Below are 55,801 nucleotides of genomic sequence, written 5' to 3'. Positions count from 1 at the left end.
GAGCGCTACGAACTCGTCGACGGCTCAGGCGGCGCCGGCGCAAGGCGCGGCGGCATGGGGCTTCGCCGGGTCTACCGGGCGACCGAAGACTGCCTGGTGCGCGTCGACATCTCCCGCATCCTGTCGCGGAGCTGGGGCCTGTTCGGCGGCGAGCCGGGCGGCGGCGCGAGCTTCCAGGTTTCGCCCGGCGCTGCGCCCTTCGAGCGCGGCCAGGGCACGCTGCGCGCCGGCGAATGGCTCGAAATCGTCACGCCCGGCGGCGGCGGCTATGGCCCGGCGCGGGAGCGCGACGCCGCCGATCTCGCCTCGGACCGACGCAACGACCTCATCGCCGCGGAGTGACCAGGCGGCGACATCGACACCCCACGGCCCACCGACAGGCGGCCACGAGCACGGAGACAGCGAAATGACGATGCGTTTGACCCGCCGGAGCTTCCTTGCGACGAGTGCCGCCGGCGCCGCCCTCACCTTCGTCGGGCCGAAGGCCTTGCGCGCCGCGACCAACGGCACGCTGCGCTTCGGCCTGTCCGCCTATCCGCCGAGCTTCGATGCCTGGGCGTCGTCCGGCTCGGCCGCCGGCACGATCAAGCTGATGATGCATCGCGGCCTTCTCGGCTTCGGACCGGACGGCAAGATGCGCGGCGAACTCGCCGAGAGCTTCTCGGTCGACGACGACGGCGTCTGGACCTTCAAGCTGCGCGACGCCAAGTGGCACGACGGATCGCCGGTCACCGCCGAGGACATCGCCTGGAACGTCGCGGAAGCCGCCAAGCCGGATTCCACCGCCTATTTCCGCGGCGAGTTCCAGTCGATCGTCAAGGTCGAGACGCCGGACGACAAGACCGTCCGGATGATCACCAAGGAGCCTTCGGCGGTCCTGCCGGGCTGGTTCGCCCATTTCAACATGCCGATGATCAAGAAGGGCGAAGCGCCGGACACGACGATGGGCGCCGGCCCGTTCAAGCTGGAAAAGACCGACCGCGGCGTTTCCCTGAGCCTCGTCGCCTTCGACGGCTACTACAAGGAGGGCCTGCCGAAGCTCGCCGGCATCCAGGCGATCGTCTATGCCGACGAGAACCTCCGGGTGGCGGCCCTCGACGCCGGCGACGTCGATCTCATCGAATACGTCCCCTGGCAGGCGATGGAGCAGATCGAGGCGAACGACCAGCTGGCGCTCGACGCCGTCGACGGGCCGTTCATGTATCTGACCTTCAACGCCGAGCATCCGCCCTTCGACGATCCGAAGGTCCGCCGGGCCATCGCCCATGCGATCAAGCGCGAGGACATCGTCGCCGCCGCCTTCTACGGTCGCGGCGGGCCGCTCGAGCATCTGCCGCTGGCGGAGGGCTCGGAGTACTACAACGCCGATCTCGCTCATGGCTGGAACTACGACCCGGAAAAGGCCAAGGCGCTTCTCGCCGAGGCGGGCCATCCCGACGGCTTCGAATGCACTATGCTGGCGACCTCGCAATACGGCATGCACCAGAGCACCGCCGAGGTCTGCCAGGCCTATCTGTCGATGGTCGGCATCAATGTCCGCCTCGACCTGCCGGAATGGGCGACCCGCGTCCAGAAGGGCAATCAGGGCCAGTACGACATGGCGGTGATGGGAACCACCGCCTCCAACAACGATCCCGACGGCATGACGCAGCTGGTCGACGGCTCGCTGCCGGCGAGCTTCGTGCGCAGCTACGGCCTGAAGACACCAAAGCTGACCGAGCTTCTCGCCAAAGGTCGCCAGACCTTCGATGAAGCCAAGCGCAAGGCGATCTACGAGGAGATGGAGAAGCAGGCGATCGAAGAGACCCCGATCGTCGGCCTCGCCTGGCGGTCCCAGGGCTTTGCGATGAAGAAGACCGTTTCCGGCTTCACCAACATGCCGGGCCAGCTCTGCTTCTATTCGCCCGAGACGCTCGAAGAGACGGCGCTCGGCTGAGGGCCCGCCGATGCTCCGCTACATCACCTATCGGAGCCTCGTCGCGGTGTTCCTCGTCTGGATCGTCGTCACGCTGGTGTTCCTGCTTCTGCATCTCGTGCCGGGCGATCCGGCCGAGGTCTTGCTCAGCCAGGGATCGACGGCGGCCGATCCGCAGGCGGTCGCCAATCTCAGGGATCGGCTCGGCCTCAACGACCCGCTCTGGCTGCAATATGCCCACCATATCGGCGGCATCCTGACGGGCGACCTCGGCACTTCCTTCCGGGACGGCGCGCCGGTCGCCGGCCAGATCGTCCAGCGCCTGCCGCGCACGCTCGAGGTGATCGTCACGGCGGCGCTGATCGCGGTGCTCCTCGGCGTTCCCGCAGGAACGCTGGCGGCGATCCGGGCCGGCGGCTGGATCGACAACGTCATCTCGTTTCTCTCCTCGCTGGCGCTGTCGACCCCGGTCTTCGTGGTCGGCTCGGTGGTGATCCTGATCTTCGCCCAGGAACTGCGGCTGGTTCCTGCCGGCGGCTACGTGCCCTTCGCCGTCGACCCGGCCCGCCACATCCTCCTGCTGCTGATGCCCGCCGGGACGGTAGCCCTCGCGCTCTGGGCGGTCGTCGCGCGGATGTCCCGCGGCTCGGTGCTCGACGTCCTCGAGCGGGACTATGTCCGCACCGCCCGGGCGAAGGGGCTGAAGCGGCGGAGGATCCTGAAGCGCCACGTGGTGCGCAACGCGATGATCCCGGTGCTCACCGTCCTCGGCCTCGAAATGGGCACGCTGATCGGCGGCACGGTGCTGGTCGAATTCGTCTTCAACTGGCCGGGCCTGTCCGGCTATCTCGTCAGCGCCGTCGATGCGCGCGACTATCCCGAGGTGGTCGGCATCGTCATGGTGATCTCGATCCTCTTCGTCCTCCTCAACCTCGTGGTCGACATCGTCTATGCGGTGCTCGACCCGCGCATCAGCCTGACCCGGTGAGCCGATGCGCAAGCTGATCCTGCCCGTCTCGATCCTTGCCGTCATCCTGGCGCTGGTCGTGCTCGCGCCGGTGCTGCCACTCGCCGACGAGCGGGCGATGGACATTCCCCACCGCTTCGCCGGCCCGTCGATGGCGCACTGGCTCGGCCAGGACGAGTTCGGCCGCGACGTCCTTACCCGGCTGATCTACGGCGCCCGCGCCTCGCTTTCGATCGCCATCGGATCGGCCCTTGCGGCCGCCCTGATCGGCACGGCGCTCGGGCTTCTCGGCGGCTATTTCCGCGGCATCGTCGAACTCTTCACCGTCCGGGCCGCCGAGATCATCCTCTGCCTGCCGCCGCTGCTTCTGGCGCTTCTCGTCGTGACGATCTTCGGTGCCGGCTTCTGGCCGCTGATCCTGGCGCTGACCCTCCTCTACACGCCGAACTACGCCCGGGTGGTCTATGCCGCGACTCTGCAGGTGCGCGCTCTCGATTTCGTCACCGCCCAGCGGGCACTCGGCACCCATCCGCTGAAGATCGTCCTGCGGACGATGCTGCCCAATGTCCTGCCGCCGCTGGTCGTGCAGATCTCGCTGGTGATCGCTTCGGCGATCGTCATCGAAAGCGGCCTTAGCTTTCTCGGCCTCGGCGTCGTTCCGCCGACGCCGTCCTGGGGACTGATGATCCGCGCTGCCCGCGGCGCGATGGAGCAGGCGCCGCTCCTGCTTCTGTGGCCGTCGGTGGCGCTCGCCGGCACGATCCTCACCTTCAACCTCCTCTGCGACCGGCTGCAGAGCGTGCTCGACCCGCGCGCCGTGCCGGCCGGCGGGGCGATCTGGCTGCGGCGGCGAAGAACCACTCCGATTGCGCCGCGCATCGCCCCTGACCAAGTTGAGCGGGACCACGCTCCCGCCGATCTCCTGTCGGTCGCAGGCCTCACCATCTCGCTCGACAGGCCGGGCGGCATCGGCTCGGGCATGGAGCTGGTGCGCGGCGTCAATCTCGGCCTTCGCACCGGCGAGACGCTGGCGCTGGTCGGCGAGAGCGGCTCCGGCAAGACGCTGACCAGCCTCGCCGTCACCGGCCTTTTGCCGGACGTTCTCAAGATCACCGCGGGCACGGCGGCCTATCGGCGCCGCGACGGCGAACTGCGCGACCTCATCGCCGAAGACGAAGATGGCCACCGGCAGCTGCGCGGCGACGAGATCTCCATGGTGTTCCAGGACGCCAGCGCCGCGCTCAACCCGGTGCACCGCATCGGCGAGCAGCTGACCGAGGTGATCCTCGCCCACCGCGCCATCGGACGGGCAGCGGCGAAACGGGAAGCGGTCGCGCTGCTCGGCCGGGTCGGTATTCCCGATGCCGAGCGCCGGGCAAGAGCCTATCCCCACGAGCTTTCCGGCGGCCAGCGCCAGCGCGCGATGATCGCGATCGCCGTCGCCAACCGCCCGAAGCTGCTCCTCGCTGACGAGCCGACGACGGCGCTCGACCCGACGATCCAGGCCCAGATCCTGGCGCTGATCGCCGACCTGAAGCGCGAAAGCCCCGAAATGGGCGTCGTCTTCGTCACCCACAATCTCGCCGTCGTCGCCGAAATCGCCGACCGGGTCTGCGTCATGTATGCCGGCCAAGTGGTCGAGGAGGGCCCGGTCGCCAAGGTCTTCGCCCGCCCCCGCCATCCCTATACCGTCGCGCTGATCGGCTCGGTCCCCGAGGGCGATGCCGAGCGCCTCGTCGCCATCCCCGGCGCGATACCGGCTCCCGGCCACATGCCGCCCGGCTGCTCCTTCGCGCCGCGCTGCGACCATGCCGTCGCGGCCTGCCGAAAAGCGCCGCCGCCCGAGTTCTGGCCGGAGCCGGACCGACGCACCCGCTGCCTGCGCTTCGAGGAGGTCACATGACCGGCACGCCGCTCGTCGAGGCCGATCGCCTGTCGCGCAATTTCCCGATGCGCACCGGTCTGTTCGGCCGGCACAGGGACGTCTGGGCGGTGCGCGACGTCTCGCTTGCCGTCCAGAAAGGCGAGACCGTCGGCGTCGTCGGCGAATCCGGCTGCGGCAAGTCCACCCTCGGGCGCATGGTGCTCGGTCTCGAAAGCCCCAGTGCCGGTGCGATCCGCTTCGAGGGCCGCGACCTTTCATCGGTTGCCGGCGCCGAGCGGCGAAGGCTGGCGCGGCGGATGCAGATGGTCTTCCAGGATCCGTTCGGCTCGCTCGATCCGCGCCGCAGCGTCGGCGCCCAGATCGCCGACGGCCTGCGCGTCCACCGCATCGTTGCCGCCGGCGAGGTCGATGCAGAGGTTGCCCGGCTGATCGACGTGGTCGGGCTGCAGAAGAACGCCGCCGGCCGCAGGCCGCACGAATTTTCCGGCGGCCAGCGTCAGCGCATCGCCGTCGCCCGCGCGCTGGCGACGCGGCCGGACTTCATCGTCGCCGACGAGCCTGTCTCGGCCCTCGACGTGTCGATCCAGGCTCAGGTGGTGAACCTTCTCGCGGATCTGAGGCGCGATCTGGGCCTCACCATGCTGTTCATCGCCCACGACCTCCACGTGGTGCGCCATCTCTCGACCCGCGCCGTGGTGATGTATCTCGGCCGCATCGTCGAGGAGGGCCCGTCGGAGAAGGTGTTCGGCGCGCCGGCCCATCCCTATACCCGCGCGCTTCTGGCGGCGACGCCGTCGATCTCCGCCCGGAAGGTGGACGAAGAGGCCGTCCTCGCAGGCGAATTGCCGAGCCCCGCCAACCCGCCGTCCGGCTGCGCCTTTCGCACTCGCTGCCCGCTCGCCTCGGACGAATGCGCCGCGGCCGTTCCCGACCTCGCCCCTTACGAGTCAGGCTGGAAGGTGCGCTGCATCAAGTCCGGGCCGAGCCAACGAAGGGGAGACCTATGATGACCCAGCCTGTCGCGATGATCACCGGCGGCAACCGCGGCATTGGCCTGGCGATCGCCCGCGAACTCGCCGGCCGGGGCTACCGGCTGTCCCTCGGCCTGCGCGATCCCTCGACGCTGCCGGAGGATCTGCAGGCCGTCGGTCCGATCATCACCGCCTATGACGCGTCCGATGCCACTGCCGCGCGGCGCTTCGTCGAGGCGACGCTGGAGGCTGCCGGCCGCTTCGACGTCCTCGTCAACAATGCAGGCATCGCGCGCGATTTGAAGCTGATGCCCGAGCCGCCCCAGGACGATGCCGAGATGGAGGAAGCCCTCGACGCGCTTCTCGAGGTCAACGTCAAGGCGCCCTTCCGACTGACCCGCGCCGCCCTGCCCGCCCTTTGCCGCGCCGGCAGCGGCCGTGTGATCACCCTCGCCTCGCTGTCGGGCAAGCGCGTCCTCGGCCTCGGCGCCGGCTATCAGATGACCAAGCACGCCGCCGTCGCGCTCTCCCATGCGGCGCGCCGTGCCGGCTGGGACCAGGGGGTGCGGGCCTGCGCCGTCTGCCCGGGCTTCGTCGCCACCGACATGACCAGCCATCACGACGACCTGCCCCGCCACGAGATCACCCAGCCGGAAGATCTCGCCCGCCTCGTCGCGGAGGTGGTGATGCTGCCGAACAGCGCCAGCGTCGCCGAGCTTCACGTCAACTGGCGCTACGAACCGGGGCTTTGAGTGCCGCCCCGCTTCATCTGCGAACCGAGGAATCGAGCATGACCGACAAGATCCGGATCGCCCATCTGACCTCGCAGGAAGCCCGCGAGGAGCTCGACGCCGACGCGGTCGTGCTGCTGCCCATGGGCTCGCTGGAGGATCAGGGCATCCATGCGCCGATGGGCGACTACATGGCCGCCGAGCTGATGGCCGACGAGATGGCGAAAGCCGCCCGCGCCGAGGGGCTGAAGGTCTTCACCGCGCCGGTCATCCCCTTCGGCGGCAAGGACTATTTCGAATCCTCCCATGGCGGCATCTCGATTTCTCATGCGACGCTCGTCGCCATTCTGGACGACATGTTCGCCTGCCTGGACCGCCACGGCATCCGCAAGCTGATGATCGTCAACGGCCATGGCGGCAACGTCCCGGCGATCACCGAGGTGACGCTGCGCTGGCGCCAGAAGGCCGGGCTCTTCGTCCCCTCGATGTATCTCTGGAAGGTCTCCTACGGGCTTTTGCCGGAGATCCTCGGCAAGGAGACGGCGGCGAAGAGCTCCGGCCATGGCGGCGACCCGCTGACCTCGGTCGGCCTGCACTTCTATCCCGATCTCCTGCGGCCGGACCTGATGCGCCCCGCGCCCACCGGCGCCAGGGTGAAGGGCATGGAGGTCTCGGGGTTTTCGTCGGTGCGCTATGCCGGCGCCGACATCCAGGTGCCGATCGAGGCGCTCGAGGCGACCGAGACCGGCGTCTATGGCTGCGACCCGCAGCTCGCCAGCGCCGAGACCGGCAAGGCCCTCACCGAGCGGCTCGTCGCCATCGGCGTCGGGCTGATCCGCGACCATGTCGCCCCCGGCCTCTCCGACTGACGAGCCTTCGAGACACTCCCCTCATTGACCGCAAGCAGAGAAAGAGGACAGCCATGAAGACCCTGACGAGACTGACCCTTGCCCTGGCGATCGGGCTTTCGCTCGCCTCCGGCGCCGCCGCCGAGACCTGGCGGATGGCCACCAAGATGCCGGTCGACAGCCCGGAGGGCAAAGTCTTCCGGCGCTTTGCCGACCTCACCGAGAAATACACGCGCGGTGCGCTGACCATCCAGGTCTATCCGAACGAGCAGCTCGGCAAGGAAGACGCCGTGCTCGAACAGCTGCAGGCCGGCATCGTCCAGATCTATGCCGAGGGCTTCGGCTACATGAAGAAGTGGGAGCCCTCGCTCGGCTGGCTGTCGGCGCCGTTCGTCTTCGACGACTACGACCACTGGCGCCGCTTCATGCAGTCGGACACGGTGAAGGGCTGGTTCGACGAGGCGCGCAAGCAGGCGGGGGTGATGCCGCTCGGCGACCCGACGGCCATCCTGCGCGGCCCCTACCGGGTGATGGTGTCCAACGTGCCGATCAAGTCGGCCGCCGACATCGAGGGCCTGAAGCTGCGCATGCACGAGAACAAAGTGGCGATCGAGGCTTGGGACCATCTCGGCGCCGAGGTGATCACCCTGCCATGGACCGAGGTCTATCAGGGCATCTCCAAGAACATCGTGCAGGCCGTGAACTCGCCGGTGGCGCTGGTGGAATCCATGCGCTTCAACGAGGTCGCCCCCTACATCACCCGCAACGACGAATACTGGCAGTCGGTCGGCTTCATGGTCAACGAGGGGGCCTATGAGGGGCTCGACGACAAGGAACGCGAGGGCCTCCTGAAGGCCTATGCGGAGGCCGGGGACTATTCCCGCCAGCTGATGTTCGACACCGCCGACGAATCCATCGCCCGAATGGAGAAGGACGGCGCGACCTTCACCACCATGGACACCTCGCCGCTGGTGAAGAAGATGCAGAGCTTCTACGAGGCCAAGGCCAAGAGCGGCGAGCTGCCGCAGGCCTTTCTCGACGCCGTCGAGGAAACCCGGGCCAAGCCCGAATGACGCCGCAGGACTACCGACCGGAGGGCCTGCTGCAGCGGACCCTCCACCGGGCAGACCTCGCCGTCTGGTCGCTCGGCGGCGTCTTCGGCTTCCTCGCCAATCTCTGCCTCCTCGTCATGCTGCTTTTGACGGCGACGACCATCGTGCTGCGCCCGTTCAACCTGTCCTTCTACTGGATCTGGCCGTGGACGATGGTGTTCTTCATCTGGCTGAGCTTCTTCGGCTTCTTCGCCATGTATGTGCGGCTGAAGGACGTGCGCGTCGACTTCCTGGCCGCGCGCTTCGGGCCGCTGGGCATGGCGGCGACGCGGGTCGTCGCCGACCTCGCGACCCTCGTCGTCGTCGGCATCATCCTGTGGCAGCTCCCGGCCGTCCTTGCCACCTCGCGCGGTGTCTATGACGGCGCGATCCTGCCGGACGGCATCGAACTGCCGCGCCAGGCCCTCTCGATCCCGCTCTTCGTCTCGGCCTTGCTCATCCTTCTCGCCGCGCTTCTCGACGTCGCCAAGCTTTGCGCCGGAATGCCGGAGAACGTCGCCGAAACCCACCCGGAAAGCTGACGGACATGGCCTACATCCTCTTCGGCGCGTTCATCGGCCTGATCCTGCTGAGGGTCCCTGTGTCGATCGCCATCGGCATGGCGACGGTGCTGACCTTCCTCACCTCGGATTTCTCCAACGCCCTGCAGATCATCCCCCAGCAGATGCTGGAGGGGGTGAACAAGGCCTCGCTCACCGCCGTGCCCTTCTTCATCATGGCCGGCAACCTGATGAACGCGACCGGCGTCACCGAGCGGATCTTCGCCTTCGCCAACGCCCTCGTCGGCCACATGAAGGCGGGGCTCGCCCAGGTGAACGTCCTGTCCTCGATGATCTTCGCCGGGATCTCCGGCGCCGCCGTCGCCGACTGCGCCGGGCTCGGCGCGATCGAGATCAAGGCGATGCGCGAGAGCGGCTACAAGGCCGATTTCGCCGCCGCCATCACCGTCGCTTCCTCGGTGATCGGGCCGCTGATCCCGCCCTCGGTCGGCCTCGTCATCTATGCCTTCCTCGCCCAGGTCTCGATCGAGCGGATGTTCCTCGCCGGCCTCGTGCCGGGGATCCTCGTCGGCATCGCGCTGATGATCTACGTCCGGATCCGTGCCAGCTACGAGGATTTCCCGACCCAGCCGCGGGCCACGGTCTCCGAGATCGTCGCCACCACCCGCCACGGCTTCCTGGCGCTGGTCGCCCCGGCGATCATCCTCGGCTCGATCATGTGGGGCTTCGTCACCGCCACCGAGGCCGGCGTGCTGGCCTGCCTCTACTGCATCGCCCTTGGCCTGTGGTACCGCGAGTTGACCTTCGCCGGCTTCTGGAAGGCGCTCACCGACACCGCCATGATGACGGCGGTGATCATGATCATCATCGCCTTCTCGATCGCCATGGGCTGGCTGCTCGCCATCGACCGAGTGCCCCAGCAACTGGCCGATGCGACCTTCGCGCTGACCGACGACAAGTCCGTCTTCCTCGCCTTGCTCCTGGTCTTCATCATCCTCGTCGGCTGCGTCGTCGAGGGGGTGCCGGCCAAGCTGATCCTGGTGCCGACGCTGCTGCCGCTGATCGACGGCTACGGCATCGACCGGGTGCATTTCGGCATCATCATCCAGCTCGGCCTTTTGATCGGCATCGCCACGCCGCCGATGGGCATCGGGCTCTACATCGTCGCCGAAGTCGGTCGGGTGCGCTTCGAAAGGGTGACGATGGCGGTGCTGCCGATGCTCTTGCCGCTCTTCGCCGTCCTCGTCCTCATCACCTACCTGCCGCAGATCGTGACCTTCCTGCCCGATCTGATCCTCGGCTCCCAGAACTGAAGCAACCGGAAGCGTCCCATGACCAACCTCACCTACAAGCTGAACCCGATGCCGGAACAGATCGCGCCGGAAAAGCTCGCGCGGCTCGCCAGGCTCGAGACCGCGACGATCGGCCATTTCTACCACTTCGGCTTCGCCAGCCCGGCGATCCAGCCGGTGCTCGCCGGCAAGGTTGTCGCCGCGACGGTCGCCACCCTCGCCATTCCGGGGCTCGACTCGACCCTGCTGCATCACTGCCTGTCGAGCGTCGGGCCCGGCTATTTCCTCGCCGTCGACCGGCTGGGAGACACGAAATACGCCTGCTGGGGCGGCGGCGTCACCCGCATGGCGGCGATGATGGGCCTCGCCGGCGGCTGCGTCGACGGCCCGCACACCGACACCGCCGAGGTGGTCGAGCAGGACTTTGCGATGTGGTCGCGCGGCGCCTCGCCGGTGACGACCCGGCTCTACAATTCCGGCGGCGGCTTCAACGTGCCGGTGTCGATCGGCGGCGCGGCGGTGTTGCCCGGCTACGCGGTGCTCGCCGACGACAGCGGCGTCCTGTTCATCGCCCCGGAGGATCTCGACGCGGTGATCGCCGAGGGCGAGGCGAAGACCGAACGCGGCCGGGTGAACGAGGCGCGCATCACCGGGGGTGTCCATCTCGGCGAGATGTCCGGCGCCAGCCGGATGGTCGAGGCGAAGCTTCAGGGCTGAGCGGGCCGGCCGCCCCAAGCATTCGAGACATCCAGAGGAATTCGATGAACGTCGCCGTCTATCTGCCCGACCTCGCCAAGACCCGCTGGTGGTGCGAGACCCTGTCCGCCCTCCTGCCCGGCTGGACGGTCCGCCCGCTGCTCGAGATCGAGGAGCGCGACACGGTCGCCTATGCCGTCGTCTGGCGGCCGCGCACCGGCGACCTCGCGCAGTTTCCCAATCTGAAGGCGATCGTCTCGGTCGGTGCCGGCATCGACCATGTGCTCGCCGACGCCGAACTGCCGAAGGACGTGCCGATCATCCGCACCGTCGGTCCCGATCTCACCCAGCGCATGCGCGAGTATGTGGCGTTGCACGTGCTGCGCCATCACCGGGACATGCCGCGGCAGCTGCAGGCGCAGGCCGAGCGGGACTGGCATGCGATCGTCGTGCCGGTGGCCCCCAATCGTAAAGTCGGCGTCATGGGCCTTGGCAATCTCGGCGCCGAGGCGGCGCGCACGCTGGCCGGGCTCGGCTTTGCGACCCGCGGCTGGTCGCGCAACGCCAAGACCCTCGACAGCGTCGAGACCTTCAGCGGCGAGACAGGCTTTGGCCCCTTCCTCGACGGGCTGGAGATCCTGGTGAACCTCCTGCCCCTGACGGTCGAGACGGCGGGGATCCTCAATGCCGATTTGTTTGCGCGGCTCGCCCCCGGCGCCTCGATTATCAATTGCGCACGCGGACCGCATCTCGTCGACGAAGATCTCCTCGCGGCGCTAAAAACCGGCCAGGTCAAGCAGGCGACCCTCGACGTCTTCCATGTCGAGCCGCTGCCCGCCGACCATGTCTTCTGGACGCATCCGGCGATCACCATCACACCGCATATCGCCTCGCAGATCGACGCGCCCACCGGCGGGCGGCTGATCGCGGCCAATCTCATGCTGTTCGAGGCCGGCGAGCCTGTGCCCGATCTCGCCGACGCCGCCCGCGGCTACTAGAGCCGAGCCGTTCGCGCTCAGCTCCGTCAGCCGGCCGGCCTTCTGGCGAGCCTTCGGATCAAGCTGCCTCGAGCGCGATGGCGATGCCCTGGCCGACGCCGATGCACATGGTGCTGAGCGCCTTCTGGCCAGGCTTCAGCTCCAGCGCCGCCGTGCCGGTGATGCGGGCGCCGGACATGCCGAGCGGATGACCGAGGGCGATGGCGCCGCCATTCGGGTTCACGCGCGGGTCGTCGTCGGCGATGCCGAGATCGCGCAGGGTGGCGAGGCCCTGGCTGGCGAAGGCCTCGTTCAGCTCGATCACCGAAAAATCCTCCTGCTTCAGGCCGAGCCGCGCCATCAGCTTTTTCGTGGCAGGCGCCGGACCGATGCCCATGATCCGCGGAGGCACGCCGGCCGTCGCGCCCCCGAGAATGCGCGCCAGAGGCGTCAGGCCATGGCGCCCGGCCGCCTCCGCCGACGCCACGATCAGGGCCGCGGCCCCGTCGTTCACGCCAGAGGCGTTACCGGCGGTGATCGTGCCGCCGGGCTTCACGAAGCCCTTCAGCTTCGCCAGCGCTTCCAGCGACGTGTCGCGGGGATGTTCGTCGGTGCCGACCACCACCGGGTCGCCCTTGCGCTGGGGGATCTCGACCGGCACGATCTCGCGGGCAAGGCGTCCGTTTGCCTGCGCGGCGGCGGCCTTCTGCTGGGACATCAGCGCAAAGGCGTCCTGATCCTCGCGGCTGATCGCAAACTCTTCGGCGACGTTCTCGGCGGTCTCCGGCATCGAATCGACGCCATACTGCCTTTCCATCAAGGGATTGACGAAGCGCCAGCCGATCGTCGTGTCGTGGATCGCATTGGCCCGCGAATAGGCGCTTTCGGCTTTCGGCAGCACGAAAGGCGCACGCGACATCGACTCGACACCCCCCGCAATGGCGAGATCGATCTCACCGGCCCGGATCGCCCGGGCGGCAGTGATCACCGCGTCCATGCCAGAACCGCAGAGCCGGTTCATCGTCGTGCCGGGGACGGTCTCGGGCAGACCCGCGAGCAGCAGCGCCATGCGCGCAACGTTGCGGTTGTCCTCGCCGGCCTGGTTGGCGCAGCCATAGATCACCTCGTCCACCGCCGCCCAGTCGAGATCGTGGCGTTTGATCAGCGCTTTCAGCGGGATGGCGGCGAGATCGTCGACCCGCACCGGGGCGAGCCCACCGCCGTATCGGCCGATCGGAGTGCGGACATAGTCGCAGATATAGACTTCGGTCATTTCAGTTCCTCCGGGCAGATCAGCGGCACGACCGGGTTTCCGGCCCGCAGCGGGGCGCCGGTCAGGGCCTGCAGTTCGTCGAACGACAGGCCGGGAACGGCTTCGCGCAGGACGAAGCCGCCATCCACCACCTCCACCACCGCAAGCGAGGTGTAGATGTGGGTGACGCAGCCAACGCCGGTCAGCGGCATCGTGCATTCGGCGACCAGCTTCGGCTCGCCCTTCTTGGTGACATGGTCGGTCAGCACCGCGACGCGCCTGGCGCCGTGGACGAGATCCATGGCGCCGCCGACGGCCGGAACGCCGCCCTTGCCGGTCGACCAGTTGGCGAGATCGCCGTTCTGGGCGACCTGATAGGCACCGAGGATCGCGACGTCGAGATGGCCGCCGCGGACCATGGCGAAGCTGTCGGCATGGTGGAAGAAGGCGGTTCCGGGCTTGATCGTGATCGCCTTCTTGCCGGCGTTGATGCAGTCCCAGTCCTCTTCGCCCAAAGGCGGCGCTTCGCCGAAGTCGAGGACGCCGTTCTCGGTATGGAAGATCGCCTGCCGGCCCTCAGGCTGGAACTTGGCGACCATCTCCGGAAAGCCGATGCCGAGATTGACATAGGCTCCGTCCTCGATGTCCTGGGCGGCGCGCCAGGCGATCTGGGCGTTGGAGAGTTTCAAGCTTTCGATGTCTTGGCTCATGGGTAGACGGCCCCTGCCCGGTTCAGTTCCTCTTCCTGCGCGGGCTCGGCGATCTCGACGACACGATCGACGAAGATGCCTGGCGTCACCACCTGCTCAGGGTCGATGGCGCCGAGCGGAACCAGACGCGTCGTCTGGACGATGGTCACGGCCGCCGCCGTCGCCATGACCGGGTTGAAGTTGCGCGCCGCCATGCGGAAGGTCAGATTGCCGTGCGGATCGGCCTCCTCCGCCTTGATCAGCGCGAAGTCGGCCTTGAGCCAGCGTTCCTGGACATAGGATCTGCCGTCGAACACCTCGACCGGCTTGCCCTCGGCGAGTTCGGTGCCGAAGCTCGTCGGCGTGTAGAAGGCCGGGATCCCGGCGCCGCCGGCGCGGATCCGCTCGGCGAGCGTTCCCTGCGGCACCAGTTCGAGCTCGATCTCCCCGGCAAGATACGCCTCCTTGAAGACCACCGGATCGGCCGAGCGCGGAAACGAGCAGATCATCCTGGCGACCCGCTTCTGCTCGATCAGGGCGGCGATGCCGACATGGCCGTTGCCGGCATTGTTGTTGATGACGATCAGGTCGCGCGCGCCCTGGTCGATGAGCGCGTGGATCAGCTCGATCGGCGCGCCGGAACCGCCGAAGCCGCCGATCATCACCGTCGCTCCGTCGGGAATGTCCGCGACCGCTTCGGCCGCAGACCGCGATATCTTGTCCATGAGAACGATCCTCCTGTCCGGCAAGTAGCCTCGGCGGAGCGACCGATCCATGATTTTTGTGCACATGTTGATCTTTGTTCGACAGACGCGCAAAAGCGTTCATATGTTGAACAAGACCGACATCGTCGCGTCCTTCGCGAAGGGGTTGAGGGTGATCGAGGCCTTCGGCGCCGATCATCCGCGCCTGTCCATCACCGAGGCCGCCGAGCGCACCGGGCTCGACCGGGCGACGACGCGGCGCTGCCTCCTGACGCTGCATCATGAGGGCTATGCCGACTATGACGGCAAGTTCTTCACTCTGACGCCGCGGGTGATGCGCCTCGGCATGGGCGCTCTCGCCGCCCTGCCCCTGGCGCAGCTGGTGCAACCCTGGCTCGACCAGCTGTCGGAAACGATCGGCCAGAGCTGTTCGGTGTCGGTTCTCGACGGCAACGAGATCGTCTATCTGGCGCGGGCGGCGCAGCGGCGGGTGATGTCGATCGGGCTGCTGCCGGGTTCGCGCCTGCCGGCGCATTGCACCTCCATGGGGCGGGTGCTGCTGGCGGCCCTACCGCGCTCTGAGGCCGCAGCGATCGTCGAGGCGGCGGATCTGTCGCCCCGCACGCCCTACGCGCTGACCTCGCCGGAAGACATCCTCGCCGAGATCGACCGGGTGCGGGCACAGGGCTACGCGCTGATCGACCAGGAGATCGAGATCGGTCTCCGCTCGATCGCCGTGCCGCTGTTCGATGCCCGAATGCGCGTGGTTGCGGCCTTGAACTCCGGAATGGCGGCGACGCAGGAGAGCGCCGGCTTGCTGGTCGAGCAATATCTGCCCGAGCTCTTGAAGGTACAGAAAGCCCTGAAGCGGATCCTCTGACGGGCGCCGCCCGTAGAATTCGGTTCTCCGGCGTCGTCGGGACACTTTCTCTGGCGGGTATGACCGGCGAGATGATACCAGTCCCGCGGCCGGGCGCGGCAACAGGGTGAAGCGATGTCGCAGAAGTTTGGCGATCTGAACTGGTTTCCCGACACCCGGTCGCTACGCTACTTCGTGGCGGTCGCCGAGGAAAAGAGCATCACCAGGGCCGCCGCGCGCCTGCGCATCGCCCAGCCGGCGGTCAGCCGTCAGATCGCCTGGCTCGAAGAGGAACTCGGCGCGCCGCTCTTCGTCCGGCTGGCGCGCGGCGTCGAACTGACCGAGTCGGGCGAGATTCTGCTGGAGCATTGCTACACCGTCTTCTCGACCCTGGCGCAGGGCTATCGCGACATCACCGCCCATTCCGCCTCGCCGAAAGGTACGGTAATCGTCGGCATGCCTCCGACACCGGGGGAATTCATCCTGCCGCCGCTCCTGACGCATATTCGCGATCGGTATCCCGACATCGAGCTGCGCTTCGTCGAAGGCTTCAGCCGTGAGCTGGAAAAGGCGCTGATCCGGGGCGACATCGCGCTCGCCGTCATGCACGATCCGCCCGAACGCAGCGACATTCTGCGCCGCGAGCTGCTGGTCGAGAACCTGCACGTCGTCGGTCCGCCCGGCAGCCTCAGCCAGGCGCAATACCCGCTGGCGGAAGTGGCGGAGCTGCCTCTGATCATGCCGTCTCGCCCGAACTATCTGCGCATCATTTTCGACCGCGCCTGCAACGAGCGCAGTCTCGTGCCGCAGGTCGTCCAGCGCGTCGACGGCATGTGGCATATCAAAGCGCTGGTGCGTTCCGGCCATGGCTACACCATGCTGACCTATGGCGGCGTCCTGACGGAAGCGACGTCCGGCACACTGGAGGCGCGCCCGCTGATCGAGCCACAGATCGGCTGGCGACTGTGCATCGCGACGCGTGCCGAACAGAAGCCGAAAGTCGCCATCACCATCGTCGAAGAGGCGATCTTCGAGATCGTCACGAATTTCGTGCGGCGCGGGCTCTGGCAGTGACGAGCCATGCCGACACGGCATGAATTCATAGAAAGATGATATTTGAAACATGTCGCGCCCGGGGCGACTGTGGTGCCAACTGTCCGGGAGGAACTGGGCAGACGGAGGAGAACGACCAATGAAATGGATGACGCTGTCGGCCGTGGCGCTTGCCATGGGCCTTTCGATGACCGTGGCGCAGGCGGACACGTTCCGATACATCACCTACAAGCCCGAGGGTGCGAACGACGCCCATGCCCGCAGCCTGAAATGGCTGGTCGAGGAGTTTGCCAAGCGGACCGGCGGCAAGCACAAGATCGAGGTGTTCTGGGGCGGCTCGGTGGCAGCGGTGGGCGAGACGCCCGAAGCGTTGTCCAGCGGCGTCGGCGACATGGGCGATATCGTCACCCCCTATTTTCCCGACCAGTTCCCGCTCAACAATGCCGTCGGCTTCTTCATTCCCCAGCCGCTGGACAGCCGGCAGGTCGGCGAAGCGATGGTCGAGTGGCACAAGACATATCCGCAGTTCGACGAGGAACTTGCCAGCCAGAACCTCCATGCCTTCGCCTACCGGCCGCTGGAAAACTACGGGATGCTCTGCAAGCAGCCGATCTCGTCCATGGCCGATCTGAAGGGCAAGCGCATCCGCTCCTACGGTTTCGCCTATCCGGCGCTGATCGAGGCGATGGGCGCGACCCCGGTGTCGATCACGACGTCGGACACCTACGAGGCCCTCGAACGCTCGATCGTCGACTGCGCGCCGATCGGCCCCGCGCTGGCCCGCGGCTTCAAATATGACGAGGTCGCCAAGTACTATACCAAGGTCCCCTTCGGTGCCTCCTTCGGCCACATCCTCGCGATGAATCTCGACAGCTACAACGGCCTCGACGACGAGACCCGCGCCGTCATCGACAAGCTGGGCATGGACTACATGGAAGAGTACGCCCAGATGCTGGAAGCCGACGAGACCAATGTCCAGGAGGCCTGGAAGGGCAAACTCGGGGTGACGGTTTCCGACTTCCCGAAGGAACAGATCCGCCCGCTCATCGAGGACAAGCGCGTCCAGGCCGTCCGCAAGGAGTGGGAAGACAAGGCCAAGGCCGCTGGCCTGCCGGTGGACGAGATCGTCTCCAAGCTGACCTTCTAAGTCGCGGTGCGCCTCGGCGCGCTGCCTGCGGGCCCGTAGCCGACGCGGCACGGGCCCCATTCCTCGCAAACTAGGACCGGTCTCATGAACTCCCTCCTGCGGGTTCGCACTGCCTATGGGCGGTTGCTGACGCTGTGCGGCTGGATCGCCGGAGCGGTGACCTTCGCCGTCATGTGCCTGACGCTCGCCAATGTCATCAGCCGCTACGCACTGTCCCATCCGATCGCCGGCTCGCTCGAACTGACCGAGGGCGCGCTGCCGCTGATTATCTTCCTCTCGCTCGCCCTCACGCAGTTTCACGGCGGCCATATCCGCGTGACGCTGCTTACCGACCACTTTCCCCCTGCTGCCGCCCGCCTCGCGCTGGTGATCGCGCTTCTCGCCGGTGCGCTGCTCTTTGCCTGGGCGACCTGGGCTGGCTGGGTCACGGCCGAGAAGTCCTTTGCCATCGGCGAGATGGAACGCGGTTCGATCCGCTTCCCGATATGGCCGATCAAATTCGCCGTCTGCTTCGGCATGGCCCTTCTGACGATCCAGTTCCTGATCGACGCGGCCTGCGCCGCCATCGGCATGGAACTGCAAGGCCCCGAGCCGGAGACCCTGGAATGAGCAACATCGTCATCGGCCTCATCGGGACGGCCTGTCTCTTCGGCGGAATCCTCCTCGGCATCAACGTCATGGTGGTTCTCGGCCTCGTCGGCGCCTTCGGCCTCGCCTCGCTGGTGGGCTTCAAGGCGGCGACCGCGCTCCTGTCGACCGTCTTCTTCGAAACGACCAATTCCTTCCACTTCTCGGTGATCCCGCTGTTCCTGCTGATGGGCTTCTTCGCCATGCGCGCCGGGCTGGGCGAGGACCTCTTCGAGGCAACCACCCGCTGGCTCGGCAATCTGCGCGGCGGGCTGGCGATCTCGACGACGATGGGCGCGGCCGCCTTCGGCGCCGCCTCGGGATCATCGGTCGGAACCGCGACGGTCTTCACCAAGCTCGCCCTCCCCCAGATGCTCGATCGCGGCTACGACAAGAGTCTTGCCTCCGCCTCGATCGCGATTGCCGGCACGCTGGCGGTGATGATCCCGCCTTCGGCGCTGGTGGTCGTCTACGGCATCCTCACCGACAGCTCGATCGGCGCGCTGCTGATCGCGGGCTTCATTCCCGGCATCGTCTTCGCCGTGATCCTGTGCCTGGCGATCTGGCTGACGGTGCTTCGCCGCCCGGAACTCGCTCCGGTCGACACGGCGCACTACACCGTCCGGGAAAAGCTCGCCGCACTGCGCCTTGCGGGGCCGCTCGTCCTGATCATCTTCTGCATCGTCGCGGGTCTTTACGCTGGCATCTTCACCCCGACCGAGGCGGGCGGCGTCGGCGCGGGGCTGACCTTCCTGCTGGCGATCCTGCGTCATCGCGGCCTTGCGGGCGTGAAGCTCGGCGACACCCTGCTCGAGACCATCCGCACCACGGCGATGATCTTCGGCATCCTGATCGCCGCGCTGCTGTTTTCGAAGTTCCTCGCCCTCTCCGGCCTTGCCAATGCCGTCGGCGGCTATCTCACCGGGCTCGACGTCGCCCCCTGGGTGATCGTCGTTCTGGTCTCGCTCATCTATCTCGCCCTCGGAATGATGATGGATGCGCCGGCGCTCCTGGCGATCACACTGCCGATCACCCATCCGGTGATGATGGACCTCGGCTACGACCCGATCTGGTTCGGCGTCTTCGTCGTGCTGCTTGTCGAAATCGGCGCCGTCACGCCGCCCGTCGGCATCAACTGCTTCGTGGTGCAGGCGGCCTCTGGCGGCCGGATCAAGCTCGAGGACGTGTTCAAGGGTCTCATTCCCTTCGTCCTCGCCGGCTTCGCCATGCTGTTGATCCTCTACCTCTTCCCGCAGCTCGCGCTGTTCCTGCCTACGAGGATGTGAGCCAATGCACACCCTGGAAACGCTCTGGCACGACCCACGGGTCGCGGTCAAGCTGCGCACCACGCTGACCTCGCCCTTCGGTCGCAAGGTCCGCATCGCCGCCGAGGTTCTCGGCCTGTCCTCCCGGCTCGCGATCCGCCCGGCCGATACGCTCGACCCGGCCGACGACCTGCGCCACCAGAACCCCCTGGGCAAGATGCCCTGCCTGGTGATCGGCGACGAGGCCTTCTACGACAGCGGCGTGATCCTCGAAATGCTGGACGCGCTAGCCGGCGGCGACCGCCTGCTTCCCTCGGCCGCCGCTCCGCTCGAGCGCGCACGCGCCCTCACCCAGGCCAGGCTCGCCGACGGCCTGACCGAGGCGGCGTTGCTGATGGTCTACGAGTACCGCTTCCGCACGCCCGAACAAGTGTCCGGCCGGTGGCTCGAGCATCAGCGCGGCAAGATCACGCGCAGTCTCGCCGTCTTCGAGGCCGCGCCACCCGCAGCTGACAAGCCTAATCTGATCTCGATCGGGCTCGCCTGCGGGCTCGGCTATCTCGACTGGCGGCAACCGGTCGAGTGGCGCGGCGACCACCCTGCCCTCGTCCGCTGGCTCGCCGCCTTCTCCAACGCCGTTCCGGCCTTCTCCGCGACCGAAAGCAAGCCTCGATGACCTGGCCACCGCAGCGCCTCGACGCGCCCGATCCCGCCACGTATTCTCCGCGTCAGCAGGAAATCCACGATCAGATCGCCTCCGGCCCGCGTGGCGGCGTGCGCGGTCCGCTCGCCGTGTGGCTGCACCGGCCCGAGTTGGCGGCCAGGGCACAGGATCTCGGCCGCTACTGCCGCTACGACACCAGCCTCGACCAGCGGCTGTCGGAACTGGCAATCCTCGTCACCGGCCGGGTGTTTGGCTCGGAATACGAATGGCAGATCCATCGCGGCCACGCGCTGACGGCGGGGCTGGAGCCGGAGATCATCGAGGCGGTCCGCCGCAATCGCCGGCCGGACTTTCCCGATGCCGAAACCGAGGTGGTCCATGACGTCGCCCGCGCAGCCCATGAAAAGCGCGAGCTCGACGATGCGCTCTATGCCCGCGCCATCGCGGTTCTCGGCGAAGGCCGGCTCGTCGATCTCGTCGGGCTGCTCGGCTACTACACGCTGATCTCGCTAACCATCAACATCTTCCGTATTCCGCCGATCGGCGAAGGCGACGCGGAGCTGTCCGATGGCTGATCAACCGCTGACCTGGCATCCTTCGCCGCACAAGACCTCGGTCGCCCTGCCACGCGAGGCCACCGATTGCCATTGCCACGTCTTCGGGCCGCAGGCGGTGTTTCCCTATGCTCCGGAAAGCGGTTTCAAGCCGGCGGATGCGCCGAAGGAAGCGCTCTTCGCGTTGCATGACAGGATGGGCATCGAGCGCTGCGTGATCGTGCAGTCCGGCTGCCACGGTTTCGACAACCGCGTCGTCGCCGATGCGATCGCCGCTCGTCCCGGGCGCTATCTCGGCATCGCCCTGGCACCGCCGGAGATCTCGCTCGCCGGCCTCAAGGCTCTTGATGCGCAGGGCTTTCGGGGATTGCGGTTCAACTATATGAGCCATCTCGCCCCCGGCGCCGACGGCCCGGCGTTGCGCAAGCTCGCGGGCCGGCTGGCGGAGATCGGCTGGCACCTGCAGGTCCATATGGAAGACCGGCTGATCGCGCCGATGTCGGCGGATCTCGCGGCGCTTCCCGTCCCGGTGGTGATCGACCATATCGGCCGCATCGATGCATCGAAGGGCCGTCAGCAGCCGGAGTTCGACGCGCTCCTCAGGCTGCTCGACCATGATCATGTCTGGTGCAAGGTGTCGGGCTCGGAACGCGCCTCGCGTCAGGAGCCACCCTATGCCGACGCCGTGCCCTTTGCGCGCGAAGTCGTCGAACGCTTTCCCGACCGCGTCGTCTGGGGCACCGACTGGCCGCATCCGAACTTCCGCGCCGCGCCCCCGGACGACGGCGACCTGTTCGACCTCCTGCCGTCGATCGCTCCCACTCCGGCACTGCTTCAGGCGCTGATGGTCGACAACCCGACGCGGCTCTACGGTTTCAAGGAGGCTCGATGATGCCTGGACGGCTTCAGGACAAGGTCGCGATCATCACCGGCGCCGGCTGCGTCGGCCCCGGCTGGGGCAATGGCCGCGCCGCCTGCGTACGCTTCGCCGAGGAAGGCGCCAGGATCTTCGCCGTCGACCTTAAGGCCGAAACGATGGAAGAGACCCTCGCCCTGACGCGCGCGGCGGGTGGCGAGATCGAACCTCATCTCTGCGACGTAACCGACGCGGCGGCGGTCTCGGCGATGGTCGCTGCCTGCGTCGAGCGCTTCGGCCGGGTCGACGTGCTCGTCAACAATGTCGGCGGCTCGGCCAGGGGCGGCGCGATCGACCTTTCCGAGGCCGACTGGGACCACCAGCTGAACTTCAACCTCAAGAGCGTCTTCCTCACCTGCAAAGCGGTTCTGCCGCAGATGGTCGACCAGGGTGGCGGGTCGATCGTCAACACCTCCTCGACCTCCGGCATCCGCTGGACCGGGGCGGCGCAGGTCGGCTACGCCTCGGCGAAGGCCGCCATCCTGCAGTTCTCCAAGGTAACCGCGGTCGAGTTCGCCGCGAGGGGCGTCCGCGTCAACACCGTCGTTCCGGGTCAGCTGCACACGCCGATGGTCGAGACGCGACTCGCCGGCCAGCGCGCCGGCGGCGACGTCGATGCGCTGCTGGCCCAGCGAGTGAAGAGGATTCCCTTGGGCTGGATGGGCGACGGTCGGGACACCGCCAATGCGGCGCTGTTCCTCGCCTCCGACGAGGCCCGCTTCATCACCGGCACCGAGATCGTCGTCGACGGCGGAATGAGCGCGCGCTGCGACTGAGGGAGGCCGGAATGGGGCGTGCGTTCGAAGGGTTGCGGGTCATCGACGCGACCCATGTCCTGGCAGGGCCTTTCGCCTCCTATCAGCTGGCCGTGCAGGGCGCCGACGTGGTGCGCGTCGAGCGGCACGACGATCCCGACCAGTCGCGCCTGCAGGGGACCGACCGGGAGCTGAACGCGGCGGCGATGGGCACTGCCTATCTGGCGCAGGGCGCCAACAAACGCTCGATTGCGCTCGATCTCAAACAACCGGATGGGCAGGCGGTGATGCGCCGGCTGCTCACCGGCGCCGACGTCTTCGTCGAGAATTTCCGGCCGGGCGCCCTCGAAGCGCTCGGCTTCGGCTACGAGGCGGTCGCGGCCCTCAATCCGCGCCTCGTCTACTGCTCGATCTCGGCCTTCGGGCATAGCGGGCCGCGCGCCGAGGAGACTGGCTACGACAACGTCTTTCAGGCGATGTCGGGACTGATGGCGATGACGGGGACTGAGGAAAGCGGCCCGCTCCGGGCGGGCGCACCGGTGGTCGATTACGCGACGGGTTACATGGCGGCCTTCGCCATCTCGGCTGCGCTCTATCGGCGGACGACCGAGGGCGTCGGCGGCCATATCGATCTGTCGATGTTCGAGGCAGCCCTGATGCTGATGTCGGCACCGATCGCCGGGCTGACGGCGGGCGGCTTTGCCCCCGGCCCACAGGGCAATCGCTTTCCGTCTGCCTGCCTCGGCACCTATCCGACCGCCGACGGGCTGTTGATGATCGGCGCCTCGAATGTCCGCCAGCAGCAGAGACTCTGGACCGCCCTCGCCCGGCCAGACATGGCGAAGGACAGCTACGACGCCAGCCGCGATGCCTTCGAAGCGGAAGGAGCAACGTTGCGGGCGATCTTCCTCACCCGCAGCGCCGCCGAGTGGGAAGAGGAACTGCGCCGCCACCGCGTCCCCGCGGGCCGCGTTCGTTCGCTCCAGGAAGCGCTGGCCGATCCGCAACTCGCCTCGCGCGGCCTCATGCAGCCGGCGGGCCTTGTGCCTGGCACCGACCGGCCGTTTTCCGCGCCCGTCGCGCCTTTCACGATCACCGACGGCGGATCGCCCGCCATCACCCAGCCGGCACCCCGTCTTGGCGCGGATACGAAGGCTATTCTCGCTGAGGCCGGCTACGACGACGCGGCGATCGGCAGGCTCCTCGCTTCCGGCGCTCTCAAGGCGTCGGCATGACCCGAAAAGGCGACGTCTGCGCTGCGCCCGTCGGGCCGGCGTGATCCCTGTGATCGAGGGTCGGCTTCGAGGCTAGCCAGCCCGTAAGCGACGCAATTGAATCTATGCATCGTGCTTTCCGAAAATCGATTCCGATTTCCGGGCCGATGCTGCAGCAGACACCCTCACTTCGTCCAGTAGGCCGAGATGTAGGTCTCATCGAGGGTGACGGCGTGGACGTTGCGGAAATGCGCCCGCGCCTTGCGGGCAAGTTCGCGTTCGGCGGCGATCCAGACGAAGCGGCTTGCACCGACCCCCGGAAACGGCACGGCGGCGATCCTCTCCCAGACGTCCTGACCGTCGCCGCGGACCAGCCATTCCACCCTGACACCGTCCGGCGCCGCGATTTCGCAGCGATCCTCACCGTCGCCGAGTTCGATGAAGACGTGGCCGCGCCTCTCCGCCGGCGAGACTTCGAGGATCCGGCGGATCGCCGGCAGCGCCGTCTCGTCCCCCGCCATCAGGAGGAAGTCGCCCGGCGGCGGCGTGCCGCCCCCCGGCCCCATCATCCCAACGACGTCGCCGGGGCGCGCCGTCCTCGCCCATTCGGTCGCAACGCCCCCTTGATGGATGTAGAGGTCGAAGGAGAAGCAGCCGCTTTTCGGGTCCACCTCCACGAAGGTGTAGGCCGGGCGGTGCAGCGCATCCTCGCCCTTCGGCCAGATCGTCCGGCCGGCGACGTCGAGATGCGGCCAGACCGGCTTGCGGTCCCGCGGCGGAATGGCGAGGCGGAAATGCATCTGGTCGCCGGCAAAGTCGGCGACATTGTCGGCGGCAAGCGTCATCCTCAGGAAGTTCGGCGTCACCGTTTCGACCGACACCACCGAGGCGGTGCGGAAGTTCGGCGGCCGCGTGCCTTGCGGCAGGTCGCCCTGCCAGGCCATCCGATCGGCAAGACCGGGAGCCGCATGGTCGAGGAGATGCAGGAAGGCCTCGCGGATCTCCTGCACCTGCGAGGTCTGCTGCGAGCCGATCCTGACCTCGAAGCGGCCGCCATCGGGCACCGCCTCGACCCGGCCGATCCCGAGGGTGACCGCAAGGCCCGCCCCCTCGCGCGCGACCTCGAAACCGTGCTCGGAGATCTCGGCGGCGAGATCGTCGATCAGCGTTGCGGGGAACGGTCCGGCCGCGGCACCGACCGCATTGGCGGGAAACGTCATCATCTGTCGTCCTTGCTACGATCTGCGTTGTTTCGGCTTGGCCCGACCCGCCGTGGCGGGTCAGGCGCCGGCCGCGCCGGCCCTCTCGCGGCCGGCGAGAAGAATGAAACCGAGACTGCCGGCGAGCCCGGCGACGAGGCCGCCCGGCACCTGCCAGGGGACCATCGCGACCCGGCCGATCCAGTCCGACAGGGTCATGACGATGGCGCCGATGAGGAGCGTCGCGATCACCCGCTCGGCGAAGCGCCGCGCCCTCAGGAGCCGCGCCAGATGCGGCGCGATCAGCCCGACGAAGGAGAGCGGCCCGATGACCATGGTGGCGGCGCTGGCGAGAAGCGCGGCGAGCACCAGTGTCGCCATCTGGGTGGCACGCACCTTTAGGCCGAGCGCCCGCGGCACCGCGGCACCGAGATCGAGCAGCGCGATGGCGCGGCGGCAGACGACGACGAGGCCGAAGGCGATGACAAGAAGAAGGCCGAGGCCGAGGCTCTCGGGCAGCGAGACGAGGACGGTGGAGCCGGACATCCAGGTCAGCAGCGCCGCCGCCTGCATGCCGGCATTGACGAGGGCGATGCGGACGATCGAATCGAGAAAGATGCCGAGCGCGATTCCGGCAAGGAGGACGGCGGCGATCTGGTCGCGATGGCGCCGGGCGAACCACAGGACGATCAGCGTCGTGCCGATCGCCCCCGCCATGCCGAAGACGACGAGTGTCGCCCGGGACAGGACACCGAGGACAAGGGCTGCGAAGACGATGCCCGCAGCCGCACCGCCGCTGATGCCGAGAAGCTCCGGGCTGGCGAGATCGTTGCCGACGATCTTCTGGACGAGGAGGCCCGACAGTGCCACCGCCGCGCCGGCGAGCAGCGCGCCGAGGACCCGCGGCAGCCGGGTGAGGAACACCGCCTCGTCGCCGAAGGGATCGAGGATCTCCCAGCCGGTGCCGGTGCGCCCGACCAGGAGAGCCACCAGAACCGCGACGACGAGGATGGCGAAGAGAAACGCGGTCAGCCGCCGACCGGGATCGCGAAAGCGGCCGGCGGTCATCCGCAGCGGTGGGTTCGGGCGGCCGGTTAGGCGGGTGCGCGACAACAGGAGAAACAGCACCGGTGCGCCGAACAGCGCCGTCACCGCCCCTGCCGGCACCAGCGTGCCGCCGAGCTCCGAGAGGAGCTGCGCCAGAGCGTCTGCGGCAAACAGCGCCAGCGCCCCGAGGCCGGCCGAGGCGGCAAGAAAATGCGTCACGGAGCGCGGCCGGCAGAGCCGGACGATCGCCGGCACGGCAAGCCCGACGAAGCCGATGATGCCGACGCGGCTGACGACGGCGGCGGTCAAGGCGACGGCAACGAGGAGGATCAGCAGCCGCGCGGTGTCGGTCTTCAGCCCGACGCTGCCGGCCACCGCGTCACCGGCGGCGAGGAGACCGATCACCCGCCCGGCGCCGAGGAGAATGGTGAAACTGGCGGCGAAGGCGGCCGAGACGAGGATCGCGCTCGTCCAGTCGGACTGGGCGAGATGGCCCGCCCCCCAAAGAAACAGGAAGGCCAGCCGCTGTTCGTTGAACAGCACCAGCGCTGCGGCGGCCGAGGCCAGAAAGAGGCTGATCGCCATGCCGGTCAGCGCCAGCCGCGCCGGCTCGAAGCGCTGGCGCCGGCCGAGGACATAGACGAGGCCGGCTGCGGCGAGGGCTCCGAAGAGGCTCCAGATCTCCCCCGGCAGGAAGCTGGCGGCAGGACCTGCCAGCGCCGCCAGCGCCAGCGCGAACTGTGCGCCGGCCGAGACGCCGAGGGTGATCGGCGAGGCGAGCGGATTGCGCAGCACCGACTGCATCACCGCCCCGGCAAGGCCGAGCGAAGCGCCGGCGGCCAGCGCGACGACGATCCGCGGCAGCGTCGCATAGTGGAACATCACCGCCGCAAAGACGTCGTCCGGCGGATCGAACAGGCCGAGACGGACGATGGAGAAGGTGACGCGCGGATCCCAGCCGGCCGCCGACGCCGCAGCGCCCGCAGCAGCGAGGACGAGCGCGACAAACGCGATCCTGGCGCCCGGCGTGGGATCTCGTTCGGCGGCGATCAGTTGCCTGTCCCCGTCAGAGCGTCGGTGATCGCAGCGGCCATGTGGATCGCCGAGGGCACGCCGCCGAAGGTCCAGGTCACCGGCAGCCGGCGCACGGCCCCTGCCCGCGACGCAGGCAGCGCCTTGCCGAGCGGCGTGTCGAAGACGGCGGCCATCTCCGCGTCGCTGACCGGCCCGGCAACAAGGATCGTCGCCTCCGGGTCTTCGGCGAGCGCGCTCGGCTCGACCATCGCAAAGCCCCATTCGTTGACGTCGCCTTTCCAGGCGTTCGTCAGCCCGAGCCGCGAGAGAACCGTGTCGGCGATGGCGTTGCTGCCGTGAACGCGCAGCGCATTCGCCCCGATGATTCGGACGAAATAGACGTGCCGACCCTGAAGGCCGGCGTCGGCAAGCCGGGAAGCGTCCTTTTCAAAGGCAGCGTCGGCCGAGGAAATCAGCGCGTCGGCGCCCTGCGTCTTGCCGGTCAGCTCGCCGATCCTGCGGGTGCCGGCGAGCACCGCCTCCCAGGTGTCGCTGCCGGTGCCGTTGAAGGTCACCTCCTCGACTGGGGCGATCGCATTGAGGTTTCCCTTCAATGGCCGCAGATGAGCGTGGGAGAGGACGAGATCGGGCTTCAGCCTGGCGAGTTCCTCCAGATTGGGCTCCTGCCGCGTGCCGATCTCGGCGACGCTCTCCGGCAACGCCGGCTCCCCGACCCAGTCGCGATAGCCGCTGGCGCCGGCAGCACCGACGGGGGTGACGCCGAGCGCCAGAAGGGTTTCGAGTTCGGCCCATTCCATTGCGACGATGCGCTCTGGCGGGCTGGCAGGCTCTTCGGCAAGGGCAAGTGTCGGCGCGATAGCAAGGGCGATCGCCGAAAGAGCCGGAAAGAGAAGGCGTTGGGTGAAGCGACGCATCGATGTCACCTCCATTCATTTGTGAAAGGGCGGTTCAAAGCGGATAGACGACGGTCGGGCCGCCATCCTTCGGCTGCACCGTGCCGATCGGCAGGTCGTAGATGGCCGAGAGAACGTCGGGTCGGACCAGCGCCTGCGGTGGACCCTCGAAGACCGGCCGCCCGGCCTTCAGTGCGACGAGATGGTCGGCGAAGCGCAGCGCCATGCCGATGTCGTGGATCGCCATGACGATGGTGAGTTCGTTTTCGTCGCGCAGCTGCCGAAGCAGCTGCAGGACCTCCAGCTGGTGCTTCAGATCCAGCGCTGCGGTCGGCTCGTCGAGCAACAGGCAGGACGGCTCCTGGGCGAGCAGCATGGCGAGCCAGGCCCGCTGGCGCTCGCCGCCGGAGAGGCTTGCGACCGCCCGCTCGCGCATGTGGGAGAGCCCGACCCGCCCGAGCGCGCCCTCGACGGCGCGCCTGTCCTCGGCGCCATGGCGCATGAAGGCGCCGCGCCAGGGATAGCGGCCGAACCGCGCGAGCTCGGCGACCGTCAGGTTAGCCGCCAGCGGCGGATCCTGGGGCAGCCAGCCGACCTTCCTGGCGAAGTCCCGCTGGCTCAATCTCGCCAGCGCCTCGCCAGCAAAGGCGATCTCGCCCTCGCTCGGCTCGATCTGGCGGGCGAGCAGCGACAGGAGCGTCGACTTGCCGGAGCCGTTGTGGCCGATCAGCGCGACGAAGCCGCCGGCGGGAATCTGCAGGTCGATCGGCGCGAGGATGCGGGAGCCGCCGACGCCATATCCCGCACGCTTCAGGTCGAACAGCGCGACGCCCGCGGCTGGAGAACCCGCGGGCGTCGTGTCGCCGGAGATGGAGGCTATCGCCATCGCCGATCAGAACTCCTTCGCCATCGACACGGTGAAGGTCCGACCGCGGCCCTTGTAGTCGAACACCTCCTCGCTGGCATAGGCGCCGTAGAAGATCTTGGCGCGCTGTCCCCAGATCGTCGTGTAGTCCTTGTCGAAGAGGTTGAGCACGCCGAAATTGACGGTCACGTCGGCATCCACGAACTTGTAGCCACCGATCAGGTCGAACAGCGTGTAGCCCTCGAGTTCGAGACCGTCGTCGTCCTCGTAGTCGAAGATGTGCTGACCCTTGAGGGCGACCTTGAACACCTCGTTCGACCAGCCGATGTGACCGCCGAGCGTCGGCGTGCTGGCATCGGTGACGGAGGCGGCCTGCCAGTCGCCGTCGTTATCGACCTCGGTGCGGACATAGTGGCCGATCACGCCGGCATCGAAGCCATAGGGCAGCTTGGCGTCTATCTTGCCCTCGACGCCGTAGACCCGGCGTTCCTCGTCCTGCAGCGAGATCAGCAGCGAGGTCCGGTCGTAGACGATGGTCTTGTCGGACAGCGAATAGTAGCCGGCGATCTGTGCGTTGATCGTCTCGTCGCCATAGCGATAGCCGATCTCGTAGGAATCGGTCTTGATGGCACCGAGAGCCGAATCCTCGACATTGACCGAGGACAGCAGCACGTAGCGGCCGGCGGCGAAGCCGTAATTGCCCTGGCCGTAGTATTTCGCCGGGTCGGGAAGCTCAAAGCCCTGGCTGAAATTGCCATAGACCTGGCTGCCGGCACCGACATCAATGGTGGCGCCGATGTTGAAGAGATCGGCCGAATAGTCGACCGTGCCGCCCGGGATCGTGTCCGCGCCGAGGGCGAGGCCGAGAGCGACTGCCGCCTGCTGGGTGACGCCGACGAAATCGTCGATCTCGGTCTTGGCGTACTGGTGGCGATAGCCGCCGGAGATCGTCAGCCAGTCGGTGGCGTCGTAGCTTGCCTGGACGAAGCCCGACAGGGTCGAGACCTTGATCCCGGGATAGCGGCCGATGGTGGCGAAGTCCTCGAGCTGCATCGCGCCCGTCGCCGCAGACAAGGTCGGGTCGAAGATCGTCTGGCTGGCGGAGAAATCGTCGATGTCTCCGTCGGTGCCGAAGGTGACCTTCAGCCGCTCGAACGGCTCGGTGACCACCGCCGCCTTGTAGCCGTAGAAGTCGGTCTCCTGGCTGGATGCCGAGAAGAACCGCCCGCTGGAATCCGGGAAGGGATTGAAGTCGAGCTTCTCGGAGCGCCAGAAGCCCTGCAGGATCAGTTGCTGGCCGAGGAAATCCTCGTTGGAGTAGTTCGCCGTCACCATCTTGCGCAGCGTGGCGGGATCGACGTCGGACTCGTAGCCGTCGCGGATCTCGATGTCCTCGGGACGCCCGCGCAGGCCGGAATAGTTGACCCCGAAGAACAGCCCGTAAGGCGAATCCTGGCGGCTGTCGTAATATTGCGTGGTCAGTTCCAGCCGCTGGTTGGCGTCGATCTGCAGGCCGAGATTGGCAAAGAGATCGATCGAGGTATTCCACTGGGTCGAGGTCTGGGTGATGTCGGGAACCAGCATGTCGCCGCTGCCGTCGAAGAAGGCCTCGGTATCGGCGCCGGCGGCCGAGATCCGCATGTCCCAGGTCTCGTCATTGTAGGTGATGGCGGCGGCGCCGTTGAGGTCGCGGTCCTGATTGGTGTTGAAGCCGCTTCCCGCCCCCGCCAGGACCTCGCCGTGGAGGCCGGGCCTGGCGTCCCTGCCCTTCTTGGTGATGATGTTGATGATGCCGCCGGAGGCGTTGCCGCCATAGAGCGAGGTCGCCCCGGAGAGGACCTCGATGCGGGCGATGTTGAAGGGATCGATGGAATCGAGCTGGCGGCTGATCGCGCGGGCAGAGTTCAGCGAGACGCCGTCGATCAGCACCAGGGCGCTGCGGCCGCGAAGGTTCTGGCCGTAATTGGTGCGGGTGCCGCGGCTGCCGGGATCGAAGGCGGGCACTTCCTGGCCGAGGATGTCCTTGAGGCTGAGGCCGGCGCGGGCTCCCTCGGTGACCGTCGCCTCGTCGACCACCGTGATGGTGTTGGGGATCTCGGAAATGCGCTCCGGCGAGCGGCTGCCGGTGATCGTCACCGTATCGAGGGAGATCATCTCGCCCTCCTCTTGCGCTCTTGCCGGCGACAGCGACGCGGTCACCGCGGCGATGGTGGCAAGCGCGCTCGTCCGGCGCAGGAAGAGACGGAGGGTCGGAGCGGATACGCGCATGATGACGGCCCTTTTCTGGCGGCGACCGAACGGCGGCCCGCGACGACGGACTCTCCTCCCCGACCGATCTGGTAAAAGCCGTTTTTAAAGACATTCCAATGAGTTGGAGCGATGTCGCGGCGGCTTCGCCCGACCAGTGCTATTTATCATGACAATCGGAGTCAACAAATATGCGAGGCCTCGTTTCGGCCGCAATCTGGCTGCGACGAAATTGCAACAGCTTTTGGAAATGTTCGAAATTACGAGGCCAGGCAGCAGGCGGCCCCATGGCCCCGGCGACAGTCGCGGCGACGAATGGACGCAGGGTCATCGGCCTTTCGGCGATTTACATCGCGTCAAGTCTCGTCGTCTAAATTCCGATCAGTTGCGTTTAACATCGAAAGTCCGCAATGCCCCAGGTCAGCGATGCGCCGTTGCCGACGAGGCCGCCGGTCGAGACCGCGCGGTCAAGCGCGCCGGGCGCGGCTTCCGGCAGGTTGCCGGGCGCCTCCCTTGCAGACCTCGAAGCGAGAGTTGCCGCCCAGGCGGTGCTGATCGACGAATTGCGGTCGGAACTCTCCCACACCCAGAAAATCTTCGATCGCGCCTCCAATGCGGCGCAGATCGGCATGTGGGAATGCGAACTGCCCGGCTGCAGCCTCAAATGGACCGACGCCGTCTACGATCTCTTCGAGCTGCCGCGCGGCACCAGCCTCGATCGCGAGATCATTCTCGATCTTTATCCCGAAGCGACACGGATCGAGCTTGAACGGATTCGATCAAAGGCGATCGACGCCGGGACGGGCTTCGTCCTCGACGCCGAGATCGACACGGCGCTCGGACGCCGGCGCTGGATCCGCATCACCGCGTCGGTCGAATGCGTCGACGGCAGGCCGGTCCGGATCTTCGGGATGAAGCAGGACATCACCGCGGAGAAAAACGCCACTTTGGCGCTGCGCCGGATGGCGGATTGCGATTCGTTGACCGGCCTTGCCAGCCGCGGCCGCTTCCAGGCCCAGATGACCGCTTCGCCTTCGGAAACCGGCGAGACCTCGCCGGTCGGCGCCGTGATGCTGATCGATCTCGACCGCTTCAAGCCGGTGAACGACCTGTTCGGCCATCTCGTCGGCGACCTCTGCCTGCAGGAGGTCGGCAGGCGGCTCGCTTGCCTTGGGCCGCGGAGCCACTGCGTTGCGCGAATCGGCGGCGACGAGTTTGCGGCGCTGTTCGGGCCGCAGACGCCCCGCGCGGTGATCGAGCGTCTCGGCCAGGCGGTGGTGCGGATGCTGCGGCGGCCGATGCGGGTCGCCGGTCACCGGATCGATCTCGGCGCCTCGGTCGGCATTGCCTTCGCGGGCCGCAGCACGGGAGACGCGCTCTATGGCGAGGCCGATGCCGCGCTCTATGCGGCGAAGGCCGCCGGCCGCGGGCTCGTGCGCGTCTTCGCCGAAGACAAGCACTCAGCGCCGCGCCGACAGCTCGCCGAGGTTTCCTTCCACGGGTGAGACACCGCGAACACGCTCGCAGATGTCGCAGGAGTTGGTATGACTTCCACTGATCGAGCGCTGTCGATCAGGTCGGAGCGTCGGCCAATTGCTAAAAAGACGGCCCGTCACGGCGTGCCTGCCGCCGTTCGCCGACGACGCCTTCAGGCACGGGCGGATACACAGGAGGCCTCTGCCGCTGCCGCTGCAGGGCAAAACCCTCCAAGGCGTCTCTGGCCGTCATTTCATCCGGTTGCAGAAGACCTGGAAGCTCGAGATCGTGTCGTCCCAGCCGTAGTCGGCGAGGTTGATCAAGCCCTGGCTGCCCCAGAAGATCGCGTCGCCGCCCCCTCTGTTGGTGTTGCGATAGACCGCGACGGAGCAATGGACCTGGCTGCTGTCGTCGCATCGCAGCGAGGAGATGCGGTTGTCCCACCAGTCGCCGACGGTCGTCACATATTGAGAGTAGGAGTCCTGGCTGGGGTAGCTCGCCGCCAGCCACTCGACCTGCTTCTTCCAGCTGGCCCCGCCGCCATTGGCGTTTTCGTAGAAGGTGCATCCCTTGTTGCGCAGGACGGCGAGCGGTCTCGAATGCGTGCCCTTCAAGATGTCGGGATCGATCCTGATATTGCCCGGTCCGATCCGTGGTTGCGAATGCGCCGGCGCCGAACCGATCGCCGAGGCGGCCAGCAACAGAAGGGCAGTTCGTCGAAGTGTCATCACCGTCATCCTTGCTTATGAATGAGCGCCGAGACTGCCGCGAGACGCCGCTGCCCACATCCTTCGAATGGAGGAGGCGAGCCATTTCAGACGCAATTGACAACGATCGATCTTCGAAAGCATTGTGATCGCGGTCGTGCCGGTCAGCAGGGAGACAGCTGGATTGGACGATATCGTCGAGTGCATCTACGAAGCGGCCCTGGTGCCCTCGAAATGGCACAGCGTGCTGGGGCAGATCGCCGACCTCGCCACGTGCCGTTCCGGCGCCATGCTGATCATCGACAGGCGGCTGCCGCCGATGTTCGCGGCCACCGACAACATCACCGAAACGCTCGGCCGCTTCGCCGAAACGCCCCAGTGGTACGAAAATACCAGGCTGAACCGCATGATGCGGCGCAATCATGCCGGATTTCTCGAGGTCAGCGACTTCACGACCGACGAGGACCGGGCGCTGGAGCCGGAATTCGAAGCGATCCGGCGCCAGGCGGATTTTCGCCAGCAGATCGGCAGCGGCATCGTGATGCCGAGCGGCGAGACCGTGCTCTTCACCTTCGAGCGTGGCGACGCCGGCCACGATTTCAGCCGCCTCGACATTGCCTGGTTCGACGCCCTGAGGCCGCATCTCGCCCGCGCGGGACTGCTCGCCATCCACGCCCAGATGGACCGCGCCCGCGCGACCGTCGAGGCGTTCCAGACGCTGGGAATTCCGACGGCCATCGTCGGCGGCAGTGGGACGGCGCTGTCGTGCAACGCGGCGTTCGAAGCGCTCGCCCCAGCCCTCCAGATGGGGGCGATGGGCCGTGTCCGCCTGGCGGCCCCGGGATCGGACGCGCTCTTGCGAAATGCGCTGGAGCGGGCGGCAGACGGGCACCGCGCCGTCCAGTCGATCGCTCTTCCCGGGGAAGAGCAGACCGGCCTCGTCCTCCATGTCCTGCCGCTGGCGAGAGATGCGCGCGATCTCCACGCCCACGGCCTCGCCATGCTGGTCGTCAGCGGCTTCAGCGCCGACGCCAACATCGCGGGCGAAGCGGTTCTGCGCGGCCTCTTCGACCTGTCCGCCGCGGAGGCGGCGGTGGCGACCGACATCGCCCGGGGAAAGAGCCTCGGCCGGATCGCGGCGGAGCGCGGCGTCGCCGTGACGACGGTCAGAACCCACCTGTCCCACATCATGAGCAAGACCGGGACGACCCGTCAGGCCGAGCTCGTCGCGCTGTTGAAGGGCACGACCATCCCGGGCTTCTGACGCGTCGGCGAGGCGTCATGCGATTGCATGACGGGCCGCGGAAAAACGACCGGCCGAGCGAATTCTCCTTCGATTGGATGACGCGGCTTCGTCGCGGCTGCGAGAGGTTCGCGCCTGTCGCCACCCGATATCGATGGAGTTTTCGATGATCAAATCGCGCATCCCGGCACTCTTGGCCTGTCTGGCCCTGCTGGAACTGGGGAGCGGGCAGGCCCGGGCCACCGGCTCAAGCGTCCGCCACTACCCGCAACTCGGCAAGCCGGTCGCGGACGTCAAGCTGCGGATCGGTCCGAGCCCAATTCTCAAGCAGATCGACACGATCAAGCGCGGCGAGCTCGTCGTCATCCACAAATGTTCCCGCAAGTGGTGCCAGATCACCCAGCAGGATGGCGGGCCGGACGGCTACATGACCGAGGAATACATGATCTTCATGGGTGAGATCCATGGATAGGACACGTCCCCTCACCATCGCCGGCGTGACTTTGACCGCTCTCCTCGCGACCGCTTCTGCATCGATCGCCGCCGAACTCGACTGCACCGCCTTCATGACGGGCAAATGGGTCGGGACGGGCGAAGGTCCGGGCGGAAGTCCCTACGAACTCGACAATACCTACACCTTCAAGGCTGACGGCAGCTTCGAGACGGTCAACCGATTCCGCTCGCCCGGCAAGGATTGGAGCGAGCAGGCTGTCACCGGCGAGTGGACCGCCGAGCCGGACAAGGACCAGCCGGACGGATGCGCGGTGTCGATGACCAGCACCTACGAGTCCGACGGCATGTCCAGCTCGTCCAGCTCGGTCGCGACCTATGTCCGGATCGACGACAAGACGCTGAGCACGATGGACTTCGTGATGCATCGTCAGGATTGACCATCGGCTCGTCGCGCCGGCCGGGGCCGAATATCGTCGCGGCTGGCCGGTTATCTCGCCTGAAGGACGCGATCGATCGCAAGACGCGCCGTCTTGCCGTCCGGCCCGATCCAGAGGCGGCCCTCGATAATGCGGAAGTCCGGGTAGCGGCCGGCGAGCCTCCAGTGACGGCCGGCCGCATCCGTGACCGCGATGGCGCCGACCCGCGCAATCCGCCTTCCGGCAGCGTCGGCGATGCCGTAGACGCCCGGTGGGCAGGGTGCGCGGAAACACATGATCGGATGGTATTCGATGGTCAGCCTGCCGGAATGGTCGGCGCGATCTGAGCGCTGCAAGGCGACTGAGCCCTGCACCTCGCCGACGCTGTCCGGCAGGATGGTCGCCTGGCTGCCGTGATGGGTGCGGATCGTCACCTGACCGGAAAATTCGATCGCACAGAAGCTGCCCTTCGCAAATGCCTTGGCGAAGACCGGGTCGGCCGACGGGGACAGGGTGACGAAGTGGGCGTAGATGACCGTCCCCTCGTGATCGAAAGCAAAGGCGAGACTGTTCGTGGATGGCGGGCAGGGTGTGCCGTCCTTCAACGCGCCGAACGCATGCAGGACGAAATCGCCGGAATAGGTCGCGACCGTCAGATGCGGATCGCCCTCCGCCCTCGCCGCCAGCGCCCCCGTCACCGCCAGGCCCACCGTCAAAGCAGACATCATCGCCCTGCCCCTCATGGCCGGTTCTCCAAGTCCTTGAGCGGCCCGCTTCCGGCGCTCACCTGCCGTGTTTTCAGGCTTGCGGCCATGCGCGTCCAGCGGATCGGTTCGTCCTTCGATCGGGGCGCCAGCCCGATGGCACCGTCGAGCATCGTCTCCTGGCCGAGATTGCGGTCGATGACGAAGACGAGGGTCGGAGACGTCGAGGCAGCCGGTTGCGGCGGCGGCAGGCGCCATTCTATCCCGGGCGGCGTCGTCAGCGTGGCAAGGCCTGCGGCACTCGCCAGTTCGAGCGCAAAGAGCGCCGGTGCCGTTTCCTCTTCGTCCGCTCGAGGCTGGACGACGCCGGGATAGGCCGTGACGAAAGCCAGAGGTGCCAAGTCCCGCCAGGGTGTCCAGGCGGCATAGCCGTCGAGCGGTTCCGTCGACAGGCAGGGACGGCCGAAGCAGTCCGCCGTCTCGGCGGCTTGCGCCGTCATCACGCGGCGGCCGGCGGCAAGCAGCACCGCCGGCGACTTGGCCGAGGGGACCGAGACGATGCGCCAGCCGACATCTGGCCCGACGCCGAAGATTTCCGGCCCGGCCGTCTTCTCTTCCCCATAGGCGGCGATCGTCTCGGCCCTGAGGCGAGGACCCAAATTGAAGCGCTGGACATCGATGAAGGTCGCCGTGACGGCACCGAAGGATTGCCGGCGGACTCTGAGGGCGTAGCGAAGCCGTGTCAGTGGCGCTTCCCGCTCGTCGATGAGGAGCACGGCTTTTTCGACGGGGGAAATGTCCCTCTCGGCGAGATTCATGTGTTCGGGGTCCTCGCCGGCGATTTCGACGAAGAACCGGTCGACCGGGCCGAGCGCCACCGGCTGATACCCGTCGGCCGCCACATAGGCGCGCGCCGCCGCCTCGACGGACGTCCCGGCCATGGCAGGCTCGAGATGCACCAGGCCGGTGGCAAGCAGCAATGCCGCAATGATGAGCCGGATGGACGGCATGGCGATGCCTCGTCTTTCAGAACAGCAAGGACCCGGCACTTCAGAGATGGTCCGCGGCCATCACCGGGCTCCGCGCCTCGTCCGCCGCCTGGTAGAACGGCGGCAGCACGGCGACGCCGGCGAGACCCGAGACGACGGGGCCGGGAAACGTCTCGACCCGGGTTTTGAGACTGTTGACGGCGTTGTTGTAGAAGCGCCGCGCGGCGGCGATGCTGGCCTCCACCTCGCGATAGGTCCGCTGCGCCTCGATCATCGGGCCGCTGGAGGTGAGCTGAGGATAGTTCTCCGCAAGGGCAAACAGACGCGTCATGTCTGCCGCAAGCGCGGCCTCGGTCTCGAACTTGTCGGCAATGGCCTGAAAATCCCGCTGACCGATCTGCGGCTGCGCCTTGGCGCGCAGCGCCGTGATCTCCTCGAGCAGCGACGCCTCGTGCTGGAGGAAGCGGCGGGCGATCGCCAGGACATTGGGGATGAGATCGTGGCGCTGCTGCAGCTGGGCGTCGATACCGCCCAGCGCCTCGCCGACCCTGTTGCGCGCCGCAACGATCGCGACGTACCAGCCATAAAGCGCGCCGACCGCCGCGACGGCGAGGACGATCACGAAGACGGTCATTCTCGGCTCTCCAGGGAGGTCGGCGTGCAAAGCATCGGTCCCAGCCGCACGCCGGGTGTCCGTTCCACCATGTCCAGAAGATCGTCCGCCAGCCCCATGACGGCATCGAGATCGTCGGCGATCTTCCGCAGGTGGTGCATCAGTTCGGGATCCGTCACCTTGCCGGGCTCGAACATGTCGCGGGCGGTGGTCTTCTCGAAAAGGACGGTCATCGTGCCACCTTCGACGAGCACGGACGGCGGCAGCAGATCGGTGCTATCGGCCATCTGCAGCAGGCGGCGCATCACCGCCGGGGTCAGCAGCGTGCGCGAACCGATCTGATCGCTTCCCCAGACCTCGAAGATCTCCTCGAACTCCGGGTCTTCCAGCCGAACGGGCGCGAGAGCCTCCGGGCGCGGCAGCTGACGTCCGATCAAGGTCGTCGCCAGCACCCTGCCGGGATAGGCGATCTGAAGAAGCAAGCCATTTGTGGGGATCCGCAACTTTCGCGGCCGCCAGTTGCCATCCTTCTTCCGCTCGTCATGGGCCGGGACGAATTCGGCGATGGTGACCACGGCGCCGCGATGGTCGCATCGGAAGGCATCGTCGCGCCTGGTGCGGGTCTCGGGAGCGATGAGGCCGAAGAAGACCGGCCGATCGAGAGGGATCGGCGTGTCGGATCCGATTGCGGCGAGCCCGTGGCGGGCCAGCAGCTGCGGAAGCGCGCGCTGTTTGAACAGCGTCGTGAACCGCGTCTGATAGCGGCTCGTCGCGGCGAAATAGGCGATGCCGTAGAGCCCGGCGCAGATGATGATGGCGGGAACGACCATCTGCGCTCCGACGGACCAGAGCGCGAAGGCAAAGAGGGAGGGCGCCGCGACGACGGCGATGCGTTTGACCCATCTTTCGCCGCGTTCAAAGCCGCGGGCAAGGACCACGCGCTCCATTTCGATCTCGGCGAGGATGGCCGCCATGCCGGGGTCGTCAGGATGCCCGGAGTCTTCCCGCGGCGCATCGGTTTTCGGAACAATGGCGGAGAGATCGACACCGCGCGATGCCAGGAATTTGCGATGGAACAGCAAGGCAGCTCCGATCGCCGCGACGAAGGGTGCAAAGGATCCGAGAACGCCGACCAGCAGGAAGGGAAGGGCAAGGAGAAGGTTGCCGGTGGCAAGGAGGATGAGAAAGCCGACGAGCGGGATGGCCAGGGTGATGCCGAAGACCAATGGCGGCAGGCGTTGCCCCCTGTCGCGAAGACGCGCCCGGTCCGCCGCGCTGAGCATGCGCCAGGCCTTGTTCGCAGGTTCGCTCATCCGTTCGGCACCCCTTAGGAGGTCCCGAGACTAGAGGCGCGGTCGCCCTTGCGGATCATTCATTTGAAGGAGCCGACGGTGACGGTTCTGCTTTGCCGGACCGTTGGCAGTCCGATGTTGGCAGCCGGCGCACAATTGGATCGCCCGCCGGACCGCTGCGCCTGGCGCACCGACGGCTCTCTCAATGACTCAATCGCGGTCGCCGCGGTCTCGATCGCCAGGGGCTTTCATGGCCCCATCCATCGTCTCGCCACCGCGTCAGTTCAGGCCGCGCTTTCCCAGCGACGGGCGAGCGACTCGGCGATCGCGAGAACCGCCGCATGGATCGGCCCGGAGGTGAGGCTCGGCATGACCGAGGCGTCGGCGATGAAGAGATTGTCCAGTGTCTTGAGCCGCAGGTCCGGATCGACGACCGCTTCGTCATCATGTCCCATCCTGCAGGTCCCGCAGGGATGATGGTGGGTGATGACCGCCCTTGCGATGAAGTCGTCCCTCGCGGCCGTGTCGCCCAGCTTTCCGGGAAGGATCTCGCCTTGCCGCCAATCGGCGAGTTCCTCCCGATGGCCGATCGTGCGGGCCGCTTCCAGAGCCTGGCGAAACAGCGCGCGATCGCGCTCGCTCTGCAGATAGGCCGGATCGATGACGAGACGGTCGCCGAGTTCCGGCCCGCTGATCCTGAGACTCCCGCGGCTCGAAGGATGGGTGACGCCGAACAACAGCGAATAGGCGGTCCCGGCGGCAGGCGCCTCGAAGCATTCGGACACGATCGGCGCCACCCCGCAGCCGACGACGATCTCCGGTTGGCCCATATCGGCGAAACCGGAGGCGCGCATATAGGCCATCGATTCGGAGTGCTGAAGGCGCGATGGCGGAACCGGCCTTCTGGCAGCGTAAAGGTTGGCCGCGCCCAGCAGATGGTCCTGGAGGTTCCGGCCGACATCGGGCATGTCGATGCGGCATGCGACGCCCGCATCGGTCAGAACATCGAGCGGGCCGATCCCTGAGCGCATCAACAGCGCCGGACTTTCCAGCGCCCCGGCGCAAAGGACCACCCGATCGGCGTGGATGGCGAAGGCCCCCTCCCGTCCTGCGACCTCGAGACAGCTGACCCGATTGCCGTCCAGCGCCAGCCGCTGCACCCGCGCGCCGGTCAGGATGGTGAGGTTCGCGCGTGCCCGGACGGCCTCCGTCAGGAAGGCGTCCCCGGCCGTGACCCGGCGGCCGTGACGGATGTTGAGCGCGTTCGGCGTGACGCCGATCATCTCGCCGCCATTGTGCCCTTCGAGGCGGGGAAGGCCGAGAGCTGCACCCGCCTCGATGAAGGCGCGGGCAACCGGGCTGACCTCGTCCGTCGGCATATGGACCGGCAAAGGGCCTGCCTTGCCATGGATGCCGTCGCCACCGAACGGATGGTCCTCGATGGCCTGGAAGGCCGGCAGCAGCCCCTCCCAGCCCCAACGGGAATCGCCTGTCGCATCGACCCAGGCCTCGAAGTCGGCGGGATGTCCGCGCATGTAGCCCATTGCGTGCAGGCAGCTGGACCCGCCGACCAACCGGCCCCTCGCCCAGTGGTGCGCCCGGCCGGCCGTTCCGGCCTGCGGTTCGGTCGTATAGTCCCAGTCGTAACTGCGCCCCTGCAGTGCCGGCCATGCGGCGGGATTCCAGATGTCGGGGTCCGACGGTTCCTCTCCCGCTTCGATCAAAACGACCCGGCTGCCCGGGACCTCGCTCAGCCGTGCCGCGAGCAGTGCACCGGCCGATCCGCCGCCGACGATGGCGATATCGCAGCGACGATCGCTTTCGACATTGGCCCCGGTCATCGTCGCCCCCTTCGTCACTGGCGTTTTCGATCGCGGTCACCGACACGCGCGACGACCCGTGCTGGACACGCGGTGTCGGATGTCAGGAAGACTGTCCGGCCGTCGGCGCCCCGGCGCCGCGCCCAAAAGCTCAGGTCACGCTTTCGATGGAAATCTTCGCCGCGGCCTTCGCCTTGAGAAGGTGCCGCTTCGACGCCTTGCGGGCGGCTTTCACGTCCCCCGCGGCGATGGCTTCGTAGATATCCTTCATCTCCGCGAGGCTGCTGGCTGCCCTGCCCTTCAGCGACATCGACCGGCCCCGGAAGAAGCTGATCCTGGCGAGCAGGCCGCGATGGACCTCCTCGAGGATCGCATTTCCGCAATTGGCGAGGATGATCGAATAGAAGTCGGCGGCCGTCATCACCTGTGCGGCGCTGTCGTTGCTGGCGGCGGCCGCTTCGAACGCAACCAGGGACTTCTCGAGCGCCTGCACCTGTTCCGGCAAGATTCTCGCGGCGCAGCGCCCCGCTGCCTCGACCTCGAGCAGTTCTCGGACTTCGTAGATGGCAGTCGCCTCTTCCCAGGAAAGCGCCGGTATCGACGGGCCGCGATTGGGCACGATCTCGATCAGGCGCTCGGCTTCCAGGCTGCGCAAGGCTTCCCGTAACGAGGGCCGGCTGATGCCAAGCTGGGCACATAACTGGCTTTCGACCAGGCGGCTTCCCGGCTGGAAAACGCCGGAGAAGATCGCGAGCCGCAACTTGCCGACCGTCTCTTGCTGCACCGTTCGCGGAGAAATCCGCAGATTCATTTCCGGCCGCATCGATTCCGTTCTCGTGAGGTGTGGTTGCAGGCCGCAGCATACGCGACCGCACTGGATTTTGACAGCATCATCGACCGCGTTGTCAAATTTAAAGATTGAAAGAATGTCAGACAATCGGGTTGACGCGTCCCGGCTTGTATGATCCTCTTGCCTCACACGACAGCAACGGGCGAGGCTGATGAGAATGGCGGCAGACAGGTCCTTCGACCGTTTCGGCTCGCGGCGCATCGACATCGGCCGGATCGTGCTGAACGTGCGCGAAGGCGGCAGCGGCCCGCTGATCCTGTTCTTCCACGGCATCACCGCCAACGGGGCCGTCTTCACCCCGATGATGGCCCGGTTTTCCGATCGCTTCACGGTCGTGGCCGTCGACCAGAGAGGGCACGGCCACAGCGACAAGCCGGCGAGCGGCTATGAGGCCGACGACTTTGTCGAGGACATCGCCGCGCTCGTCCGCAAACTGGACAAGGGGCCGGCCATCCTCGTCGGCCACTCGCTCGGCTCGCGGAATTCGGTCACCGCGGCGGCCGCCCATCCCGACCGGGTCCGCTCGGTGATTGCCATCGACTTCACCCCCTATATCGAGACCGAAGTGTTCGACGCCCTGGATTCGCGCGTCAATGCGGGGGACCAGGTCTTCGAGGATCTGACGGCCGTCGAGACCTATCTTTCCCGCCGCTATCCCAACATTCCGGCCGATGCCATCAGGATCAGGGCCGAAAGCGGCTACCAGCGCGTCGATGGTGGGTTGCGCCCCCTCGCCTCGCCCGCTGCCATGGCCGAGACCAGCACCGGGCTTCGGGCCGATCTCGTGCCTGCCTTCCGGGACGTGAAGAAGCCGGTGCTGATCATCCGCGGCGAGGACAGCAAGCTGGTGTCCGCCGCAGCGCTCGCGAAAACCAGCCGCCTGCGGCCCGACCTGCCCGTGGTCGTCGTGCCCGGCGCCGACCATTACGTCAACGAGACCGCCCCGGACATCACCTTCAGAGCCATCCAGAACTTCATCGACGCGTGAAGGACAAGGAGAGGATGGCTTCTCGCACGAGACCGCGATCGACGGCGTCAGCTGGAAGCCATGGCAGGTCACCCGGGCCGACCCGGCAACCCGCAGTTTCATCTCGAGTAGAATATCGGACGACACAATGCCCAACGTGAACATGACATCAGGCAAAACCCGTCGCGCAGAGGTTGCCGGCGGCGGCTTTGCTGGCCTGACGGCGGCAATCGCGCTCAAGCAGAGCGGCTGGGATGTGACGCTGCACGAAAAGGGGCCGGAACTCAGGGCATTCGGCGCGGGAATCTACCTCTGGTACAACGGCTTGCGCGTTCTCGAAGGGCTGGGTGCGCTGGAAGAGGTTCTCGAAGGCTCGCACACGCCGCCGACCTACGAGACCTGGATGCACAACAAGTCGGTCTCCAAGGAAACCTTCAACGGCCTTCCCTGGCGCGTCATGACGCGCAGCCATCTGCACACCGCGCTGGCCAATCGCGTCCGCGCGCTCGGCATCGAGATCCGCGTCAATTCCGAGGCGGTTTCCGCCGACCCGGAGGGCCGGCTGACCCTTCAGACGGGGGAGACGATCGAGGCCGACCTGATCGTCGGCGCGGACGGAGTCGGCTCCAAGGTGCGCGATTCCATCGGCTTCGAGCAGGATCGGTGGGATTCCACCGACGGCATCATCAGGCTCATCGTCCCGCGGAAGAAGCAGGAACTCGGGCATGGCGAATGGGACAACACCATCGACATGTGGAACTTCTGGCCGCGGGTGCAGCGGATCCTCTACTCGCCCTGCAACGACGACGAGCTCTATCTCGGCCTGATGGCGCCTGCCGCCGATCCGCGCGGCTCGCGGGTGCCGCTCGATCTCGAAGTGTGGGTCGAGATGTTCCCGTTTCTGGAACCTTGCCTGGTCGAAGCGGCCAAGCTGAAGAGCGCCCGCTACGACAGATACGCGACGACGCGGCTGGACAGCTGGACGCGCGGCAAGGTCGCCCTGGTGGGCGACGCAGCGCACGCCATGTGCCCGGCCCTCGCACAGGGCGCGGGCTGCGCCATGGTCAATGCCTTCAGCCTGGCGCAGGAACTAGAGACCGCCTCGTCGGTCGAGGACGCGATCGTCGATTGGGAAAAGCGCATCCGGCCGATCACCGATCGCTGCCAGGCCCTGTCCGGCGACTATGCCGCCAACCGTTCGCTCTCGAAGGGAAACATGTTCACGCCGGCGGCCCTCGAGGCTGCCCGCTACGATCCGCTGCGCCGCGTCTATTCGTGGCCGCAATAGCCAGCAGTCGCCGACGCCAAACATCTTCGCACGCCGAGACGGCGCGCGTCTTGGGAGACAGGAATGGACCATTCGGTGGAAGTTGAGAAACACTATGACGTGCGCGGCTGGTATTCCACCATCCATGAAATCCGTCACGACGGCGGCAATCCCGGCGCAAGCCTGATCAAGGCCGCGGTCGGCGTCATCATCCGCAATCCCTTCGCCGGCAAATTCGTCGCCGACCTGTCGGAACTGACGGATCCGAGCCCGGTCATCGGCCATGCGCTTGGCGAGCGGGCCGCGGCGCTGCTCGGCGGCAGGCTGGTCGAAAGCTACGGCAAGGGCGGCATCGCCGGCACGGCTGGCGAGCAGGAACATGTCGTCGCCTGCATCACCACGGTGTTCGGGGATCCGCTTCGCGAAGAGGTGGGCGGCGGCAGGGCCTGGATCTCGTCGGCCAGCAAGGTCGCGGTCGCCGGCACGGCCATCGACATCCCGCTCGCCCACAAGGACGAGCTTTACATCCGCTCGCACTATGACGCGGTGACCTTCGCCGTGCCGGATGGCCCCCGCCCCGACGAGCTCCTGATCTGCGTCGCAGTCGCTTCCGGCTCGCGCGTCCACCAGCGCGTAGGCGGCAAGACCGTCGCCGACCTCAAAGCCGCCGTCTAGGCCGATCGCAATTCATCAAGGGACGAGCGAAATGCCCCTGAACATCAAAGACCTCAAGATCACGTCGGCCGACTTCCAGCCGCTCGGCGACCTGCGCGACGAGCATGCCGGCGACAAGGGCAACGTCCTGCCGCAATTGACGGTCAGCGGCGTGCCGAAAGAAGCCACAGAGCTTGCGGTGATCTGTCACGATCCGGATGCGCCGCTGGCGAACGGTTTCACCCACTGGACGGTCTACGGCATCGATCCGGCGACGACCGACCTCTCGGATGCCCAGGAGAAGTTCCGGGTGGGGCCGAACGGCGCCGGCGACAAGCAGTATTATGGACCGCAGCCGCCGGCCGGCCATGGCAAGCATCACTACTACTTCTGGGTCTATGCGCTCGACACCGCGGTCGAGGGCACCCCGACGCGCGAAGAGTTCCTGCAGAAATACGCCGGCAACATCATCGAGCAGAACCGCATCGTCGGTCTTTACGAAAACGTTTGCCACGCCAGCGCGGTCGACGGCGACAGCCGACCGATCGCAGGCGCCGGGTAACGGGAGTAGTTCAAATGTCGGAAAGCCAATCCGTTCGCAGCATGATCTTCGAGGAACTCGTTACGGCAACGAAGATCCTTCTGCATGAAGGCGTCATGGATGTGTTCGGGCATATCAGCGCCCGCGATCCGGAAAATCCGGACGGGTTCTTCCTGCCGCAGAAACTCGCGCCGGCGCTGGTCACCGTCGACGACATCCAGCGTCTGACCCTCGACGGCGAGACGACGGACAACCGCCCGTCCTACCTCGAGCGGTACATTCATAGCGAGATCTACAAGGCGAGGCCGGATGTGCAGTGCGTGCTGCACACCCATTCGCCCGCCGTCCTGCCCTACTGCTTCGTCGACACGCCGCTGCGACCGGTCACCCACATGGGCGCCTTCATGGGTGAAACCGTGCCGGTCTACGAGATCCGCGACAAGCATGGCGACGCGACGGATCTCTTCGGTGGCAGCACCGACGTCTGCGCCGACATCGCGACGAGCCTCGGCGACAGCACCGTGGTGCTGATGGCGCGCCACGGCGTCGTCAATGTCGGCAACTCGGTGCGCGAGGTCGTCTTCCGCGCCTACTATCTCGAGCAGGAGGCGAAGGCGCTCACTGCGGGCCTGCAGGTCGGCAAGGTCAACTACCTGACGCCCGGCGAAGTGAAGACGGCTGGAAAGCTCGTCGGCGCGCAGATCGACCGTGGCTGGAACCACTGGTCGCAACGTCTGAGAGAGGCTGGCCTGCTCTAGCGTCGATCGCCTCGACTGCCCGGCGAGTGCCGGGACATCCATGCTCAGTTTGAAAATCTCCCTGGCACAAGGGCACCGGACGAAGGCAGCGAAACGCACCATGCCGCATGCGCAAAGCTACGATTATGTCATCGTTGGTGCCGGATCGGCCGGCTGCGTGCTGGCCAACCGGCTGAGTGCGGATCCGCGATCATCGGTGCTGCTCATCGAGGCCGGCGGCTGGGATCGCGATCCGATGATCCACATCCCGCTCGGATGGGGAAAGATCCTGACCGAGCGCCGCCACGACTGGATGTATTTCTGCGAAGCGGAGGACAATGTCGGCGGACGCAAGGTGGAGTGCGCGCGCGGCAAGGTCATCGGCGGATCCTCGTCCACCAACGCCATGGCCTATGTGCGCGGCAATCGCGGCGACTACGAGCGGTGGGCGGCCTCCGGCCTGACCGACTGGTCCTACGACAAGGTCCTGCCCTACTTCCGCAAGCAGGAGACCTGGGAAGGCGGCGAGAGCCGATGGCGCGGCGGTTCGGGGCCGCTCAGCACCCAGTTCTGCCGCTACAAGGACACGCTGATCGACGCCTTCGCCGAGGCCAGCGTCGCGGCCGGCTATCCGCAGACCGACGACTACAATGCCGAGCACCAGGAAGGGTTCGGCCGTCTCCAGATGACCATTGCGAACGGGCGGCGCGCTTCGACCGCCTCGGCCTATCTGCGCCCGGCCCTGAAGCGGGCGAACCTCACCGTCCTGACGGACGCCATCGCGACGAAGGTGATGCTCGAGGGCAGGCGCGCCACCGGCGTCGTCCTCCGTCATGCCGGCGCCGAGCAGACGGTCTCGGCCCGAAAGGAAGTGCTGCTCGCCGGCGGCGTCATCAACACGCCGCAACTCCTGATGCTGTCCGGTATTGGCGCTCGTGAGGAACTGGCGGCCCAGGGCATCGAGACGAAGGTCGACCGTCCGGCGGTCGGCAAGAACCTGCAGGACCACGTCTCGGTCATTCTCATGTACCGGCGCCGGACACCCGGGCCATTCCGCAAAATGATGCGGGCGGACCGGATCGGCCTCGACTTCGCCAGGACCTATCTCACCGGCCGCGGCTTCTCGGGCGACGTGCCGGGCGGCGTCGTCGCCTTCCTGAAGAGCGGTCCGGAGCGGCCGCTGCCCGACGTGCAGTTGCTTTTCACTGCCGCGCCGCTCGCCGCATGGCCCTATTTCGCTCCCTTCAAGGAGCCGTTCCCGGACGGTTTTGCGACGCGGGTCGTCGCGACGCAGCCGGAAAGCCGCGGGACGGTGAAGCTCGCGTCTGCCGATCCCCTGGCCGCACCGCTGATCCATCAGAACTTCCTCGCCTCGCCGAAGGACTGGCAATCGCTGCGCGCCGGCTTCCGGGTGGCGAGGGATCTCGCGGCGCAGCCGTCCATGCAGCCCTTCATCGAAGCGGAGTTCTTTCCCGGCTCAAACTGCGAGAGCGACGAGGAGATCGACGAGCACATCCGCCGGACCTCCATCACCGTGCATCATCCGGCCGGAACCTGCCGGATGGGAGCCGACGCCGACTCCGTCGTCGATCCGCAGTTGCGGCTGCGCGGCGTCGACGGCCTGCGCGTGGTGGACGCGTCGGTCATGCCGGACCTCGTCTGCGGCAACATCAACGCGGCAGTGATCATGATTGCCGAGAAGGCAGCCGACATGATCGCTGCGTCGAAGGAAAGGGAGCTCGCGGCATGATCCGGCATATCGCCATCATCGGCCTCGGCACGATGGGACCGGGCATGGCCGCCCGGCTCGCCCGCGGCGGCCTCGATGTCGTCGCCTACGACGTCGCCCCCGCGGCGATCGAGCGGGCCCGGACCATGCTCGGCATTGCCGAGAGCGTGCTCGACGATCTCGCCATCGCCGCGCCGCAGGACGGCTCGGGTTCGGTGTGCTTCACCGACGACATCGCCGATGCGGTCGCCGGTGCCGATCTCGTCATCGAGAACGTCCCCGAGGACATCGCGATCAAGGCCGAAGTCTACCGCACCATCGACGGGCTGATCGCGCCGGAGACGATCGTCGCATCCGATACGTCGGGCATTCCGATCACCAAGCTGCAGGCGCATATCTCGCATCCCCGGCGCATGGTCGGCATGCATTGGTCGAACCCGCCGCACATCATCCCGATGATCGAGGTGATCGGCGGCGCCGAGACCGCCCCCGAGACCGTCGCGACGATCCGCGAGCTGATCCGTTCGATCGGCCTGTTGCCGGTGGTCGTCAAGAAGGACGTGCCGGGCTTCGTCGAGAACCGGGTGCTCTACGCCCTCCTCCGCGAGGCGGTCGACCTCGTGGAGCGCGGCGTCATCGAGCCGGAGGATCTCGACACCTGCGTGTCCTGGGGCATCGGCTACAAGATCGCCGTCGTGGGGCCGATGGCGCTGCTCGATATGGCCGGCCTCGACATCTACAAATCCGTTTCGTCCTTCCTCAACGCCGATCTCTCCAATCGCGCCGATGTCGCGCAAATGGTTCTGGAAAAGACCGACGCGTCGAAATTCGGCATCAAGTCGGGCGAGGGAATATTTTCCTATAAACCGGAAAAGACGAAGGCGCTGCAGGGCGAACGGGCGAAGAAGCTCGTCGCCGTGCGGCGCATCCTCGAGGGCAAGGATTAGCCGATGGCCGACGAAGCCCGAAACCCGGTCCCCATCGGAAGCGATTTCGCGACAACTTGCTAGCCCGGCGCGCCAATGAGGACGCTGCGGCTCGGCCATCGCAGGAATACATGAATGAGGCAGTCAGCCATGCGTATAGACACCATTCGAGCGGCCGAAACGCGGCCGACAACGGTCCGGCATGACGACGCTCTGATCTCCGCGAAGGGCGTATCGCTCGTCCTGTCGAGACAATTGATCCTGCAGAACATCGACCTTTCCGTGCCGAAGGGCTCCTTCGTCTCCCTGATCGGGCCATCCGGCTGCGGCAAGAGCACGCTCCTGAAGCTTATGGCCGGGCTCCTGCAGCCGACGGAAGGAAGCGTTTCGATCGCCGGTCTCCCTCCCGTCGAGGCCGCCCGCAAGCGCATGATCGGGCTGGTCTTTCAGGAGGCCAACCTACTTCCCTGGAAGAACGCGGTCGACAACGCCTCGATGCTGCTCTCCATCGCCGACAGGTCGCTCTCGCGCGCCGAGTTGCGGGCGCGCGGGCAGGAGATGCTGGAACTGGTCGGCCTGGGGGACAGCGCCCACAAGCAGCCGCATGAACTCTCCGGCGGCATGCGCCAGCGCGTTGCGATCGCCCGGGCCCTGGCGCTCGATCCGGCGGTGCTCCTGATGGACGAGCCGTTCGGTGCGCTCGACGCCATCACGAGAGATTCCATGGGCCAGTCGCTGCTGGATATCTGGCAGCGCACCGGCAAGACGATCGTGCTCGTCACCCACTCCATCGACGAGGCGATCCATCTGTCCCGCCACGTCCATGTCCTCGGGATCAAGCCGGGGCGGATCACCGAGAGCCTCGACATCGATCTGCCCTATCCGCGCGACCTCTCGCTCACCGAGGAGCCGGAGTTCGTCAGGCTGGTGGTCCAGCTGCGAACGATGCTGCGCGAGAGCCATCAGCCAGGAGCGTCGTCGTGAGCGATCAGTCCCTCAACACCGCCGCTGAATCGCGGCTGACGCCGATCCTGGTCGCCGCGAACGACCGCTGGCTCCCGGCGATCATCCTTCTCGTCGCGACGGTCGTCGCGTGGGAAGCGGCCGTGCGGATCTTCGACATTTCCGCCTTCATCGTTCCCGCCCCCACCGCGATCGCCCGGTCGCTGATCGACCAGTGGCCGTCGCTGATGCAGGCGACGCTGGTGACGGCAGGCGAAATCCTCTTCGGCTTCATCGTCTCGGTCGCGGTCGGGATCGCCATCGCGCTGGTCATCGTGCGCTTCGACTGGCTGGGGCGTGCGCTCTACCCGCTAGTGGTCCTGTTCCAGAACGTGCCGAAGGTGGCGCTGGCGCCGATCTTCATCCTCTGGTTCGGCTACGGCCTTGCCCCGAAGATCGGCCTGATCCTGGTCATCGCCTTCTTCCCGGTGACGCTGTCGATGCTGGCCGGAATGCAGTCGGTCGATCGCTCCCTTTTGTCCCTGATGAATTCGGTCGGCGCCAGCCAGAGCCAGATCCTCTTCCGGATCCGTGTCCCCCACTCGCTCCCGCAATTGATGGCGGGGACCAAGATCGCCGCCACGCTGAGTGTCATCGGCGCGATCGTCGGCGAGTTCGCCGGTGCCCAGGACGGGCTTGGCTACGTCATCCAGTTCGCATCGACCCAGCTCGATACGGCGCAGGTCTTCGCGGCGCTCCTGCTCGTCTCCGTCCTCGGCATCGTCTTCTACTACGCCGCCGAAATCCTCGAGCGCGTCGTGGTGCCCTGGGCGCCGAAATTCAGCCGGGCCTGAGCCTTCCAACGAACCCAACCACAAGGACAAAAGAGATGTTAAGACGCTCCCTCCTCATGGCGACCGCCGCCGCCGCGCTCGTCGGCACGCTTGGCTTCTCCGGCGCCGCGCTGGCAGCGGACAAGGTCAACGTGCAGCTCGACTGGGTCGTGCGCGGCAACCACGCCATGTTCTTCGTCGGCAAGGAAAAGGGCTTCTTCGAAAAGCACGGCATCGAAGTCGCCGAGATCCGCAAGGGCTCCGGCTCGCCCGATGCCATGCGGCTCGTGGGCAACGGCAATGCCGATTTCGGCTTCGGCGATCTCCCGACGCTGGCCGTCGCGCGCTCGCAGGAGGTGCCGGTGGTGGCGATTGCCGCCGTCAACCAGCACTCGCCGCTGGCGATGATCTCGCTGGCCAAGACGGTGAAGCTGAGCAAGCCGGACGACCTCAAGGGGCTGAGCGTCGGCATCCATCCGGCCGGTTCGACCTACATCTTCTTCCGGGGCTTTCTGGCGGCAAACGGCCTGACCGAAAAGGACATGACGCTGAACAGCGTCTCGCCGCCCTATGAGAGCTACCTGCTGCTCGGCCGGGTCCAGACCGTCCCCGGATATGTCGACGCCGAGGTGCCCGAACTCGAGGCCAAGGCAGGCGGTCCCGGCTCGCTGTCGATCATGATGGGCTCGGACTACGGCTGGAAGGCCTATGGCTCGGGCCTCTTCACCTCACAGGAGATGGTCAACGAGAAGCCCGACCTCGTCGCCCGCTTCACGGAGGCCTATCGGGAAGCCTTCGACTACGTCGTCGCGCATCCCGAGGAAGCTGCCGAGATCACCGCCAAGGACGTCCCCGGCTATGCCGACAAGAAGGACGTCCTCCTGGCGCAGATCAAGGCCGACATCGCCTCGACCTTCACCAGCGAAGACACCAAGGAGCACGGCCTCGGCTGGATGACGAAGACCCAGTGGGAGGCGACGCTGAAGACGCTCACCGACCAGGGCGTTCTCAAGACGACCCCGTCGGCGGACGATGTCTTCACCGACAAGTTCCTGGCAAAGCAATAAGGGGCGCGCCGTGTCGGAAGGCGAAGCGTTGGCCCCCTACCGGCAGGCAAGCCTGTCCTGCCCCATCCGGCAGGACACGGCGCGCGAGCCGCTGGCCGCGGCTTCGCGGCCGAGCGCGATCTGCGCGCGGGTTTCATACGCGCGCCCCGACAGACCGCACCACAGCCGCTCGACGGGCAGGTTCTCGCGCTTGTCGTTGAGCACAGTGAAGGTGCCCGTCTTCGGATCGAACCAGAGCTCGAGGCGCGCGCTCTCGCCCGGCTCAACCGTCGCGAGCCTTGCCGAGTACCAATGGGCGAAATCGGCGTTGCAGGAAACCGCAGCCTCGGCCGCGTTGGCAATCGTCAACGGCACTTTGTCGAGCCCCTCGGTGCCTCTGCGCACGTCGACAGGGTGCAGCTCGACCGCATTGGCGAGGGATGCACACGCCAGCATCGCCGGGAGAATATGACCAATCTTCATTCGTCTGAGCTCCAGTCATTGGCTCAGGCATATTAAATCGCCTCCGCGCAATAACAACAAAATAATATTGATCCGAGAATCAACCAGAGAGGGTAGTGCAATGAAGATAATAAAAAGCATCGGCAGTGCATTTGTCATCAGCAGTCTTCTGCTTGGCAGTGCTCTTGCCGGAGAGGTGAAGTCGATCGCGATCCTGACGCCGGAAGAAGGCACCGATTACGGCTGGAACCAGCAGGGGATCGATGCCGCCAAGGCGGCTGGCGAGGCTGCCGGCGTCGAGGTCGTGGTGGCCCAGGGCCTTGGTTACGGCGACGTTCGCCCGACCCTGCGGGAGCTGGCCTCCGACGGCGCCAGCCTGCTGATTGCCCATGCCAGCGGCTACAACACCGCGGCGCCCGAAATCGCCAAGGAAATGAACGTCCCCGTGGCCATCGTCGACACGCCGAACGGCCTGGAAAAGGGTCTGGTGGCCGACTACACGCTGAGTGGCCACGAAGGCGCCTATCTCGCCGGTCGCCTCGCTGCCAAGATGTCGCGCTCCAAGACGGTCGGCGTCGTCGTGTCGGGCGAGCCGCCCTCGTGGAACTCGCAGTCGGGGGCGTTCGCGCAGGGCGTGAAGGCCGAGAACCCGGACGTCAAGATCATCTATGCGGTGATCGGCCCGGCCGCCTACAGCGACGCGGCCGGCGGCAAGCGCGTCACCGAGAGCGTCATCGCGTCGGGCGCCGACATCATCTTCGGCCAGGGCAACGGGTCGAGTTTCGGCATGCTGCAGGCGGTCGAGACCACCAAGGCGGCCGATGGCGGCAAGGTCTATTTCATCGACGTGATCGGCGACAAGTCACCGATCGACAAGGGCTTCCTGCTGTCGTCGGTGGTTTGGAACATCGAGCCGGTCTACGCGGCGATGATCGCCGACATCAAGAACGACACCTTCGGCACCAAGCACTACGCCATCGGCCTCAAGGACAACTCCGTCGAGCTTTTGAAGACGCCGGCGATCCCCGACGATGTCTGGTCGCAAATTGAGGCCCTGCGGGAGGATATCGTGTCCGGCAAGATCAAGGTCGAGCCGGTCTACGACGCTACCGCCGTCAGGGCGCTGATGACGAGCGTCGCCCAGTAAGGCGGGCGCGGCAAACCCCCAGAGGGGCAAGAGACACCCCTCTGGGCATCCCCGCTTCTCAGGGATCGGCTTTCATGAGCAGTCGTGCATCACCGTCCGCCGAGGCGCGGGACATCGTCGCGCTGGAAGGCGTGACCAAGCGATTTCCGGGCATCGTCGCCAATGACGCCATCGACCTGTCGATCCGGCCGGGCGAGGTGCATGTGCTCCTGGGCGAGAACGGCGCTGGAAAATCCACGCTGATCGGCATGCTCTCCGGCCTCCAGCAACCGGACGAAGGGCGCATACTGGTCGACGGCAGACCGGTGCCGATCACTTCGCCGCGCCACGCACTGGCCCTCGGCATCGGCACGGTGTTCCAGCACATGATGCTGGTGCCGACGCTGACGGTGGCGGAAAACCTGGCTCTCGGCGGCCCCTGGTGGCAGCGTCCGAGAACCGGCGAACTGGAGGCGCACGTTGCCGAGATCACCCGCAGCCTCGGCATCAGCGTCAAGCTGCAGGCGCGGGTCGCCGAACTCTCGCTCGGCGAGCAGCAGCAGGTCGAGATCCTGCGTGCGCTGTTGCGCAACAGCCGCCTTCTGATCCTCGACGAATCCACCTCGATGCTGACGCCGAAGGGCATCGACGAGTTGGGAGCGCTGATGCGCCGCCTCGTCGAAAAGGGGCTGGCGATCGTCTTCATCACCCACAAGCTGAAGGAAGCGGTGGCGTTCGGCGATCGCATCTCGGTGCTGAAACTTGGCCGCAAGGTCGGCGAGATCCCTCCCGAACGGTTTCGCTCCCTCGGCGAAGAGGAGATCATCGCCGAGATCGTCGCGTTGATGTTCGGCAGGCAAAATGACGAGAGCGACACTAAGGAGCGCCCGGTCGGCGCCACGCGGACAGGGATCGCACCATCGCTTCAGGTGACGGATCTGACCGTCGCAGCGACCGACAACGAGCCCGGTCTCTCGTCGATCTCCTTCGATATCCGACCGGGCGAAATTCTGGGGATCGCCGGCATCGACGGCAACGGCCAGAAACAGCTCGCGGAGGCGCTGGCCGGCCAGCGCGTGGCTGCCGGCGGCTCGATCCGGCTCGAAGGCACCGACGTCGCAGCGCTGAGCGTCGGGGAGCGCCGCAGGCGCGGACTGCGTTACCTGACCGACGACCGGCTGGGCGAAGGGACCGTCGGCACCTTCCCGGTCTCCATCAACTTCTTTCTCAAGCAGGTCGGCCAAGCGCCCCTCTGGCGCGGCGGGCTCGAGCGGCGTGGCGAGATCGACAAGCGCGCGGCCGACCTCGTGCGCGAATACGACGTCAGGACGCCGAGTCTGCGGACACCGATTGCCCGGCTGTCGGGCGGCAATATCCAGAAGGTTCTCCTGGCGCGGGAACTCGCCGAGGGCGCGAAGGTGGTGATCTTCAACAAGCCGACCTACGGGCTCGACCTCGCCAACACGCTGGCCTCGCGCCAGCGCATTCGCGACACCGCCGCACGCGGCCTTGCCGTGCTCCTCATCTCGACCGACCTCGAGGAACTGCTCTCCATGTGCGACCGCATCGCGGTGATCGCCGACGGCGCCCTCGTCGGCACGGTCGACAATGTCGACGACGCCCGCACCAAGGTGGGGCGCCTGATGATTGGACTGGCGGCATGAGCATCGACGGCGCAAGCACGGCAAGCGCCACCGCGCTCGACGCCACCAGCGCAGCGGCCAATCGCCGCGACGTCCTGCACCGGCTTCTAATGACGCTCGGGCCGATCGTCGTCGCCCTCGTCATTGCAGGCTGCATCCTGCTGGCCGTCGGCGTCGATCCCCTCGCCTATTACGGCTACGTCCTGGAAAGAGGCCTCCTCTCGATGCTGGGCATCCAGCAGACGCTGACGCGGATGGCGCCGCTTCTGTTCCTTGCGGCCGGCCTGATCGTCGCCTTTCGCGCCGGCATGTGGAATCTCGGCGGCGACGGCCAGTTCCTGCTCGGCGCGGTCACGTCTGCCGCGAGCGCGCCCGTCCTGGTCGAGATCATGCCGGTCTGGCTGGCCTGGATCTGCGCATTCGTCATCGCTACCGTCGTCGCGGCCGCCTGGTCGCTCGTGCCGGCGCTGCTGCGGGCCTATCACGGGGTGAACGAGATCGTCACCACGCTGATGATGACCTTCCTCGGCACCTCGCTCGCCAATGTCCTGGTCAAGCTGATCTTCCGCGACCCCGGCACCACCGTGCCGCAGACCCGGACGCTGCCGGTCGAGGAACGCCTGCCGCGCCTTTTCGACACCACCGTTACCAGCGGCCTTTTGCTCGGCATCGCTGCCATCGTCATCGTCCATCTGGTGATGACCCGAACCGCGTTCGGGCTGAAACTCCGGATCGTCGGGGCCAATCCCCGCGCGGCCGTTCATGCGGGGCTGAGCGTGCCTGGCCTGACGATCGCCGTCTTCGCGATCTCCGCGGGCCTCGTGGGCCTTGCGGGCGCCGTCGATGTCGTCGGCGTCCAGGGCAATGTCCGCGCCGACTGGAACCCCGCCTATGGCCTGGCGGTCATCCCGGCCGTCTTCCTTGCCCGCATGAACGGCTTCGCCGCCATCGGCTTCGTGTTTCTGCTGTCGGTGCTGTCGATCGGCGGCGAGAGCGCGGCGAGGCGCATGGGCGTGCCCAATCACTTCACGCTGGTGCTCATCGCCATCGTGCTGATCGTGCTCGCGATCGCCGAATATGTCGACCATCGCTACAACCAGTCGAGAAAGGCCTGAGCGATGAACGGGCTCTTCAGCGAGGTCTTTCTCAGCGCGCTGCTCTTCGGTGCCGTCACCGCGGCCGTGCCGCTGCTGCTCGCCGGCCTCGGCGAACAGATGTCGGAAAAGGCCGGCGTCCTCAACATCGGCATCGAAGGGATGATGCTGGCCGGCGCCTATCTCGGCTTCGTCGGCGCCTTCTATTCGGAATCGCTGTGGCTCGGCTTCCTGACCGGTGCGGCCGGCGGCGCTGCGGTGGCGGCTCTGATGGCGCTTCTATGCGTGCGCCTCGGCCTGAACCAGATCGTCATCGGCATCGCCCTGACACTCGGCCTCGAGGGCCTGACGGCGCTGCTGCACCACTTCCAGTTCTCCCGAAGCTACCCTCG

The 55,801-nt window shown here is 66.8% G+C and carries 56 protein-coding genes (2 of these 56 cut by a window edge); 40 read left to right on the top strand and 16 right to left on the bottom strand.

Annotated features, from left to right (window positions below):
• The 12 genes from E3C22_RS01640 to E3C22_RS01585 form a co-directional block, all read left to right on the top strand.
• Positions 1–342: the end of a hydantoinase B/oxoprolinase family protein gene (locus E3C22_RS01640; RefSeq protein WP_134759600.1), read on the top strand. Its footprint begins 1,278 nt before the window's first position; 342 of the gene's 1,620 nt are visible here — the last part of the coding sequence; its start codon lies beyond the left edge, outside the window; the stop codon is at positions 340–342.
• Between the two features lie 64 nt (positions 343–406).
• Entirely contained in the window at positions 407–1,936 is a 1,530-nt protein-coding gene (locus E3C22_RS01635; protein ID WP_134759598.1) for an ABC transporter substrate-binding protein, read from the top strand.
• A gap of 10 nt (positions 1,937–1,946) precedes the next feature.
• The gene (locus E3C22_RS01630; RefSeq protein WP_134759596.1) at positions 1,947–2,903 is read left to right on the top strand and encodes an ABC transporter permease; all 957 of its coding nucleotides are present in this window, start codon (positions 1,947–1,949) and stop codon (positions 2,901–2,903) included.
• Between the two features lie 4 nt (positions 2,904–2,907).
• The gene (locus E3C22_RS01625) at positions 2,908–4,785 is read left to right on the top strand and encodes a dipeptide/oligopeptide/nickel ABC transporter permease/ATP-binding protein (RefSeq protein WP_134759594.1); all 1,878 of its coding nucleotides are present in this window, start codon (positions 2,908–2,910) and stop codon (positions 4,783–4,785) included.
• Positions 4,782–5,774, top strand: coding sequence for an ABC transporter ATP-binding protein (locus E3C22_RS01620; protein ID WP_134759592.1), 993 nt, complete (start codon positions 4,782–4,784; stop codon positions 5,772–5,774). The genes E3C22_RS01625 and E3C22_RS01620 overlap by 4 nt, the downstream gene beginning before the upstream one ends.
• Complete coding sequence (locus E3C22_RS01615) at positions 5,774–6,490, top strand: SDR family NAD(P)-dependent oxidoreductase (protein ID WP_134759590.1); 717 nt, start codon at positions 5,774–5,776, stop codon at positions 6,488–6,490. Before E3C22_RS01620 ends, E3C22_RS01615 begins: the two co-directional genes overlap by 1 nt.
• A 38-nt stretch (positions 6,491–6,528) precedes the next feature.
• The gene (locus tag E3C22_RS01610; protein ID WP_134759588.1) at positions 6,529–7,338 is read left to right on the top strand and encodes a creatininase family protein; all 810 of its coding nucleotides are present in this window, start codon (positions 6,529–6,531) and stop codon (positions 7,336–7,338) included.
• Between the two features lie 53 nt (positions 7,339–7,391).
• Positions 7,392–8,390 carry a TRAP transporter substrate-binding protein gene (locus tag E3C22_RS01605; RefSeq protein WP_134759586.1) on the top strand — a complete coding sequence of 333 codons (999 nt, stop codon included), beginning with the start codon at positions 7,392–7,394 and terminating at the stop codon, positions 8,388–8,390.
• Positions 8,387–8,950 (top strand): TRAP transporter small permease subunit, encoded by a 564-nt coding sequence (locus tag E3C22_RS01600; protein ID WP_134759584.1) that lies wholly within the window; start codon positions 8,387–8,389, stop codon positions 8,948–8,950. The genes E3C22_RS01605 and E3C22_RS01600 overlap by 4 nt, the downstream gene beginning before the upstream one ends.
• A gap of 5 nt (positions 8,951–8,955) precedes the next feature.
• Positions 8,956–10,242 carry a TRAP transporter large permease gene (locus tag E3C22_RS01595; RefSeq protein WP_134759582.1) on the top strand — a complete coding sequence of 429 codons (1,287 nt, stop codon included), beginning with the start codon at positions 8,956–8,958 and terminating at the stop codon, positions 10,240–10,242.
• Positions 10,243–10,260: 18 nt separating this feature from the next.
• A complete protein-coding gene (locus tag E3C22_RS01590) occupies positions 10,261–10,938 on the top strand; it encodes an RraA family protein (protein WP_134759580.1) in 678 nt (225 codons plus the stop codon).
• Positions 10,939–10,982: 44 nt separating this feature from the next.
• Positions 10,983–11,915, top strand: a complete 933-nt coding sequence (locus E3C22_RS01585; RefSeq protein ID WP_134759578.1) for a 2-hydroxyacid dehydrogenase — start codon at positions 10,983–10,985, stop codon at positions 11,913–11,915.
• Between the two features lie 58 nt (positions 11,916–11,973).
• On the opposite strand, the gene pcaF is transcribed toward E3C22_RS01585, so the two are convergent.
• Genes pcaF through E3C22_RS01570 form a run of 3 tightly spaced genes read right to left on the bottom strand, consistent with a single transcriptional unit; the run spans position 11,974 to position 14,560 of the window.
• Positions 11,974–13,167 carry a 3-oxoadipyl-CoA thiolase gene (gene pcaF / locus E3C22_RS01580; RefSeq protein WP_134759577.1) on the bottom strand — a complete coding sequence of 398 codons (1,194 nt, stop codon included), beginning with the start codon at positions 13,165–13,167 and terminating at the stop codon, positions 11,974–11,976.
• Positions 13,164–13,856, bottom strand: coding sequence for a 3-oxoacid CoA-transferase subunit B (locus tag E3C22_RS01575; protein WP_134759575.1), 693 nt, complete (start codon positions 13,854–13,856; stop codon positions 13,164–13,166). Before E3C22_RS01575 ends, pcaF begins: the two co-directional genes overlap by 4 nt.
• Positions 13,853–14,560, bottom strand: a complete 708-nt coding sequence (locus tag E3C22_RS01570; protein ID WP_134759573.1) for a 3-oxoacid CoA-transferase subunit A — start codon at positions 14,558–14,560, stop codon at positions 13,853–13,855. The genes E3C22_RS01575 and E3C22_RS01570 overlap by 4 nt, the downstream gene beginning before the upstream one ends.
• 103 nt (positions 14,561–14,663) lie before the next feature.
• Between E3C22_RS01570 and E3C22_RS01565 the strand changes: the two genes are divergently transcribed.
• From E3C22_RS01565 to E3C22_RS01520, 10 genes are all read left to right on the top strand, one after another.
• Entirely contained in the window at positions 14,664–15,419 is a 756-nt protein-coding gene (locus tag E3C22_RS01565; RefSeq protein ID WP_134759571.1) for an IclR family transcriptional regulator domain-containing protein, read from the top strand.
• A 114-nt stretch (positions 15,420–15,533) separates the two neighbouring features.
• Positions 15,534–16,472, top strand: coding sequence for a LysR family transcriptional regulator (locus tag E3C22_RS01560; protein ID WP_134759569.1), 939 nt, complete (start codon positions 15,534–15,536; stop codon positions 16,470–16,472).
• 118 nt (positions 16,473–16,590) lie between these two features.
• Positions 16,591–17,598: a C4-dicarboxylate TRAP transporter substrate-binding protein gene (locus E3C22_RS01555; RefSeq protein ID WP_167591594.1), complete on the top strand. Its 1,008-nt coding sequence runs from the start codon at positions 16,591–16,593 to the stop codon at positions 17,596–17,598.
• Positions 17,599–17,682: 84 nt separating this feature from the next.
• Positions 17,683–18,207 (top strand): TRAP transporter small permease subunit, encoded by a 525-nt coding sequence (locus E3C22_RS01550; RefSeq protein ID WP_134759565.1) that lies wholly within the window; start codon positions 17,683–17,685, stop codon positions 18,205–18,207.
• A complete protein-coding gene (locus E3C22_RS01545) occupies positions 18,204–19,511 on the top strand; it encodes a TRAP transporter large permease (RefSeq protein WP_167591593.1) in 1,308 nt (435 codons plus the stop codon). The genes E3C22_RS01550 and E3C22_RS01545 overlap by 4 nt, the downstream gene beginning before the upstream one ends.
• Positions 19,512–19,515: 4 nt before the next feature.
• Positions 19,516–20,166, top strand: coding sequence for a glutathione S-transferase family protein (locus E3C22_RS01540; RefSeq protein ID WP_134759560.1), 651 nt, complete (start codon positions 19,516–19,518; stop codon positions 20,164–20,166).
• Positions 20,163–20,729, top strand: a complete 567-nt coding sequence (locus E3C22_RS01535; RefSeq protein ID WP_134759558.1) for a carboxymuconolactone decarboxylase family protein — start codon at positions 20,163–20,165, stop codon at positions 20,727–20,729. Before E3C22_RS01540 ends, E3C22_RS01535 begins: the two co-directional genes overlap by 4 nt.
• Complete coding sequence (locus E3C22_RS01530) at positions 20,722–21,600, top strand: amidohydrolase family protein (protein WP_134759556.1); 879 nt, start codon at positions 20,722–20,724, stop codon at positions 21,598–21,600. The genes E3C22_RS01535 and E3C22_RS01530 overlap by 8 nt, the downstream gene beginning before the upstream one ends.
• On the top strand, positions 21,600–22,400 hold the full coding sequence (locus E3C22_RS01525) for an SDR family NAD(P)-dependent oxidoreductase (protein ID WP_134760869.1): 801 nt from the start codon (positions 21,600–21,602) through the stop codon (positions 22,398–22,400). The genes E3C22_RS01530 and E3C22_RS01525 overlap by 1 nt, the downstream gene beginning before the upstream one ends.
• An 11-nt stretch (positions 22,401–22,411) precedes the next feature.
• Positions 22,412–23,614, top strand: coding sequence for a CaiB/BaiF CoA transferase family protein (locus tag E3C22_RS01520; protein ID WP_134759554.1), 1,203 nt, complete (start codon positions 22,412–22,414; stop codon positions 23,612–23,614).
• A 164-nt stretch (positions 23,615–23,778) separates the two neighbouring features.
• On the opposite strand, the gene E3C22_RS01515 is transcribed toward E3C22_RS01520, so the two are convergent.
• Genes E3C22_RS01515 through rhtA form a run of 5 tightly spaced genes read right to left on the bottom strand, consistent with a single transcriptional unit; the run spans position 23,779 to position 30,900 of the window.
• Positions 23,779–24,816, bottom strand: coding sequence for a siderophore-interacting protein (locus tag E3C22_RS01515; RefSeq protein ID WP_134759553.1), 1,038 nt, complete (start codon positions 24,814–24,816; stop codon positions 23,779–23,781).
• A gap of 57 nt (positions 24,817–24,873) precedes the next feature.
• Positions 24,874–26,853: a Fe(3+)-hydroxamate ABC transporter permease FhuB gene (fhuB, locus tag E3C22_RS01510; protein WP_245514777.1), complete on the bottom strand. Its 1,980-nt coding sequence runs from the start codon at positions 26,851–26,853 to the stop codon at positions 24,874–24,876.
• Positions 26,854–26,888: 35 nt separating this feature from the next.
• Entirely contained in the window at positions 26,889–27,788 is a 900-nt protein-coding gene (locus tag E3C22_RS01505) for an iron-siderophore ABC transporter substrate-binding protein (protein WP_167591592.1), read from the bottom strand.
• Positions 27,789–27,822: 34 nt separating this feature from the next.
• Complete coding sequence (locus E3C22_RS01500) at positions 27,823–28,653, bottom strand: ABC transporter ATP-binding protein (protein ID WP_134759547.1); 831 nt, start codon at positions 28,651–28,653, stop codon at positions 27,823–27,825.
• 6 nt (positions 28,654–28,659) lie between these two features.
• Positions 28,660–30,900 carry a TonB-dependent siderophore receptor RhtA gene (rhtA, locus tag E3C22_RS01495; protein WP_134759545.1) on the bottom strand — a complete coding sequence of 747 codons (2,241 nt, stop codon included), beginning with the start codon at positions 30,898–30,900 and terminating at the stop codon, positions 28,660–28,662.
• Between the two features lie 389 nt (positions 30,901–31,289).
• Between rhtA and E3C22_RS01490 the strand changes: the two genes are divergently transcribed.
• Positions 31,290–32,384 (top strand): diguanylate cyclase domain-containing protein, encoded by a 1,095-nt coding sequence (locus E3C22_RS01490; protein WP_134759543.1) that lies wholly within the window; start codon positions 31,290–31,292, stop codon positions 32,382–32,384.
• 219 nt (positions 32,385–32,603) lie between these two features.
• Here the strand turns inward: E3C22_RS01490 and E3C22_RS01485 are convergent, their stop codons facing one another.
• A complete protein-coding gene (locus E3C22_RS01485) occupies positions 32,604–33,083 on the bottom strand; it encodes a hypothetical protein (RefSeq protein WP_134759541.1) in 480 nt (159 codons plus the stop codon).
• Positions 33,084–33,246: 163 nt separating this feature from the next.
• Here E3C22_RS01485 and E3C22_RS01480 point away from each other — a divergent pair, with 163 nt between their 5' ends.
• From E3C22_RS01480 to E3C22_RS01470, 3 genes are all read left to right on the top strand, one after another.
• On the top strand, positions 33,247–34,326 hold the full coding sequence (locus E3C22_RS01480) for a helix-turn-helix transcriptional regulator (protein ID WP_134759539.1): 1,080 nt from the start codon (positions 33,247–33,249) through the stop codon (positions 34,324–34,326).
• 145 nt (positions 34,327–34,471) lie between these two features.
• Positions 34,472–34,777, top strand: coding sequence for an SH3 domain-containing protein (locus E3C22_RS01475; protein WP_167591591.1), 306 nt, complete (start codon positions 34,472–34,474; stop codon positions 34,775–34,777).
• Positions 34,770–35,195, top strand: coding sequence for a hypothetical protein (locus tag E3C22_RS01470; protein ID WP_134759535.1), 426 nt, complete (start codon positions 34,770–34,772; stop codon positions 35,193–35,195). Before E3C22_RS01475 ends, E3C22_RS01470 begins: the two co-directional genes overlap by 8 nt.
• 50 nt (positions 35,196–35,245) lie before the next feature.
• On the opposite strand, the gene E3C22_RS01465 is transcribed toward E3C22_RS01470, so the two are convergent.
• The 6 genes from E3C22_RS01465 to E3C22_RS01440 form a co-directional block, all read right to left on the bottom strand.
• Entirely contained in the window at positions 35,246–35,902 is a 657-nt protein-coding gene (locus E3C22_RS01465) for a hypothetical protein (protein WP_167591590.1), read from the bottom strand.
• A gap of 11 nt (positions 35,903–35,913) precedes the next feature.
• Positions 35,914–36,888, bottom strand: coding sequence for a hypothetical protein (locus E3C22_RS01460; RefSeq protein WP_134759531.1), 975 nt, complete (start codon positions 36,886–36,888; stop codon positions 35,914–35,916).
• Positions 36,889–36,928: 40 nt separating this feature from the next.
• Positions 36,929–37,501, bottom strand: a complete 573-nt coding sequence (locus tag E3C22_RS01455) for a LemA family protein (protein WP_134759529.1) — start codon at positions 37,499–37,501, stop codon at positions 36,929–36,931.
• Positions 37,498–38,793, bottom strand: coding sequence for a DUF3137 domain-containing protein (locus E3C22_RS01450; RefSeq protein ID WP_206026880.1), 1,296 nt, complete (start codon positions 38,791–38,793; stop codon positions 37,498–37,500). The genes E3C22_RS01455 and E3C22_RS01450 overlap by 4 nt, the downstream gene beginning before the upstream one ends.
• A gap of 263 nt (positions 38,794–39,056) precedes the next feature.
• Entirely contained in the window at positions 39,057–40,613 is a 1,557-nt protein-coding gene (locus E3C22_RS01445; protein WP_134759527.1) for a GMC family oxidoreductase, read from the bottom strand.
• A 130-nt stretch (positions 40,614–40,743) separates the two neighbouring features.
• Entirely contained in the window at positions 40,744–41,529 is a 786-nt protein-coding gene (locus tag E3C22_RS01440) for a GntR family transcriptional regulator (protein WP_245514706.1), read from the bottom strand.
• Between the two features lie 70 nt (positions 41,530–41,599).
• Here E3C22_RS01440 and E3C22_RS01435 point away from each other — a divergent pair, with 70 nt between their 5' ends.
• From E3C22_RS01435 to E3C22_RS01390, 10 genes are all read left to right on the top strand, one after another.
• Entirely contained in the window at positions 41,600–42,430 is an 831-nt protein-coding gene (locus E3C22_RS01435) for an alpha/beta fold hydrolase (RefSeq protein ID WP_280987435.1), read from the top strand.
• 142 nt (positions 42,431–42,572) lie between these two features.
• Positions 42,573–43,697, top strand: a complete 1,125-nt coding sequence (locus E3C22_RS01430; protein ID WP_245514705.1) for an FAD-dependent oxidoreductase — start codon at positions 42,573–42,575, stop codon at positions 43,695–43,697.
• 63 nt (positions 43,698–43,760) lie between these two features.
• On the top strand, positions 43,761–44,351 hold the full coding sequence (locus E3C22_RS01425; RefSeq protein WP_134759521.1) for an amino acid synthesis family protein: 591 nt from the start codon (positions 43,761–43,763) through the stop codon (positions 44,349–44,351).
• Between the two features lie 31 nt (positions 44,352–44,382).
• The gene (locus E3C22_RS01420) at positions 44,383–44,892 is read left to right on the top strand and encodes a YbhB/YbcL family Raf kinase inhibitor-like protein (RefSeq protein WP_134759519.1); all 510 of its coding nucleotides are present in this window, start codon (positions 44,383–44,385) and stop codon (positions 44,890–44,892) included.
• 14 nt (positions 44,893–44,906) lie between these two features.
• Positions 44,907–45,629: a class II aldolase/adducin family protein gene (locus tag E3C22_RS01415; protein ID WP_134759517.1), complete on the top strand. Its 723-nt coding sequence runs from the start codon at positions 44,907–44,909 to the stop codon at positions 45,627–45,629.
• Between the two features lie 100 nt (positions 45,630–45,729).
• Positions 45,730–47,358, top strand: coding sequence for a GMC family oxidoreductase (locus E3C22_RS01410; protein WP_134759515.1), 1,629 nt, complete (start codon positions 45,730–45,732; stop codon positions 47,356–47,358).
• Positions 47,355–48,284, top strand: a complete 930-nt coding sequence (fhmpcd1, locus tag E3C22_RS01405; protein ID WP_134759513.1) for a 5-formyl-3-hydroxy-2-methylpyridine 4-carboxylate 5-dehydrogenase — start codon at positions 47,355–47,357, stop codon at positions 48,282–48,284. Before E3C22_RS01410 ends, fhmpcd1 begins: the two co-directional genes overlap by 4 nt.
• Positions 48,285–48,413: 129 nt before the next feature.
• Positions 48,414–49,247 (top strand): ABC transporter ATP-binding protein, encoded by an 834-nt coding sequence (locus E3C22_RS01400; RefSeq protein WP_134759511.1) that lies wholly within the window; start codon positions 48,414–48,416, stop codon positions 49,245–49,247.
• Entirely contained in the window at positions 49,244–50,059 is an 816-nt protein-coding gene (locus E3C22_RS01395) for an ABC transporter permease (RefSeq protein WP_134759509.1), read from the top strand. The genes E3C22_RS01400 and E3C22_RS01395 overlap by 4 nt, the downstream gene beginning before the upstream one ends.
• A gap of 35 nt (positions 50,060–50,094) precedes the next feature.
• Complete coding sequence (locus tag E3C22_RS01390) at positions 50,095–51,105, top strand: ABC transporter substrate-binding protein (protein ID WP_134759507.1); 1,011 nt, start codon at positions 50,095–50,097, stop codon at positions 51,103–51,105.
• 36 nt (positions 51,106–51,141) lie between these two features.
• On the opposite strand, the gene E3C22_RS01385 is transcribed toward E3C22_RS01390, so the two are convergent.
• Positions 51,142–51,567, bottom strand: a complete 426-nt coding sequence (locus E3C22_RS01385; protein ID WP_134759505.1) for a hypothetical protein — start codon at positions 51,565–51,567, stop codon at positions 51,142–51,144.
• Positions 51,568–51,742: 175 nt separating this feature from the next.
• On the opposite strand from E3C22_RS01385, the gene E3C22_RS01380 reads away from it, so the two are divergent.
• The 4 genes from E3C22_RS01380 to E3C22_RS01365 form a co-directional block, all read left to right on the top strand.
• Complete coding sequence (locus E3C22_RS01380) at positions 51,743–52,693, top strand: putative B6 ABC transporter substrate-binding protein (RefSeq protein WP_245514704.1); 951 nt, start codon at positions 51,743–51,745, stop codon at positions 52,691–52,693.
• Positions 52,694–52,767: 74 nt separating this feature from the next.
• Entirely contained in the window at positions 52,768–54,336 is a 1,569-nt protein-coding gene (locus E3C22_RS01375) for a putative B6 ABC transporter ATP-binding protein (protein WP_134759501.1), read from the top strand.
• A complete protein-coding gene (locus E3C22_RS01370) occupies positions 54,333–55,430 on the top strand; it encodes a putative B6 ABC transporter permease subunit 2 (RefSeq protein WP_134759499.1) in 1,098 nt (365 codons plus the stop codon). The genes E3C22_RS01375 and E3C22_RS01370 overlap by 4 nt, the downstream gene beginning before the upstream one ends.
• A 3-nt stretch (positions 55,431–55,433) precedes the next feature.
• Positions 55,434–55,801 carry the 5' end (the start) of a putative B6 ABC transporter permease subunit 1 gene (locus E3C22_RS01365; protein ID WP_134759497.1) on the top strand. 568 nt of this gene lie beyond the right edge of the window, so the window shows 368 of its 936 coding nt (coding positions 1–368); its start codon is at positions 55,434–55,436; its stop codon lies beyond the right edge, outside the window.

The organism is Jiella endophytica, from assembly GCF_004519335.1.
GTDB lineage: Bacteria > Pseudomonadota > Alphaproteobacteria > Rhizobiales > Rhizobiaceae > Jiella > Jiella endophytica.
The sequence above is the reverse complement of the archived record's forward strand: the minus strand, read 5'-3'. Positions and strand labels throughout refer to the sequence as shown.

Coding starts and splice junctions, on each gene's coding strand:
- E3C22_RS01635 (WP_134759598.1), top strand. CDS start 407: ATGACGATGCGTTTGACCCGCCGGAGCTTCCTTGCGACGAGTGCCGCC.
- E3C22_RS01630 (WP_134759596.1), top strand. CDS start 1,947: ATGCTCCGCTACATCACCTATCGGAGCCTCGTCGCGGTGTTCCTCGTC.
- E3C22_RS01625 (WP_134759594.1), top strand. CDS start 2,908: ATGCGCAAGCTGATCCTGCCCGTCTCGATCCTTGCCGTCATCCTGGCG.
- E3C22_RS01620 (WP_134759592.1), top strand. CDS start 4,782: ATGACCGGCACGCCGCTCGTCGAGGCCGATCGCCTGTCGCGCAATTTC.
- E3C22_RS01615 (WP_134759590.1), top strand. CDS start 5,774: ATGACCCAGCCTGTCGCGATGATCACCGGCGGCAACCGCGGCATTGGC.
- E3C22_RS01610 (WP_134759588.1), top strand. CDS start 6,529: ATGACCGACAAGATCCGGATCGCCCATCTGACCTCGCAGGAAGCCCGC.
- E3C22_RS01605 (WP_134759586.1), top strand. CDS start 7,392: ATGAAGACCCTGACGAGACTGACCCTTGCCCTGGCGATCGGGCTTTCG.
- E3C22_RS01600 (WP_134759584.1), top strand. CDS start 8,387: ATGACGCCGCAGGACTACCGACCGGAGGGCCTGCTGCAGCGGACCCTC.
- E3C22_RS01595 (WP_134759582.1), top strand. CDS start 8,956: ATGGCCTACATCCTCTTCGGCGCGTTCATCGGCCTGATCCTGCTGAGG.
- E3C22_RS01590 (WP_134759580.1), top strand. CDS start 10,261: ATGACCAACCTCACCTACAAGCTGAACCCGATGCCGGAACAGATCGCG.
- E3C22_RS01585 (WP_134759578.1), top strand. CDS start 10,983: ATGAACGTCGCCGTCTATCTGCCCGACCTCGCCAAGACCCGCTGGTGG.
- pcaF (WP_134759577.1), bottom strand. CDS start 13,167: ATGACCGAAGTCTATATCTGCGACTATGTCCGCACTCCGATCGGCCGA.
- E3C22_RS01575 (WP_134759575.1), bottom strand. CDS start 13,856: ATGAGCCAAGACATCGAAAGCTTGAAACTCTCCAACGCCCAGATCGCC.
- E3C22_RS01570 (WP_134759573.1), bottom strand. CDS start 14,560: ATGGACAAGATATCGCGGTCTGCGGCCGAAGCGGTCGCGGACATTCCC.
- E3C22_RS01565 (WP_134759571.1), top strand. CDS start 14,664: ATGTTGAACAAGACCGACATCGTCGCGTCCTTCGCGAAGGGGTTGAGG.
- E3C22_RS01560 (WP_134759569.1), top strand. CDS start 15,534: ATGTCGCAGAAGTTTGGCGATCTGAACTGGTTTCCCGACACCCGGTCG.
- E3C22_RS01555 (WP_167591594.1), top strand. CDS start 16,591: ATGAAATGGATGACGCTGTCGGCCGTGGCGCTTGCCATGGGCCTTTCG.
- E3C22_RS01550 (WP_134759565.1), top strand. CDS start 17,683: ATGAACTCCCTCCTGCGGGTTCGCACTGCCTATGGGCGGTTGCTGACG.
- E3C22_RS01545 (WP_167591593.1), top strand. CDS start 18,204: ATGAGCAACATCGTCATCGGCCTCATCGGGACGGCCTGTCTCTTCGGC.
- E3C22_RS01540 (WP_134759560.1), top strand. CDS start 19,516: ATGCACACCCTGGAAACGCTCTGGCACGACCCACGGGTCGCGGTCAAG.
- E3C22_RS01535 (WP_134759558.1), top strand. CDS start 20,163: ATGACCTGGCCACCGCAGCGCCTCGACGCGCCCGATCCCGCCACGTAT.
- E3C22_RS01530 (WP_134759556.1), top strand. CDS start 20,722: ATGGCTGATCAACCGCTGACCTGGCATCCTTCGCCGCACAAGACCTCG.
- E3C22_RS01525 (WP_134760869.1), top strand. CDS start 21,600: ATGCCTGGACGGCTTCAGGACAAGGTCGCGATCATCACCGGCGCCGGC.
- E3C22_RS01520 (WP_134759554.1), top strand. CDS start 22,412: ATGGGGCGTGCGTTCGAAGGGTTGCGGGTCATCGACGCGACCCATGTC.
- E3C22_RS01515 (WP_134759553.1), bottom strand. CDS start 24,816: ATGATGACGTTTCCCGCCAATGCGGTCGGTGCCGCGGCCGGACCGTTC.
- E3C22_RS01505 (WP_167591592.1), bottom strand. CDS start 27,788: ATGCGTCGCTTCACCCAACGCCTTCTCTTTCCGGCTCTTTCGGCGATC.
- E3C22_RS01500 (WP_134759547.1), bottom strand. CDS start 28,653: ATGGCGATAGCCTCCATCTCCGGCGACACGACGCCCGCGGGTTCTCCA.
- rhtA (WP_134759545.1), bottom strand. CDS start 30,900: ATGCGCGTATCCGCTCCGACCCTCCGTCTCTTCCTGCGCCGGACGAGC.
- E3C22_RS01490 (WP_134759543.1), top strand. CDS start 31,290: ATGCCCCAGGTCAGCGATGCGCCGTTGCCGACGAGGCCGCCGGTCGAG.
- E3C22_RS01485 (WP_134759541.1), bottom strand. CDS start 33,083: ATGACACTTCGACGAACTGCCCTTCTGTTGCTGGCCGCCTCGGCGATC.
- E3C22_RS01475 (WP_167591591.1), top strand. CDS start 34,472: ATGATCAAATCGCGCATCCCGGCACTCTTGGCCTGTCTGGCCCTGCTG.
- E3C22_RS01470 (WP_134759535.1), top strand. CDS start 34,770: ATGGATAGGACACGTCCCCTCACCATCGCCGGCGTGACTTTGACCGCT.
- E3C22_RS01465 (WP_167591590.1), bottom strand. CDS start 35,902: ATGATGTCTGCTTTGACGGTGGGCCTGGCGGTGACGGGGGCGCTGGCG.
- E3C22_RS01460 (WP_134759531.1), bottom strand. CDS start 36,888: ATGCCGTCCATCCGGCTCATCATTGCGGCATTGCTGCTTGCCACCGGC.
- E3C22_RS01455 (WP_134759529.1), bottom strand. CDS start 37,501: ATGACCGTCTTCGTGATCGTCCTCGCCGTCGCGGCGGTCGGCGCGCTT.
- E3C22_RS01450 (WP_206026880.1), bottom strand. CDS start 38,793: ATGAGCGAACCTGCGAACAAGGCCTGGCGCATGCTCAGCGCGGCGGAC.
- E3C22_RS01445 (WP_134759527.1), bottom strand. CDS start 40,613: ATGACCGGGGCCAATGTCGAAAGCGATCGTCGCTGCGATATCGCCATC.
- E3C22_RS01435 (WP_280987435.1), top strand. CDS start 41,600: ATGGCGGCAGACAGGTCCTTCGACCGTTTCGGCTCGCGGCGCATCGAC.
- E3C22_RS01430 (WP_245514705.1), top strand. CDS start 42,573: ATGACATCAGGCAAAACCCGTCGCGCAGAGGTTGCCGGCGGCGGCTTT.
- E3C22_RS01425 (WP_134759521.1), top strand. CDS start 43,761: ATGGACCATTCGGTGGAAGTTGAGAAACACTATGACGTGCGCGGCTGG.
- E3C22_RS01420 (WP_134759519.1), top strand. CDS start 44,383: ATGCCCCTGAACATCAAAGACCTCAAGATCACGTCGGCCGACTTCCAG.
- E3C22_RS01415 (WP_134759517.1), top strand. CDS start 44,907: ATGTCGGAAAGCCAATCCGTTCGCAGCATGATCTTCGAGGAACTCGTT.
- E3C22_RS01410 (WP_134759515.1), top strand. CDS start 45,730: ATGCCGCATGCGCAAAGCTACGATTATGTCATCGTTGGTGCCGGATCG.
- fhmpcd1 (WP_134759513.1), top strand. CDS start 47,355: ATGATCCGGCATATCGCCATCATCGGCCTCGGCACGATGGGACCGGGC.
- E3C22_RS01400 (WP_134759511.1), top strand. CDS start 48,414: ATGCGTATAGACACCATTCGAGCGGCCGAAACGCGGCCGACAACGGTC.
- E3C22_RS01390 (WP_134759507.1), top strand. CDS start 50,095: ATGTTAAGACGCTCCCTCCTCATGGCGACCGCCGCCGCCGCGCTCGTC.
- E3C22_RS01385 (WP_134759505.1), bottom strand. CDS start 51,567: ATGAAGATTGGTCATATTCTCCCGGCGATGCTGGCGTGTGCATCCCTC.
- E3C22_RS01375 (WP_134759501.1), top strand. CDS start 52,768: ATGAGCAGTCGTGCATCACCGTCCGCCGAGGCGCGGGACATCGTCGCG.
- E3C22_RS01370 (WP_134759499.1), top strand. CDS start 54,333: ATGAGCATCGACGGCGCAAGCACGGCAAGCGCCACCGCGCTCGACGCC.